Source organism: Gordonia sp. DT219 (assembly GCF_049847065.1).
Classification (GTDB): Bacteria; Actinomycetota; Actinomycetes; order Mycobacteriales; family Mycobacteriaceae; genus Gordonia.
The window spans coordinates 14,128-71,798 of the sequence record NZ_JBNCNR010000017.1 but is presented as its reverse complement, the minus strand read 5'-3'; the positions used below and the strand labels follow the sequence as shown (position 1 = coordinate 71,798).

Annotated in this window: 36 protein-coding genes and 2 pseudogenes (1 of these 38 running past the window's edge); 19 read left to right on the top strand and 19 right to left on the bottom strand. The window is 65.7% G+C overall.

The annotated features are described in order from the left end of the window. On the bottom strand, window positions 1-1,436 hold the 5' portion of the coding sequence (locus ACPXB3_RS17475; protein ID WP_425728747.1) for an ABC transporter substrate-binding protein. It extends 166 nt beyond the left edge of the window; 1,436 of the gene's 1,602 nt are visible here — the first part of the coding sequence; the start codon lies at window positions 1,434-1,436; the stop codon falls past the left edge of the window. Window positions 1,437-1,753: 317 nt separating this feature from the next. Between ACPXB3_RS17475 and ACPXB3_RS17470 the strand changes: the two genes are divergently transcribed. Both ACPXB3_RS17470 and ACPXB3_RS17465 read left to right on the top strand, forming a co-directional pair. Further along, on the top strand, window positions 1,754-2,533 hold the full coding sequence (locus tag ACPXB3_RS17470; RefSeq protein ID WP_425728746.1) for an OsmC family protein: 780 nt from the start codon (window positions 1,754-1,756) through the stop codon (window positions 2,531-2,533). After that, complete coding sequence (locus ACPXB3_RS17465) at window positions 2,464-3,522, top strand: sulfurtransferase (protein ID WP_425728744.1); 1,059 nt, start codon at window positions 2,464-2,466, stop codon at window positions 3,520-3,522. The genes ACPXB3_RS17470 and ACPXB3_RS17465 overlap by 70 nt, the downstream gene beginning before the upstream one ends. 77 nt (window positions 3,523-3,599) lie before the next feature. On the opposite strand, the gene ACPXB3_RS17460 is transcribed toward ACPXB3_RS17465, so the two are convergent. The 5 genes from ACPXB3_RS17460 to ACPXB3_RS17440 all read right to left on the bottom strand — a co-directional run bounded on the left by ACPXB3_RS17460 (window position 3,600) and on the right by ACPXB3_RS17440 (window position 8,832). Then, complete coding sequence (locus ACPXB3_RS17460) at window positions 3,600-4,166, bottom strand: TetR/AcrR family transcriptional regulator (protein WP_425728742.1); 567 nt, start codon at window positions 4,164-4,166, stop codon at window positions 3,600-3,602. Between the two features lie 153 nt (window positions 4,167-4,319). After that, window positions 4,320-5,042: a hypothetical protein gene (locus ACPXB3_RS17455; RefSeq protein ID WP_425728740.1), complete on the bottom strand. Its 723-nt coding sequence runs from the start codon at window positions 5,040-5,042 to the stop codon at window positions 4,320-4,322. A gap of 140 nt (window positions 5,043-5,182) precedes the next feature. Beyond that, a complete protein-coding gene (locus tag ACPXB3_RS17450) occupies window positions 5,183-6,013 on the bottom strand; it encodes a sulfurtransferase (RefSeq protein ID WP_425728739.1) in 831 nt (276 codons plus the stop codon). Between the two features lie 24 nt (window positions 6,014-6,037). Next, window positions 6,038-7,432, bottom strand: a complete 1,395-nt coding sequence (locus tag ACPXB3_RS17445) for a hypothetical protein (RefSeq protein ID WP_425728737.1) — start codon at window positions 7,430-7,432, stop codon at window positions 6,038-6,040. A 41-nt stretch (window positions 7,433-7,473) separates the two neighbouring features. After that, entirely contained in the window at window positions 7,474-8,832 is a 1,359-nt protein-coding gene (locus tag ACPXB3_RS17440; protein ID WP_425728735.1) for an alpha/beta hydrolase, read from the bottom strand. Window positions 8,833-9,168: 336 nt separating this feature from the next. On the opposite strand from ACPXB3_RS17440, the gene rfbA reads away from it, so the two are divergent. From rfbA to ACPXB3_RS17405, 7 genes and pseudogenes are all read left to right on the top strand, one after another. Beyond that, window positions 9,169-10,050, top strand: a complete 882-nt coding sequence (gene rfbA, locus ACPXB3_RS17435; protein ID WP_425728733.1) for a glucose-1-phosphate thymidylyltransferase RfbA — start codon at window positions 9,169-9,171, stop codon at window positions 10,048-10,050. 811 nt (window positions 10,051-10,861) lie between these two features. Continuing rightward, entirely contained in the window at window positions 10,862-12,340 is a 1,479-nt protein-coding gene (locus tag ACPXB3_RS17430; protein ID WP_425728757.1) for a sugar transferase, read from the top strand. A 273-nt stretch (window positions 12,341-12,613) separates the two neighbouring features. After that, a pseudogene (locus ACPXB3_RS17425) lies at window positions 12,614-12,823 on the top strand (Wzz/FepE/Etk N-terminal domain-containing protein); the annotation flags it as partial. Beyond that, window positions 12,824-14,005, top strand: coding sequence for a polysaccharide biosynthesis tyrosine autokinase (locus ACPXB3_RS17420; RefSeq protein WP_425728755.1), 1,182 nt, complete (start codon window positions 12,824-12,826; stop codon window positions 14,003-14,005). 416 nt (window positions 14,006-14,421) lie between these two features. Continuing rightward, entirely contained in the window at window positions 14,422-15,417 is a 996-nt protein-coding gene (locus ACPXB3_RS17415) for a hypothetical protein (RefSeq protein ID WP_425728731.1), read from the top strand. Window positions 15,418-15,510: 93 nt separating this feature from the next. Continuing rightward, window positions 15,511-17,382 carry a glycosyltransferase gene (locus tag ACPXB3_RS17410; RefSeq protein ID WP_425728729.1) on the top strand — a complete coding sequence of 624 codons (1,872 nt, stop codon included), beginning with the start codon at window positions 15,511-15,513 and terminating at the stop codon, window positions 17,380-17,382. A gap of 29 nt (window positions 17,383-17,411) precedes the next feature. Then, complete coding sequence (locus tag ACPXB3_RS17405) at window positions 17,412-18,359, top strand: hypothetical protein (RefSeq protein ID WP_425728727.1); 948 nt, start codon at window positions 17,412-17,414, stop codon at window positions 18,357-18,359. Here ACPXB3_RS17405 and ACPXB3_RS17400 read toward each other — a convergent pair. Together ACPXB3_RS17400 and ACPXB3_RS17395 are read right to left on the bottom strand one after the other, a co-directional pair. Beyond that, on the bottom strand, window positions 18,334-19,497 hold the full coding sequence (locus ACPXB3_RS17400) for a glycosyltransferase (protein WP_425728725.1): 1,164 nt from the start codon (window positions 19,495-19,497) through the stop codon (window positions 18,334-18,336). The two genes, ACPXB3_RS17405 and ACPXB3_RS17400, sit on opposite strands and share 26 nt — an antisense overlap. 132 nt (window positions 19,498-19,629) lie before the next feature. Beyond that, window positions 19,630-20,778, bottom strand: a complete 1,149-nt coding sequence (locus ACPXB3_RS17395; protein ID WP_425728723.1) for a glycosyltransferase — start codon at window positions 20,776-20,778, stop codon at window positions 19,630-19,632. A gap of 1,224 nt (window positions 20,779-22,002) precedes the next feature. On the opposite strand from ACPXB3_RS17395, the gene ACPXB3_RS17390 reads away from it, so the two are divergent. The 4 genes from ACPXB3_RS17390 to ACPXB3_RS17375 all read left to right on the top strand — a co-directional run bounded on the left by ACPXB3_RS17390 (window position 22,003) and on the right by ACPXB3_RS17375 (window position 43,143). Beyond that, entirely contained in the window at window positions 22,003-24,444 is a 2,442-nt protein-coding gene (locus ACPXB3_RS17390) for a DUF4012 domain-containing protein (protein ID WP_425728721.1), read from the top strand. A 2-nt stretch (window positions 24,445-24,446) separates the two neighbouring features. After that, the gene (locus tag ACPXB3_RS17385; protein ID WP_425728719.1) at window positions 24,447-40,535 is read left to right on the top strand and encodes an amino acid adenylation domain-containing protein; all 16,089 of its coding nucleotides are present in this window, start codon (window positions 24,447-24,449) and stop codon (window positions 40,533-40,535) included. Window positions 40,536-40,672: 137 nt separating this feature from the next. Beyond that, complete coding sequence (locus ACPXB3_RS17380; RefSeq protein WP_425728717.1) at window positions 40,673-42,160, top strand: alpha/beta hydrolase; 1,488 nt, start codon at window positions 40,673-40,675, stop codon at window positions 42,158-42,160. Between the two features lie 104 nt (window positions 42,161-42,264). Further along, a complete protein-coding gene (locus ACPXB3_RS17375; protein WP_425728715.1) occupies window positions 42,265-43,143 on the top strand; it encodes a DUF559 domain-containing protein in 879 nt (292 codons plus the stop codon). A gap of 59 nt (window positions 43,144-43,202) precedes the next feature. On the opposite strand, the gene menE is transcribed toward ACPXB3_RS17375, so the two are convergent. The 5 genes from menE to ACPXB3_RS17350 form a co-directional block, all read right to left on the bottom strand. Next, window positions 43,203-44,366, bottom strand: coding sequence for an o-succinylbenzoate--CoA ligase (gene menE / locus ACPXB3_RS17370; RefSeq protein ID WP_425728753.1), 1,164 nt, complete (start codon window positions 44,364-44,366; stop codon window positions 43,203-43,205). Continuing rightward, window positions 44,363-44,716: a DUF3349 domain-containing protein gene (locus ACPXB3_RS17365; protein ID WP_425704972.1), complete on the bottom strand. Its 354-nt coding sequence runs from the start codon at window positions 44,714-44,716 to the stop codon at window positions 44,363-44,365. The genes menE and ACPXB3_RS17365 overlap by 4 nt, the downstream gene beginning before the upstream one ends. Before the next feature lie 155 nt (window positions 44,717-44,871). Next, the gene (locus ACPXB3_RS17360) at window positions 44,872-45,180 is read right to left on the bottom strand and encodes a DUF3349 domain-containing protein (RefSeq protein WP_425704971.1); all 309 of its coding nucleotides are present in this window, start codon (window positions 45,178-45,180) and stop codon (window positions 44,872-44,874) included. 39 nt (window positions 45,181-45,219) lie between these two features. Next, a complete protein-coding gene (locus tag ACPXB3_RS17355; protein ID WP_425704970.1) occupies window positions 45,220-45,504 on the bottom strand; it encodes a hypothetical protein in 285 nt (94 codons plus the stop codon). Window positions 45,505-45,528: 24 nt separating this feature from the next. Then, on the bottom strand, window positions 45,529-46,764 hold the full coding sequence (locus ACPXB3_RS17350) for an anion permease (RefSeq protein ID WP_425704969.1): 1,236 nt from the start codon (window positions 46,762-46,764) through the stop codon (window positions 45,529-45,531). A 213-nt stretch (window positions 46,765-46,977) separates the two neighbouring features. On the opposite strand from ACPXB3_RS17350, the gene ACPXB3_RS17345 reads away from it, so the two are divergent. The 3 genes from ACPXB3_RS17345 (at window position 46,978) to ACPXB3_RS17335 (ending at window position 50,263) form a co-directional block, all read left to right on the top strand. Then, window positions 46,978-48,039: an LLM class F420-dependent oxidoreductase gene (locus ACPXB3_RS17345; RefSeq protein WP_425728751.1), complete on the top strand. Its 1,062-nt coding sequence runs from the start codon at window positions 46,978-46,980 to the stop codon at window positions 48,037-48,039. 117 nt (window positions 48,040-48,156) lie between these two features. Further along, window positions 48,157-49,386, top strand: coding sequence for an EAL domain-containing protein (locus ACPXB3_RS17340; protein ID WP_425728713.1), 1,230 nt, complete (start codon window positions 48,157-48,159; stop codon window positions 49,384-49,386). 169 nt (window positions 49,387-49,555) lie between these two features. Further along, window positions 49,556-50,263 (top strand): hypothetical protein, encoded by a 708-nt coding sequence (locus ACPXB3_RS17335; protein ID WP_425728711.1) that lies wholly within the window; start codon window positions 49,556-49,558, stop codon window positions 50,261-50,263. Here ACPXB3_RS17335 and ACPXB3_RS17330 read toward each other — a convergent pair. After that, the gene (locus ACPXB3_RS17330; protein ID WP_425728709.1) at window positions 50,217-51,134 is read right to left on the bottom strand and encodes a ThiF family adenylyltransferase; all 918 of its coding nucleotides are present in this window, start codon (window positions 51,132-51,134) and stop codon (window positions 50,217-50,219) included. The genes ACPXB3_RS17335 and ACPXB3_RS17330 overlap by 47 nt on opposite strands. A gap of 12 nt (window positions 51,135-51,146) precedes the next feature. Here ACPXB3_RS17330 and ACPXB3_RS17325 point away from each other — a divergent pair, with 12 nt between their 5' ends. Beyond that, window positions 51,147-51,287 carry a hypothetical protein gene (locus tag ACPXB3_RS17325; protein WP_425728707.1) on the top strand — a complete coding sequence of 47 codons (141 nt, stop codon included), beginning with the start codon at window positions 51,147-51,149 and terminating at the stop codon, window positions 51,285-51,287. A gap of 223 nt (window positions 51,288-51,510) precedes the next feature. Here ACPXB3_RS17325 and ACPXB3_RS17320 read toward each other — a convergent pair whose 3' ends face one another. The 3 genes from ACPXB3_RS17320 to ACPXB3_RS17310 all read right to left on the bottom strand — a co-directional run bounded on the left by ACPXB3_RS17320 (window position 51,511) and on the right by ACPXB3_RS17310 (window position 54,468). Then, window positions 51,511-52,641 carry a GGDEF domain-containing protein gene (locus ACPXB3_RS17320; protein ID WP_425728705.1) on the bottom strand — a complete coding sequence of 377 codons (1,131 nt, stop codon included), beginning with the start codon at window positions 52,639-52,641 and terminating at the stop codon, window positions 51,511-51,513. Between the two features lie 245 nt (window positions 52,642-52,886). Next, complete coding sequence (locus ACPXB3_RS17315) at window positions 52,887-53,480, bottom strand: YdcF family protein (protein ID WP_425728703.1); 594 nt, start codon at window positions 53,478-53,480, stop codon at window positions 52,887-52,889. 19 nt (window positions 53,481-53,499) lie between these two features. Next, window positions 53,500-54,468: a 1,4-dihydroxy-2-naphthoyl-CoA synthase gene (locus ACPXB3_RS17310; protein WP_425728701.1), complete on the bottom strand. Its 969-nt coding sequence runs from the start codon at window positions 54,466-54,468 to the stop codon at window positions 53,500-53,502. Between the two features lie 171 nt (window positions 54,469-54,639). On the opposite strand from ACPXB3_RS17310, the gene ACPXB3_RS17305 reads away from it, so the two are divergent. Beyond that, on the top strand, window positions 54,640-54,801 hold the full coding sequence (locus ACPXB3_RS17305; RefSeq protein WP_425704962.1) for a hypothetical protein: 162 nt from the start codon (window positions 54,640-54,642) through the stop codon (window positions 54,799-54,801). A gap of 50 nt (window positions 54,802-54,851) precedes the next feature. Further along, window positions 54,852-55,508: a PaaI family thioesterase gene (locus ACPXB3_RS17300; protein ID WP_425704961.1), complete on the top strand. Its 657-nt coding sequence runs from the start codon at window positions 54,852-54,854 to the stop codon at window positions 55,506-55,508. A gap of 24 nt (window positions 55,509-55,532) precedes the next feature. Here the strand turns inward: ACPXB3_RS17300 and ACPXB3_RS17295 are convergent, their stop codons facing one another. Together ACPXB3_RS17295 and ACPXB3_RS17290 are read right to left on the bottom strand one after the other, a co-directional pair. Continuing rightward, window positions 55,533-56,852 carry a saccharopine dehydrogenase family protein gene (locus ACPXB3_RS17295; protein WP_425728699.1) on the bottom strand — a complete coding sequence of 440 codons (1,320 nt, stop codon included), beginning with the start codon at window positions 56,850-56,852 and terminating at the stop codon, window positions 55,533-55,535. A 153-nt stretch (window positions 56,853-57,005) separates the two neighbouring features. Beyond that, window positions 57,006-57,628, bottom strand: a pseudogene (locus ACPXB3_RS17290) (class I SAM-dependent methyltransferase). Window positions 57,629-57,671 lie beyond the last annotated feature (43 nt).

Here is a 57,671-nt window from a genome sequence, read left to right as displayed (position 1 = left end):
TTGTAGTCGATGACGGTGTTCTGCTGCTGGAGCAGCTTGTCGACCAGAGTGCCATCGGGTAGGAACGACCGGTTCGAGCCGGTGATCTTGCCGTAGTTTGCGCGCAGCAGGTCAGGATCTGGAGTCGAGTGGTACCAGTAGGCGAGGTCGTATTCACCGGACAGCAGCTTTTGATTGGCTTCGGCCGCCAGGGGCGGATCGAGGTCCACCTGCACACCGATCTTGCGCCACTGGCTTTGGAGTGCCTGCCACCCGGCGTCGTCCTGCGCGGCGCGCAAGACGAGACGCTGACCTTGCTTGTTGATGCGAATGCCGTCCGACCCCACTCGATCCCAGCCGGCTGCGTCTAGCAGCGATTTAGCTTTGGCCGGATCGTATTTGAGGTATTGGCTTTCGTCGACGAAATAGGGATTGGCGGGGCTGAGCGGACCGCGGGCCGGCTTGTCGTATCCCTTCGACACCAGCTTGACGTACTCGTCGCGGTTGATCCCGATCTGCAGGGCCTGGCGGACTCGGACATCCTTGAGGAAAGGCGCCGACGTGTTGACCGGGACCTCCGTGCCTGTACCGGGGTTGAGCGTCTCGGAAATCTTGAGCCCTGCGGCCTTCAGCTGATCAACATACTTGCCGTTCACCCAATAGATGAACTGAAGTTCCTTGCCTCCGATAACTGCACCGTTGCGCACCGAATCCTCGGGAATGATCTTGTAGACGACACTGTCCAGTCGTGCAGGACCAGTGCGGCCGAAGTAGGCAGGCGCCCAATGATATTCAGGGCGCTTCTTGAGGACGATTTCTTGGCCCGGAGTGTAGCTTTCGAGGTAGAACGGGCCAGATCCATCTAACCATTTTTGGCGCTCGGTGACCGGCAGTGCAGCTGTCTTGGCGGACACAATGCCGACATACGCACGCGATAGGTTGGTGAGGAAAGCCGCATTGGGCTGGGCAAATTCGACAACAACCTGATCAGGCGAGGGCACCGTGATGTTCTGAATGCCCGCGACGATCGTCTTCGCGCTGGAGTGGATCCCCGGGCGATTCAGGCTCTCGAGATTCTCCTTGACCACCTCGCCGGTCATCTTGGTTCCGTCGTGGAAGGTGACGTCGTCGCGCAGCCAGAAGTGGTAGACCCGAGCATTCGGATCGACGGTCCACTTGGTGGCCAGCCACGGCTCCAGCTTCTTTGTATCGGGGTTGTAGAAGACCAATGAGTCGGAGAGCGCACGCGCCGAGGTCCGCCACACTTGGTTGACGACCGCAGCGTCGACCCCTCCTGGGTCGGCGCTCAATCCGATGTTCAGCGTCCCGCCGTCTTGTGGGTGTGAGGCGTCTCCTCCATCGGAGTTGTTCGATGACCCGCATGCAGCGACCACCGCGGAGACAAGCACAGCCACCGTTGCCAGACGCACTCGCGCGCCGGCGCTTCTCAGTCTCATCGCATTCCTTCTCAGAACTCAGACCCTTATGGGCATCCACGCCCCGCGAACCTCGGCTTCTCGGCCCAGTCGACGGGCCTATCCCTAGGAGTGCCGCACGGACGTGACTCGCGGACGGTTCACGATAGGGAGAGGTGCTGAACTTCCACCAGAGTTTTACGTCGTGTGGGTAGAATTTTTGTGACTCGCACGCCGCACAGGAAGGATGCATAGCTATCGACAGACGACGTTACAACCAAGAGATCCGCCGGGATGCGGTCGCTCGGGTGCTCGAGAGACGCCGGGCCGAGCCCGGCAATCGGTCGATCCTTCGGGAGGTGGCGGCCGAGTTCGAAGTTGGCTACCAGTCGTTGTGGCAGTGGGTAAATCGGTACGACGACGGTGCGTATACCTATGACTCGACAGGATCTGAATCCGGCTCCGGCGCCGTCGGTGAGTCGCCGGGTCGCGCTTCTGCTGGGTCTGTTGGTGCCGCCGATGGCGCTCGATCTCATGACCGTCTCGCGGCCCTGGAATCGGAGAATGAAAATTTGCGGCTTGCTATAGAAAATCTATCTGAGTCGATGCGGTACCTGGCGTTGGCAGGCCGGACACCGCCGACTGCCAGGGCAGCGGTCACCGCCGCGGTCACCGCCGGACCTGGAGTTGGCGACGGATTCTCCGACGACTCGGCCGGGGAGGTCGTGGTTGCGAGCGGCATCGCAGGGCGGACCACGGACACGACCGGTCGCTACACTCTCAGCGGCGCCGGCTTCGACATCGTGACGGACGCGAATGTTCGGGCCGGGGGCCCAGGTGAGATGGGCAGCGCCCTTGATCTGTTCGTTTCGGCGATCGTCTCGTGTGCGCTCGACTCGTTTCGTCAGGGCATGGGCGATCAGGTGAACGAAGCGGCGTCCGTGGAGATCTTCGCTCGCATGGAAAGAACATCTCGTTCCGATGACCTCGGCACGTTGATACTCGAGTGCTTCATCGACGGTGCCACAGATGCGCGAGTCGCCGATCTGATTGAAGACTTTCAGCGGAGATGCCGAATCTATCGACTGGTGAAGGACACGTTGCCGATCGTGTTCGTTCCTCATGCAGGCGTCGGCTAGCGGCTGGCCGCAGATCAAGACACCCCAACAGGAGACGAAAAGTGTTGAAATTGGCGCGAATTGATGACGAGCGTGCTCGAGATCAGGCCAGACGGTCGGCAACCCTGGTCAGCCCGTCTGAGATCGACGACCTCTTGGGGAAGATCGAACTCGTCGAAGTACACAACTGGCGACGTGATGATTGCATCGTTAGGGACGGCGAGTCGTATGCCGAGGCAGCGGACAGGTCCGGCATGGGTTCCCTGATACCCGGAGCGTCTCTCACTCACGTTCGCCATGATTTCGCGGGCACGGTCAGCGACGCCACGGGGCACCTCCCGCTTCCTCGCAACGGGTCTTTTTCTCCGTCATTGCAGCGATTGATCACCTCTGCCAAGCCGATTGTTGTGTACGCCTGTGACGGGGCTGATATGCCGTCCGCGGCCCGGGCGTGGCTGATATTGCGATATTTGGGCGTAGACGCGGTGCGGGTACTCGACGGAGGCTTCCCGGCGTACCGCGCCGCTACTCAGGAATCTGGCCGAAGTCAGCCGTCGTCGGCGTTGACCACACCGCTACCGCGACCGAAAGTCATTTCTGCCGATGAGGCATTGCACATCGGGCGCGTGGGTACCCTGCTCGACGCTCGACCCGAGGCGGCGTTCCGCGGGAACGCTCAGACGGCCGAGGGCGGCCACATTCCGGGCGCGCGAAACGCGCCGGCAAGCGCCCTGATCGGCACGGCAGGATCGTTACTGCCTACCGTCGAACTACGTCGATGGTTCTTGCGTCACAATGCGATCGGCAATCACCGTAAGGCCGCATACTGCGGGGGTGGGGTTCAGAGTGCACTAGTGCTGATGGCAGCGGCCCTCGTCGGGCTGGAGTTGCCGATCTACCTCGACTCATGGTCGGGATATATCAAGGATGCGGGGCGCCCGGTCCAATTCGGTGACGTGCCACAGTCGGCCTCGGAGGGCACTCTCGACGCAAGTGGATGCTCAGACTGACCTGTCGGGGACATGCGGCCGGACACAGGAAACCGAGAACGTACGAGAGCACACGCCTTATAGAGTCAGTGCACGATTCACCGCTTCCGCCTCCGTTTATCCACCACCCCATCAACCAACGCCGCAAGGTAGGGCTTGATGTCGTATCCCGAGGACCACTCACCCCACCGCCCAAACACTCGGGTCGCATGGGGATAGTCCGCAACGTCGGAGGTGCTGAACGCAACGTCCGGAATTTCTTGTCCCCGCCGCAGCCGGGCGCTGGCGTTCCATTCGAGTTCGGAGGCGATGATCGACCAGATGGTGCGCCAGAGTCCGAAGGCTTCGGCGTCGTCGAGGCCGAGGTCGTGGCAGGCCGACAGCACGTTTTCGGCGGGGGCGAGTGGGGGTACGGCGACGGTGGTGCCGTAGTGCAGCAGGTCGGGTATCCACTCGATGGCGGCCAGGCTCCGGTGGAGGTCGAGTGACTGGGCGAGTATCCGGTCGCGGGGTGGTCCGCTGTAGCTGGTCCAGCCGATCCGGTTGATCACCTCGCCGAGTACCAGCGCGAGGAGCGCGGTCTTGGTGGGCACGTAGTAGTAGAGGGCCATCGGCCGCAGGTGCAGTTGCGCTGCGAGGGCGCATGGTGAGTGCCTCGACGCCACCGTCGTCGAGGATGTCGATGGTGGCGTCGACGATCTGGTGCACGCGCAGGTTCTGCGTGGATGTCGTCGGCATGCGCCCAATTGTGACGCAAAAAGCCGCACGGGTTGATGCAGAACCCCAAGAGTGTTCACCGCAAGGCCGCGCCCGGAGCCCTACGCGATCGGCTGGAACTGGCCCCGCAGGTGGCCGCCCGCGCGGGCATCGGCGATGGCGCCGGTGAGTCGGGTCATGATGGTGCTGGAGACGAAGGGCACGGTCGCCGGCCGCGACACCATGCCGATGAGGGTGTGTGGGTCGGTGTACACCGGTCCGCCGGAGTCGCCGAAGATCGAGAAGGCGAAGGCGTCGAACTCGATCGGGGTGATGCGGCCGATCACGCCGCAGCGTTCGCCGGGGAAGACGGCGCCGGCCCCGTATTTGCAGGCGATCTGGCCGGTGCGCGGTTCACCGATGCGGGTGGCGACGATAGGCGATCCGGGGACCGGCCCGATGTGCACTCCGCGGCGGAGCCGGATCAGGGCGTAGTCGAGTTCGTTGGGTTCCAGGGCGCCTTCGCCGGTAAATGTCTTGCGGGCGATGACGGTCCCCAACGCCGTCTTCTTGTCGGCGGTCTTGATGGTCGACCCGAGCGACGCGCAATGCCCCGACGTCCACGCCAACCGTGTGCCGGCACTGTCGCGTCCGGCGCCGGCGAGCACGCAATGCCCCCACAGCCCGGGCTGCGGACTGGTCGAGATCACCAGACCCGCCCCGACGTCGGGCACCACCGGCGCGGCCGAGGCGAATGCCGGCACCGTACACACGACGAGCCCGGCCGCCAGCGACGACACGACAGCGATGAGCGCACGGCCGAGCGCCGTGGACAGATGAGGCATGCGACATGCTTTCGAGTCGGTAGTGGATGACGCGGTGTGCTGGATCGTATCGGACTCGACCGACCACAACCGGGCGAATCGGGCCGATCCCGTTCGGTCCGCGACCTGTCCCGATGTCGGAAAGCGACCAATAGAGGGACTCAACTCTTTTCCAACGCTCGTCCGGGATCGGCCGTCCACGCGTTCATCGAGCCGTCGTACACCGCGACATCGTCACGGCCGAGCGCCTGCAGGGCGAAAGCAGCTGCCGTCGCCGCGATCCCACCGCCGCAATAGGTCACCGGCGCGACATTCTCGTCCAGGGCCCCGACGGAGTCGAACAGGTCCCGCAACTCTGGCAGGGACCGGAGTCGTCCGGCGTCGTCGACGAGGTCGGCGAAAGGGACGTTCACACTCGACGGAATGTGGCCGGCGGCGAAGGTGTCGCGGTCGAGGGCGTTGATCAGCAGCACCGAGGAGTCGCCGGTCGCCTCGCGCACGGCGTCGGTCGAGGCGATCTTCTCGAGACGTCGACGGGCGGTGAAATGGGCAGCAGGGTAGTGCGATTCACTGGTCTCGGTGGCGAGTCCGGCCTCCGTCCACGCGGCGAAACCGCCGTCGAGCACCGAGACATTGTCGAAGCCCTCCAACCCGAACTGCCACCACAGGCGGGTGGCCCAGATCCCGTTGACGGTGTCGTAGACAACCACCTCGGAGTCGTCGGACACGCCGAGCGCCCCGACGGCCTCGGCGAACCGCGCCGACGACGCCGCCGCAAACGGAGCCTCTTCGTCGGGATCGGACAGCTGATCGGCCTGGTCGACGAACACCGCTCCCGGAATGTGCCCGTCGAGGTAGCTCTGCCGGCCGGACTCGACATGCGCACCGTCGGCATCGAAGCTCAGAAGAACCGTGGCGTCGATGATGCGCAACGCCGGATCGCCGAGACGATTGTGGAGGTCGGTGGCGGTGATGAGGTGCGGGGTCGTCATCTGCACAAGCGTAGGCCCATTCTGCTAGTAGACCGGAATGTGTGGAGTCTGAATGTCAACGGGCACAGGTTCCCGTCGGTGGGTAGCGTCTAACGCCCGCCGGTCCGTTTCCCACGGTTCCGGCTCAGTGGGACGCAACGAACGCTGTCCGGCCAAAGGCCACGCGTGCTGTGCAGCGGCTATGCCGACCATCAACCAGACGGCCGCCCCATACTGGGTAATGAGGGCGACTGTGAGAAGTGTCGGAATCTGTCCGACCAAAGCGATGCTCGCGGGCGATGTGCGCCCGAGGATTCCGTCCCGTATGGTGCGGAGGGCAATGACACACATCCCGATGGTTAGTGATAATACGATGATCCACCCGAAGTCAAGGGCGATCAACAGCGGTGTCGAATCGATTGAGCCGAACTCCCGGTAGAGCGACCTTCCGTGACTGTCGACGCCAACATGGTGCGCTTGCCCGATCCAGACTAGATCGTGGGGAATGAGATGCCAGAGATTCTCGCGGTAGTCCGTGCTCGGATTCAGCTCGCTGTCGAGGGAAGAAAATCGACTCATTACCTTTGGAGCGATAATGATGGTGGCGAGTATAGATAAAATGATCCCGAAGGCACGCACCGATGCGCCAATCGCTCGCGATGAGAGCATTGTGAGTGACATGATTACGACGAGCACTGCAGACAGTATCGGTCCTCGGCTCAAGGTGAAGAGGATGCCAGCAAAGACTATCGCGACGAAGGGAAGTCGGAGACTTCGGCGACTATAGGTGAAGGCGAAAGGTATCGTCATTGCCAGGAACCCGCCGAGGGCGATCGCATGACCGAACGCACCTTCCGAGCGTGCAACACCTCCGCGCAACTGGATTTCCGCCCAGAATCCAAGACTCGCATTGACGTTGCCGGTGCCTTCAAACGCATGCCAGTGCGCGAAATACTCGATGAGTGACCACATTCCTGCCGCTACGCCCACGATCGCCAGTAAGTCGTTGGTATACCGCCATCCGCATACCAGCGCGAGGCGGCGGCCGACTAGATAGGCGGTCATCCACTGTAGAATTACAGCCGTAATGGCGTATCTTGGTGAGTCTATAATGATATGCGCGATCATCCCGAGTAGGATAACTCCAGAAAGGAGTGAATCGGCGAGCAGCCATTTCTTCTGTATTGGGCGATTAACCCATATCGCGGGGGCAACTATTGCAAATGCGATCGTTGCTGGCGGAATAGGAAGGCTTGGCAACTGAAACCAGAAGGGAACGCAAGCCAGCGTCAGCATCCATACTGCGAAGGCTGCACGGGGCCGCGTCGCGAGAAACGCAGCGACGGCGGCGGCGACGGTGATACAAAGGATGGCGGCGAGAGTGGGCGTGAGAGGGTCAACCGATGTAGGCACTCGAAGATTGTCGCTGATCACTGCCATATCGATCCAGTCGAAGCTCTCATGGCTTGCTCACAGCGCAACTACTTCGCCGGCGCAGCGATGGGAGTGGCGGTCGACACTATCGCCGGTGATTCAGATTCCACCGCGTCCGCTGTGGACTCGTCCAACGTAGGTTCCGCTGAGGCCTCTGTGTCCGTGGTGGCAGCTGCGGTCGTCCCGCACTCGGTGGTCGTCGCCAGTGCGGGCGTCGTCGTCGTGTCGAGGGTCGATGGCGCCGGCGTCGACGGCGGATTGGTCACCGCGTTGGTGGTCTGTGGCGCAACACTTTCGGTCACCGACTCATCGGCGTGCTCCGATCGCGCGACAACCGGGGCCGCAGCCGAAGCCGATGGGGCAGCGGTGTCGCGGGCCGGCGTGGAGGTGTCGGGTACCTCGTATTTCGTCAGGGCGTCCTGAACCTGCTCTGCTTCTTCGGCGGCGGTCCGGTTCCACCGCACCCACGTGTGTCCGCCGGAGGTGTAGATGAACTTCACGGGCAGATCGAAGGCCACCGCCTGCGCGTTGAGCCAGAGCGCGGAGAGGAAGGAGACGAATTCGAGTCCGGCGCCGGCGAGCACCTCGGTCGGCTCTCCGTGGCCGAGGGTGAGCAGCTCGTCGAGCTCGGCCTGCGAGGAGATGATCCCGTTGCCGGTGGAGACGATGATGGTCTGGTCGTGGTCCCTCGCGGAGCCGATGTTGTCGCCCACGTCGTTGGCCGCCCATTTGTTGCCGGGAGCAAAGGGATTGCCCCACATGCCGTCGAAGCCGTTCGCGATGCCGCTGCGCGTCGCGAGGATGTAGGGGACGGCGAGCCATCCGAGCGGGTTGTCGGTCTGGTAGTACCCCGACGTCGACAACGCCACCTTGAACACATTCGGATACTTCAACGCCAGGTTCACGGCCTGCCCGCCCGACATCGACAGCCCGACGATCGCATTGTCGGACTCGTCGACGGAGAAGTTCGTGTTCAGATAGGCGGGGAGTTCTTCCCCGATGAAGGTCTCCCACCGTGGATCGTAGGGCTTGCCGTCCGACGTGGTCAGGGGATGGCCGTCGGCGTCGACGGGTTGGGACTCCCAATTCGACGACCACGTGCTCGTACTGCCCTGAATCATTACCAGGTTGTACTTTGTGCTGTATTCCGAATTTCCGTTGTTTTGTCCGCCGTCGTTGACACCGCCGAGGAAGTAGACTGCCTGTTCCTGCTGTCCGGCTTGCTGATCCGACGGTCGGACCTTGACAATCACATACTGCTGCATCGACTCCGACCACACCTTGCAGGTCTGGATGTGGTTGGCCTCGTCGGCTGGATTCGCGAATTCGCAGCCGGATCGCACGACCGTCGGGTCGGCCGCCGCAGCCTTGCCGACGCCACCGACGATGGAGAGTGCGACGGCCACGGACACCACAGCGACGCCCCCGCCATACAGTCGGCGCCGGCGAGTCAATCGGGATGAATGATCAAAATTCTTAGTCACTGAAGCGGCAACTGTACATGTACGAAGTTCAGGTCAGCGACAGTCGGCGAGCGGATTGGTCTGATCGGACTACAGAGAATGGCCGAGTCGCCAGGCGCCCGCGGCTTGTTATGTGCCGTGTATCACTCCTTGTGCGGGCAGCGTTCGCGGCTTCTGCTGAGGCGCAACAGCTTCACGCAGTGCCAGAAACGTGAACGCCGTCTCGACCAGAAGGCGCCCAGCGAGCGCTTGTCGGACGAGCGCGCTTTAATGTTGGCCATGCGTGGAATCATCTTGGCCGGCGGCACCGGTTCGCGGCTGCATCCCATCACCCAGGGGGTCAGCAAGCAACTGGTGCCGGTATACGACAAGCCGATGATCTACTACCCGCTGTCCACGCTGATGCTCGCCGGTATCCGGGATATCCTCGTCATCACCACCCCGTCGGATGCCGCCGCGTTCCAGGGGCTCCTCGGCAATGGTGACCAATTCGGCGTCAACATCACCTACGTCCAGCAGCAGTCCCCGGACGGTCTGGCGCAGGCCTTCGTGCTCGGCGCCGACCACATCGGCAACGACTCCGTCTCACTTGTGCTCGGCGACAACATCTTCTACGGACCCGGGCTCGGCACCCAGCTGGAGGGCTTCGACGACCTCGACGGGGCCTCGATCTTCGCCTACTGGGTCGCCAACCCGGACGCGTACGGCGTCGTCGAGTTCGACGACGCCGGCACCGCGGTGTCGCTCGAGGAGAAGCCGCGCGAGCCAAAGTCGAACTTCGCCGTTCCCGGCCTGTACTTCTACGACAATGACGTCATCGAGATCGCCCGTGACCTGCAGCCGAGTGCGCGTGGCGAGTACGAGATCACCGATGTCAACGCCCACTACCTGGAGCAAGGCAAGCTGAACGTACGGGTGCTGCCGCGTGGGACGGCCTGGCTCGACACCGGCACATTCGACTCACTGCTGGACGCCGGCAACTTTGTGCGGACCGTTGAGCAGCGCCAAGGCCTCAAGATCGCTGTGCCCGAAGAGGTCGCGTGGCGGAAGGGATTCATCGGCGACGACGAACTGATGGCGCGCGCCGAGAAACTCCGCAAGTCCGGGTACGGGGATTATCTGACGGCTCTGTTCGAGCGAGAAGGTTCGAGCATTCGGTGATCGGCCGGCTCAACCCCGAGGCGACCACTCACATCACACTGCTCATCGAGGCACCGCCGGCCTGATCGGCCGTCCGCGGAACCAGCAGCAGATCGGGCCGCGCATCGGACGGCTTCGCGCGCAATCAGTTTTGGGCGCACCGGCGCACCGCTGCTGAGCAGACTACCGGGAACCCCAGAACAGCCTTCAGTACCGCGGCGATCGTACGTCGCTGTTGTGGCGTGCCGTCCGCAAGGGATGGTAGTCCCTGGCGCACATGCGGGCACGGATTGCAATGGAGTATTTGTGCCGCACACTTGTGATCTACGCCACCTTAAGGCCCTTATGATATTCGGGATACTGCACCGCGCTTAGGTTGAAAAACTAAGCGCACTGTAGTCCGTTCAGTTGAATCTGCGTAACCGGACGCTTGGGAATGTTGCACTGACGTTTCAGGATATGGCGTGTGTCAGGCGTAGCGGAAGTTGTCACCGCGAAACTGAGCGCGAGAGTGACTGTAGCCCAATGTCTTCTATCCGACACATGGTGAGCAGGCTGCGCATGTCGGACGATTGAACTACCTAGGGTGAAAAGGTCGCCCCCCGATTGTGGCCGGACGTGTGGGGGGTTATCTTTTCGTACGTGTTCGACGCGGAAGTTGTCGGACAGGCATCGTAGCCTCTTCGGCAGTGGCATCCCAGACTGATGTAGCTCGCGGACTGTGGTGCATTAACGAGTTCAACACTTCGAGAGGGGGGCGCGTCATGCGGACGGTGACTGCGTTCGGCTGGAACGTGCGGAGCGTGCCGTGACCGCTGAACGTGACGCACACGTGAATACTCGACTGCAAGCCGCAGCCGAGAATCAGCGCGACCCCAAACCTCGGTCGTGGGTGCACTCTTACTTGAGAACAGTCGCTTGGAGCGATGCGGTCATCGTCGTCGCGTCGATAGCCGTCGCGCAGATCGCCAGATTCGGCACGGCTGACCCACTCGAGGCCAACGGAAAGTTCGGGTTTCCTGCAGCAGTGGTGTCAGTGGCTCTCGCGGCTGCCTGGCTACTTGCCCTCAGGGCGTTCCACGCACTCGACCGCCGGGTCATCGGTTCTGGACCAGAGGAGTACAGCCGCGTCGTGACCGCTTGTCTGTCGGTCTTCGGCGTGCTGGCCATGCTCGACTTGCTGTTCCGGCTGAACATCGCTCGCGGCTTTCTGCTGCTTGCCCTGCCGCTGGGCACATTCGGATTGTTGCTGGAGCGGTGGTGCTGGCGTCAGCGTCTCACCCGGCAGCGGACTCGAGCTCGCCATCTCGAACGGCTGCTCGTCGTGGGATCGATCGAGGCCTCGGCGCCATTGGTGAAGCGCTTCCTCGCCGCACCGTCCCTGGGGTATGACGTGGTCGGTGTGTGCCTGCCGCCAACCCGCCGGACGACACCGGAAGAACTTCGCATCGGCAGCCAGATGGTTCCCGTATTCGGCGACTTCGATGACGTCGCCTCAGCGGTCGTCCACACGGGAGCGACCACCGTGGCGATCACCAGTTCTGAAGCGCTGGGCCACCAAGTGATGCAGGATCTCTCATGGGATCTCGAGGGCATGAACGTCGAGATGCTCGTGTCGCCAGGTGTCACCGATGTCGCCGGCCCGCGCATGTTGGTCCGCCCGGTCGCAGGCCTGCCGCTGCTGCACATCGACAAGCCGCGGTATGAGGGCGCCAACCGATTTCGTAAGGCTGCGCTCGACCGCGTCGGCGCTGGCCTTTCCCTTCTCTTGATGGCACCTGTGATAGTCGCTGTTGCGATCGCGATCAAGGCCGACAGCAAGGGGCCAATCTTCTACAAGGCGACGAGGGTGGGGCTGAACAACGAGGCGTTCCTGATGTGGAAGTTCCGCTCGATGGTGCAAGACGCCGATTGGCACCGGCACAAGCTCGCCGACCTCGATGAGGGAGCCGGCTTGCTGTTCAAGATGCGCGACGACCCCCGGGTCACACGCGTGGGACGCCTCATCCGCCGCTACAGCCTCGACGAACTTCCGCAGTTGTTCAACGTCCTCGGCGGCACCATGAGTCTCGTCGGCCCACGCCCTCCGTTGCCCGACGAGGTCGAGCAGTACGACGGTCGTGTGGCCCGACGCATGTTGGTCAAACCCGGCATCACCGGACTGTGGCAGGTATCCGGCAGGTCCGATCTGTCGTGGGAGGAGTCTGTGCGATTGGATCTCTCGTACGTGGAAAACTGGTCGATTATGCAGGACCTCGCGATCTTATGGCGTACATCGAGGGCCGTATTGGCGAAGGACGGAGCGTACTGAGTACACGTTGAAACTGCACGCGTCAGCGGACGCACGCAACATCTTGAAGTTGCGACTCTGCCGAGTGGACGACTTCGCACATCGGGTAGTGATCTGATCTCAAGCTCCTCCAATTCGCGATGGCGGAATAGCACTTGAATTCCAATTTTCAGCCACTGGTTTTGCCGCCGGCTGAACAATATGCACAGTAGATGAGGAGCGGTAATAGTGAGTGACCAAACTTGGCGATACGAGAAACACGTAGACCCACTCCGGGCCAGCATAGCGGCACTCATGGGCCGCTGGTGGATAATTGCATTGTCGGCGCTAATCTGCGGGTCGGGTGCGTTGCTATTGTCGGGGCTTCAGCCGGCTGTCTATCGTGCATCGGCCACGATGTACGTGACATCGGCCCCCGACTCAAATGGCGAAAGCGCGTACCAGGGATCGTTGGCGTCCCAGCAACGAGTCGCATCCTACGCTGAACTAGTCTCTTCTGACGCCGTGATTTCCGGCGCCCTGCATGAAGCGAGGCTCAATATGAGCCGTTCTGACGCCGCGAAGGCGCTATCGGCGACAACAAAGCCAGAAACGGTCCTCCTTACCATCAGCGCTGACACGGGTGATCGGGAAACGTCAGTCCAACTGGTAAACGCGGCGGCCAAATCTATGGCAAACTATGTAGCAATAATTGAAACACCACCTGGTGGTGGACAGCCTGTAGCAAAGCTTACCCTTGTCACTCCAGCCTCTGATTCTGCTCTCGTGAGTCCAAAGTCACTATACGACTGCCTGCTCGGGTTAGCTGTCGGAATCTGCATCGGATTGATCGTTGCATATCTATCGATCCGGATCGACTCAAGAATCCGAACGGCGGATCAGATTGTCAATCATCCTGGCGCGCCGCCTCTCCTAACATCAGTTCCACAAAGGAAGGATATGGCGTCCTATAGGGCATCAACCTTCGCTAACGACATATCGCCTCTTGCTGAAAGCTATCGTAAGCTAAAAGCAAACCTAATATTAACCGACGTAGACGCAGAAATTACAGCCATTCTGGTAACGAGCGCAAAAAAGGGCGAAGGAAAAACGACCACCGCGATCAACTTGGCAGCTGCGCTTTCCGAGTCAGGAGGCCGGTGTGTCATCGTAGATGCCGATCTACGTTCACCTTCGGTTGCCGACCGTCTGGGCGTCTCGAGTTCAGTCGGAATCACCAACTTCTTGCGTGGAGAAGCGTCACTTCTAGACTTGGTCCAGAAAACAGAGATCGACGGTGTAGAGGTGCTCGCGAGCGGGCCAATCCCGCCCAATCCAGCAGAACTGCTCGGATCGATCCGATCAAGCACAATCTTCTCCGAGCTACGTACACAATATTCACACGTAATCGTCGATAGTCCGCCGATTCTTCCGGTAGTGGACGCCATGGTCGTGGGCCAGTACGTCGATGCCGTAATTATGGTGGCGCGCGCGGGAGTAACAACCTGGGCAGAGTTTGACGAATGCTTGGCGAGCTTTCGTGCCGGAATATCCAAGTCGATCGGCGTCGTGCTCAATGCGGCTGCTTCAAAGAGATCTGAGTATGGATATGGATATGGCTACGGCTACGGAGTAGACGTACGCGACACGTCGGCAGTCAGCGCGATCGATCTCGACCATTCCGCAACAAAATCCGGCGTGAAATAGAGTAGTTCGAGTGACAATCGCAATTTCTATCCAGCGTAGGGCCAACCCTTACCGAAGTGTAAAAAATATCGGGGTGCCTCATTTCTCATAGAACCGGTGCGGATAACGTCCAAAATCCCCGAAGAGTATATGAATCGAAGTATACTGCGCGGGGACTCACAAAGTCGATACGACTAGACCACTCGACGTGGCGGGACGTGATGTTGGACCCTAGGCTTCGGGCCCCGGTTCTGTCGGCCTTGTCTCAAGCGATTGGCGTCGTACAGCTATTTGCGTTGCTCTGGAGGCACGGTGCCTCTAACGCGACTGATGCATACTTTTATTTCTTCAACCTAGGGATAATGCCGATCCAAGTCATCCTGGTGGGACTTCTCTATCCGCTTCTATTGAATAATGAGAGAGCTACCTTTAGGTCCGTGAAGGTGATACGTAGGATCACCTACGTTGGTACTTGCTTGGCGATCCTCGGTGGAGGTGTCTGGATATGGGCGACCGGGCGGATGACAACCGCAGTACTGGCAATCACAGTACTGAGTGGAATTAATGCGCTAGCACAGGTACGGCTATGGTACCGCGCGGTTCTCGCCGAATCCATCGGATCGCCCATGCTTATGGCGGCAGTTGCTTTGCCTGCAAATCTTCTCGGAACCATCAGCCTCATGCTGCCGTGGCGAGACTCGAGCACAGCCGTGATTGCTATGGTCACTGCCTTGCTACTAGGTAACAGCATTTTTGCCGTAGTGGCCGATTACAAATCTATTGGACACGCGGCAGTAGCATCTCTAGATACATCAGGCCAAAAGTACTCAGCGCCGGCTTGGTTCCTAACAAAATCTGGAATTAGCTACGGCGGCCTGACGATAATTCAATCTGTATCGCTGACGCTTCCCGCAACGACACTTACCATCCTGACGTTACCTACAAAGCTAGTGGCATCAGTCTCCGGCACCTTTATCAATTCCGTCCTCCCTCTTATGGTTCATCAGAACACATCTTCAAAAACGTCTGTCCGTCGATTCATAAACTTCTCGGTCGCGATGTTGAGCGTTCTAGGGGCTGCCCTCGCCGCAGGGATGTGGATCTGGAAACGAGAGTGGTTCGCGATTGCTGCTGTGAGCGCGATCTGGTTGGTTTCATCGGGTATTGCTGCAATAGCGCAGCGAATGTCGTTTCGATTCCTCCGCCCCAGTGCTGCAAAGGTCTCGATAATAGTTGTTCCGCTGATCGTGGTGTCGGTTGTGATGTCAGAGCAGTTCGGCTCGTTAAATATTCTAGTCCTACTCTGTGCATACGCACTGATCGACGCGCTGACAGCACTAATGTTCTTTCATCTGCTTCGCGAGTGGCGGGGGTGGGCGGTAGCATTGGCCTCCGTACTGACCCTGATTGCTGTCTGGATATCACAAATATGATGAGATTCCGCGGGATCCTGCGGGCCATCGCTGAGAACCTGACCGTTCGGAAATCGTCCTCTTACGGATTGCAGACGAAATGGAACTGACAGAATGGACTTAGAAAAAGTCGCGGCCGTCGTGGTACATCACCGTAGTGTTGGAACCATCGGCGCTACCGTTTCATCCCTCGTTTCGGAAGGGTTCAATCGTAAATCGATTATCGTAGTTGACAATAGTGAGGATGAGGCTGTCACCCATGAGCTAGACAGGGTCTTCGGCGGCAGAGGTATCAGGGTTGTCACAACTCGGAACTGTGGATATGCGGCAGCGGTGAATCGCGGTATAGCGGTACTTAACGATGATCTAAGTTGTGTTCCGCGCTACGTACTGGTATCGACCCACGAGTCTCGACCAAAACCTGGAGCCGTCAGCCTTCTCGTCTCTGAGTTGGCTGATGATCCAAGACTGGCCGCGGTAGGTCCGACTCTCGTCACGGACGGTTGGGCCGGTAGTTCGCAAGTCTGGTCCGAAGGAGGATATCTCACGCGTCATCTCAAGCTTCCGCGTCACTTCGGGCACAAGGTCGAATCCAAACAACCTCAGACGGAGTTGCCAGGGACGACTGAGCGACAGTGGCTAGACGGAGCTTTCATCGTCTACCGATTTGACGCTATCCGCGATAATCCAATGAGAGAAGACTATTTCTTGTATATGGAGGAAGTTGATCTTCACCTCAGTTTGCATTTGCGCGGTTGGAAGGTTGCGTGGGTACCGACCGCGGAGGTTTGGCAGAGCTCGAATGGTATTCCTGATTTCTATCTAGTCAGAAATACGAGAATATTGCAAGCGCGCCACGGCAGCATCCTCTCCCGTGCCGCCGCGGCCCCCTATGAGATACTGCGAAGGGTGATCGCAAAGTCGAAGCGCCGAGAAGTGCCGATTTCACCTAGAACGATCTACCGTGGGTGGCAAGAATCTAATTCGGTGATTCGGTCTACGCCACGAAGTCTCCACCCGAGAGTGTCGATCGTAAACCCGCTTGGTGCGACTCTCGCGCACTACTCGGGCGCGTTGCAGGACGAGTTGTGCCGCGGCGGCATAGATACTACGGTTCGCGCGATCCATGAGCCCTCTGCGGCCGACTACGGCCGCTTGAGTTGGCTTGCACGTGTCTATTGGGCTTGCGTGCTAGCACGCCTCGATTCTCCCGACTGTGTCCTCGTGACGTGGCCGCCACTGGGGTATTTCGACCTCTTTCTCGCTCGGTTGTTTGGCGGTCAGAGGACCGCCGTGGTGATTCACGACCCAGTTCCCCTAGTACGAGCCATCGGCTATGGACGCCTGTCTGTTCGCGCGGCTAGAGTACTTCGCGGCGTCACCGTGGTCACCCACAGTGAGCTTGCCGGTAACGAAGTAGCGTCTGTGGTGCGCGCGCGACCAATTCAAATTCGTCATCCGCTTAGCTCACATACTGCCGGTGGTTCGGTGAAGCGCGCAGAATGTGGGCGTCCGCTAGTCCTGGTTTTCGGTCAATATAAGCCGGACCGAGACGTCGAGCTTCTAAGACGACTGGGCCAGAACATCTCACAAAGCTTCCGGCTGCAAATAGTCGGCCGAGGCTGGCCAGATGTGCCGAATTGGGAAACAGACGATCGTTTTGTGCCGGAATCGGAAGTAGATGCACTCTTATGTTCAGCTGCTGTGGTTTTGATCCCCTATACCCGCTACTACCAGAGTGGTGTTGCGTTCAGGTGTGTCGAACTAGGTGTGCCAGTGGTGGGCGGCAGGAATCCCAGTCTCGTTGACTTACTCGGGAGTGACAGCCCCTTACTGGTGCGAGATGTTGCGTCGACTCGGGAATGGGGTGCGGCGATAGTATTCGCAATTGCATCGGGACGGGAATGGGTCACGCAAAGGAAAAGTGTCCTGCTGGAAGATTCAACGGCTGACTGGGTGCAACTGTTAGAGGAGGTTTCGAATTGAATTCAAGTGACAAGTTCACTCTCTTGACGATGGGCGCTCCTCATCAACTATCGGTCGATGCATGGCTCGCTGACCCAAGAGTTGGTGCCGAGATTCGCTGGAAGCATGCGGCGCCTAGCGGCCTGAGATTCGGGCGGCGGTCCCTCGGCATCGGTCTTGATTCTTTGCTTCTCGCGATGATGGCGCGGCTAGGACGAGCCGGCCCGCCGTACTTGTGCGCGAATCCGTGGACTGCGGTTGCGCTTCGTCTTGTTGGTATATCGCAGTTTGCCGTCACCGGAATCTATTCGACTCCTGAAGGGAGAACCTGGAAATTGCTGCGTCGTGCGATTGGCACGAATCCTGTCGTGACGCTTGTCGATATCGAATCGAGTATCTGGAACGGGGCAGGAGGGCATTCTACGGCAGTTCTCTATGGGAATACATTCGGCTATCCCAGGTCTGCAGACGTACGAAACGAGGCGGCTCCAGCAAGGATATTTGTTGGTGGAACCTCTGATCGGGATCCGGCGCTCGTAGAAGCGTTGGTTGAGCAATTGGCGATTGCTGGGTACCTGACGGAAGTAATCATTGCGGACGGTTCTGGACCAGATTCCGAAATCCGCGGCAATTGTAATGTCACGAGGATGCCGCAGGTTACACCCGAAAAGTTCGGGCCGCTGCTTGCGAGTTGCGAAGTAGTCTTTTTGCCCCTGGTTGATAGCGGACGTGCTGCAGGGCATATGGTGACCGTTGGCGCATTGGAAGCAGGGCTGCGAGTTCTGACGAGCGATGTGCGCGGTATGGAAGGCTATGTCGATGGGTTCTTCGTCCAGTATCTGAGTGCAGACGGACTCTTTGCAAAGCAGATCCAGGAAGCTGTCGCCATAGCTTCGGCAACGGCTCCGTCAGTGCGTGACTATTGGCGTCAAAAGTTTAGTACCGAGGCCTATGCGGGTCGGGTTATGGATGCTATCGCCTGGTTGGTGGCTCACTGAGTGGATCTGCCAGTTCTGTCACCGCTCTGAGTCGAGTTTGGTGTAGCCAAGTATCTACTTCTTTTCGAATGTCGGTTGTTGGGAGAGTGGCCAGCGTCTTAGCCGAATCCGATTTGAGAATTGAAGTTTCAATAGCGTTCGCGACGTCGTTTGGACTGGCGTCTTCTGAGACGATTTCATGATTATGGTGACGTAACCAGGACGAATACCCGGTCGCGTCCGTGGACACGATCGAACATCCGTGCGATAGCCCTTCCGCTATTGGCAGACCGAGCTGTTCCCGCCATCGTCTCTCGCGACGAGACAGGAGCACAACTACCCTCGCGTCCCACAACATCTGATGGATTTCGCTTCTTGTCGGGTCAATTTTCACGACAATGTCATTGCGCACTTTCGCTCGATTAACTACTTCTTTCTCCAGTGGACCTTTTCCGATAATGGTCAAGGATGTGTCGTGGCGGCGGGTAGACTCCCATGCATCGAGAAGCTTGCGGACCCCCTTGCGATCGGAGAATTCACCTACGAATAGCACACCGTTCTTGTCATTTGATATATTTGAATCTTCTAAGGCTGTGCCCGTAGCGGATGTGCAGGTGCATGGTGCGGGCAATTCGAGTACTGTGAGCTGTTCGGTGCGCTGATGCCACCGAACAAAGGCCGAATAGTTGTCTTCTGCTGCGCCACTCCCGAAGGCAACCGCATCAACTGGACCAGTGATAAACCTGAGTACGGTACGAACAAGCAGCATGACTGGCACTGATTTTGCGCTTATTCCGAGAAAGCTGCCGACTGTCTGGTTCGGAGGGTGGTTTTCGATTGCGTAAGTCACTACGCGAAAATCACGCCTCAGGGCGCGACGGGCAATTCGAATAGCTGCAACTTGGACTACGAGCGATGGCCATGCCCGCACCATGAGCGGCTCGTTTAGTTCTATTGTGTCAGCTTTCGTGGTGAGTATTGCTTTGGCCATTCCAATTCGGGACGCCTGTCGCACATTCAATCCGTTCGCAAGGTCGGCCTGATAGTCGTACATCGTTTCCCGATAAATCAATTCACCTGGAGTCCACGTGCCGAGGATCTCAAGGTGATTCGAACGAAGTGACTCCCATATGCGAAGTACGTTCTCGTTGGTTCTCACGGTTGATTCCTTACGGATTGGCACTTGCAGACGCTTTGCGCCTGAATTGGCTACACGGGTTGCTTGTGTTTGACGCATCACTTGCGACCGCTTCTATCGCGTTCCTCGGTAGGCATGATCGGGTTACATTGACTACCGTGTTGGCTGGACTCGTGAGGCCTTGACCGCTCGGCGCAGTGCGTCGTTGTAGTCAGCACATACTGAGTTCCACGTATATTCATTCTTTTGTCGTCTTAGACTTTTGGTAGACAGTTCAGTCCTGAGCGTGTCATTTCGCATCACCTGGAGTATCGTGTTCGCTATCCCTTCAGGCGTTGGCTCTGTATACAGAGCGCCGTCTTCAAGGACCTCCCGGTTATACGGAGTGTCTCGGGCGATGATTGCAGAACCACAAGCCATCGCCTGGACGAGAGCGGGGTTGGTCCCGCCTACGCTGTGTCCATGAAAGTAGACTCCAGCATTGGCCCACAGGGAGAACAGCTCTGAATCGTTACGGATATGTCCGAGCCAATGGATGTTGTCGTTGTGGCGCGCGATCGACTCAAGGCGCTTCTCGACTTCTCCGCCGTATCCAGAAGAGCCGACTACAACGACCGGGTGGTGTCTGCTAATCGTGGTTGCTGCGTCGATAAATGGTTCTATAGAGTTTTCGGGTACAAGCCGTGCAACATATAGCACGTACGTCCCCTTGGCAAATTTCGTGTCATGGAGTACCTCGAATGACTCGGTTGCGCCATAGGGAATAAAGTTTCCTGACCTTGAAAACTGGCTCTCCCATATTTTTGCGATGTGCTTTGAATCGAATACGAGGTCAGTGGCATAGGTCGCAGTTAGTTGGGCTCCAAGCCGGAACGCCGCCTTCGCTAGCCGGCCCCACTTTGCGCGCTCCCATTCGATTCCGTCGACGTTGACGACGGTTGGTATTCCCCTTAACCGTAGTAGGGGAATCCAGAAGCCATTGGCGACATTCATTATAAGTGCCGCTTCAGGTCGTTCGCATCGAGAAGATATGACCTTGATTGTCGAGGTGAATCCGTAGGACAACGTGCTTAGCTTTTTAGTCTCGATGCCGCTAGTAAACAGTTGACGAACCCCGTCTATTTCGGGTTGCTCTGAGGTGGGTAGTCGATCCACTTCTGGACGGCAATATACGTCGACATTCCAGTCGTGTGCGGCGAGGTAGGGGATAAGACTCCGGAGGAGCGTTTCAAATCCACCGTAGAAGGATGGGTAGCCTCGGGTTCCGATTACGGCGACGCGTGGTCGTTGGGCTTGTTTCATAGTGTTTCTTCCGAGTCGGGACGGGTAAGGCTGCTACAGTGAGACATCTTGGTTCGGTAGGTGGGATGCTCTTGCTTGTGAGGTTTCCTTGGTGCTCTCGTCTAGACAGATCTTGTAGGGCCTCCATGGCTCGCTGAGTGGCGTCCTAGCCGTTCGGATTCTCTGGAGTGGGTTCGCGTACCGGATTGTTTCGCCTTTGTCGAGTGTTCGGTGGATGCCGATTTTATGTGGCGTCGAGGGGCCGAACCGGGGTTGGTTTCCCATATTGAATCCGTTCGGTTGCTGCGCGTCGGTGTGGTCGCATTCGCCTCTTCTCTGACGTCCGCGCCGTGGCCCAATGAGACATCTGTCGAAGACGAGTGCCCCCCGTATGTGGCGCTTGGTTTGCCACTGCTTGCAATAATGTGGATCGGGCGCGGGCACGCCAAGATTTTAGACTGCGCTCAGAGCCGGCACAATTCGGGGGATTGGCTGTCCTGAACTGAGCTAGATCGGTGCCCGGAACGCAGTCATGTGTCCTCAATCTATTGGTTTGACGCATGAGTGTGCGGTGCGGTGACTGCGATGGAACGGGTGTTGTTCATGTCGACGAGTTCTGTTTGGTCACCCAAGGGCTCAAGGCGCGGGTTGCTGTCGGGTGGACGTGTATTTGACTGAGGCGCACTCGACATGCTCGTGGTTGGCTGAAGAGGGTTGTCGCAGTTCGACTGATCAGTGGCGCCTCGCCGGGCTGGCAGCGGTGCACTTGGCGGCGAGTAGAGGTACCACATGACGTCCAACGGGATCGCGCCTCAGCAGTAGTCCCGGCTGGACGACGTGTCGTCTGAACAGTTGAAATTCTCCTTGGGAGGCTTGGATGTGAGGCCGTGGCGCGTCGTGCTGTACCCCCATGTCGGGCATGTGTCGTGGTGCCTTTCGCCGGGTCTCGATATGCTTGTCCCAGCGAGTCGCTCGTCCGCCAGATCTCCCGCCGATCGATCGATGGTAGCGGTGGTTGAGTAAAGCGGTGATTCTGCCGTCGCGGCGTTGGGACTCGAATTGTGCGCTGGACGCAGGCGGGATATCTTCTGTGCACAGAGTGCCACGTCGTGGTCTGTGCGAGAGGTGGGCGTCTCGTTGAGGCGCCGATCACAATTTGTCGGCGTTGGATGGCCTTTCGGTGCGGTCGCGTGAAGCGGCGCTCAGCGCATCTGGTTTCGGCCTCGAGGGGCGGAGTGAGTAGCGGTGCGGGATCACGCGTCGACAACATCCGGGAATGGACCGGCGGATCCACCCTTCACCGTGCTGTTTGTATGTAGTGGAAACGTGTGCCGGTCGCCCCTGGCGGAGCGGGTATTCAACGAACAGACTGCTGCCGGTCGCGTCCGAGTGGCGTGTGGCAGCGCTGGCGTCGGCGCGCAGGATGGACAGCCGATGCACGCACTGTCGGCTGAGGTCCTTGAGGAGCACGGATTCGATTCGTCTATCTTCGAGTCCCGCCATCTGCGGGCAGAGATCGCGGAGTCGGCAGATCTGGTTCTTACCATGACTCGGGAGCACCGCGCGGCTTGTCAGCAGATGGTTCCCTCGCGGTGGAAGCGAATGTTCACCCTCGTCGAATTTGTCGAGCTGGTCCGCGATCTCGGAGACGTCGGATTGACGGAGATCGTGAATTCGAGATCCCGCATCGATGCCAATTCTCCCGACCTCGATATATCCGACCCCATCGGACAGCCCAAAGAGGCCTTTGAGCGGGCATACGCTGAGATCGAACCGAGAACAGGGATCGTCGCGGCGTGGCTTGCGGGTTCGGTTATCGGTTCGCCGTATCTGGCGGTGCTTGAGGACCGCGGCAAGCCGTCGGCCGCGGACGCACCTGGCGAAGGAGACAGTGGTTCCGCAGCCGTTGAGGAGGCGGGTAACCACTGGTACCGAGGCCGCATCCTCTGGGCCGGCGTCGGAATCGTCGTCGCGCTGCTGCTCCTGATTGCTCTCGGCTGGCTGGGCTATTCGGCATTCAAGGTCAAGGGCGAACTCGAGGCCGCGCGTACGGACGCGCAACAGGCACGCACTTCCATCCTGGACGGCAATGCGACCAAAGCGAAACAGTCGGCGGAATCGGCTGCCGACCAGGCCGGCAAGGCGTCCGACCGGACGCATGGCGTGGTGTGGTCTGCTGCGTCCGCGATTCCGTGGCTCGGTGATCCGCTGGATTCTGTGCAGCAGATCAGCAGTGCCGTCGCCGACTACTCGTCGCAGGTCCTCGTGCCGTCGGCTGACTTGTCGTCGGTGCTCGATCCGTCGAAGTTGCGGTCCGGTGACACCATCAACACCGCTGCCCTTCGCGATGCGCAACCGCAGCTGGCGGTGATCGCCGGCAAGTCCGCGGCCATCACCCACCGGGTCGCCGGGATCGACCCGAGCTGGTTCGGGACGGTCGCCGACGCGCGCAACCAGCTCGGCGGTGTCATCGACGACGCCAACAGTACGGTCCAGGGCACGCACATCGCCTCGCAACTGGTCCCGTCGATGCTCGGCGGCGACGGCCCCCGCAACTACTTCCTCGCACTGCAAACGCCGTCGGAAGCACGCGCCACCGGCGGACTGCTCGGCGGATTCGGCATCCTCAACGCCACCAACGGGCGCCTGACCACACCGGAACTCGGCCGCAACTCCGATCTCGAAAACCCGGCGCAGCGACAGATCGACCTCGGCCAGGACTTCAACGACCTCTACGACTGGACCAAGGCCTACACCGACAACCGCAACAACAACATCAGCCCGAACTTCCCCGACGCCGCCCGCATCTGGATCGCCAACTGGAAGGCGCAAACCGGTCAGCAACTCGATGGCGCGGTCGCGCTCGACCCGATCGCCCTGAGCTACGTCCTCAAGGTCACCAGCCCCGTCACCCTGCCGGACGGGGAGAAGATCACCGCCGAGAACGTCGTGCCGATCACTCTCTCGACCTCGTATCAGCGGTTCGCCGACAACAATGACGCCCGAAAAGCGTATCTGCAGAGCATCTCCCAGGCGGTGATCACCCAACTCGGCCACGCCCACGGCGACACGGGCGCACTCCTCGAGGCGCTCGGCCGCGGCGTCCACGAACGCCGCATCATGGTCTACAGCACCGACCCCGACGATCAGCGCATCCTCGACACCACCAATCTCGGCCACCAGCTACCGGATTCGTCGGCCCCGTACATGGACGTCACCATCGGCAACGTCGCCGGCAACAAGATCGACTACTACCTGCGCCGCGAGATCCGCTACACCTCCGGGCCGTGTACCGGAAAGACCCGGCAGTCCACCGGCTCGATCACCCTCACCAACACGCTCGACGACATGTCGTTGCCCGACTACGTGATCGGCTCCATGGGCGCCACCCGCGCCAACCTGCCCCGCGGCACCAACTTCGCCAACGTCCAATTCACCCTCACCCGCGGCGCCACCATCGACAAGATCAGCGTCAACGGCGCACCTACCCTCTACTCCACCGGAGAACTCGACGGCCACACCGTCGTCTACACCCAAGTACGCATCCCGGCCGGCGAGTCCGTCAGCGTCGACGTCACCTTCACCGAACCGACGTCGGCGCACGGGCACGCGCAGGTGCCCGTGCAACCCCTCGTCGACAATCCCACCCCCACCATCGACGTCCCCGTCTGCGGCCCCGAAGGCTGACCATGGCCGACGACGCGATCACCGGGCACACCCCCACCGGCACAAGACGATTCCGCCTCGACGCGGCCCAACGTGCGCTGTGGACGACCGCCGAGACGCTGCCACAACTGCCGCTCAACATCGCCCAGTACGTCGAACTCCACGGCCCCATCGACGTCGAGGCGTTCCTGCGGCACACCACCGACGCCGTCCGCCGCGGACAGTTCATGCAAGTCCGCTACGAGCAGACCCCCGACGGCCCCGTCGGAATGTACGACCCGAGCCTGCACGCCAACCCCGAATACCTCGACCTGCGTGGCGAATCCGACCCGCGCGCCGCCGCCGACGCCTTCATGCGCGCCGACCACAGCCGCCCCGTCGACCCGGCCACCGACCGCGTCATGTTCGGATGGCTGCTGCACCTCGGCGAGGACCACTACTACTTCTACAACCGCGCCCACCACCTGGTGGTCGACGGCATCTCCGGCAAAGACGCCATCCGCGCGTTGCTCGACGCCTACACCGCAGGCATTGCCGGCGAGCCGATCGCCGATCCCGGCCCCGTCGACTTCGACGCACCCGCCCGCGCCGACGCCGACTACCGCGCCTCGTCGCGTTACGCCACCGATCGCGCGTACTGGCGAGAGATGCTCGCGGACATGCTAAGTTCGGCGTCCCTTTCGCACCGCCCAGGGCCGCCTGCGCCGTTGAGTCATGTCGTCTCTGCCACCATTCCGTCCGCCACGATGGCCGCCCTCGAGCGTGCCGCCACCGCCCATCACAGCGCCGTGCCCGCCGTCATCGCGACTGCGCTCGCCGCCTATCTGTGCCGTGCCACCGGCCGCGACGACCCGATCCTCAACCTGCCCGTCGCCGCGCGCACCACCGCGGTTCTCCGACGCACCCCGCTGCCGGTGTCCAACGTGGTGCCGCTGCGCACCGGGGTCCGGGCCGCGGCGAGCGTCGCCGACGCGCTGCGCGACACCGGTACTGCGCTGATGGGCGCGCTGCGGCACCAGCGGTACCGCTACGAGGACATCCGCGCCGATCTCAGTGGCGATCTCGGCAACGACGCCGCCGGGTTGCGCAATCCGCTAGGCCACCGCGGCCTGCCCGGACCGATGCTCAACCTGATGCTCTTCGACCGCGAATTCCGTTGCGGCGACGCCACGGCCACCTTCCACGTGCTGTCCACCTCACCCGTCGACGACCTCTCGGTGAACGTGTATCCCGCGGCCGGCGCTTCGGGGCTGGTCCTCGACATCGAGGCCAACCCGAACCGCTACGCCGCCGCCGAGTTGGCCGAACATCACCGGCAGCTCCTGGCGATGCTCGCGATCGTGGCGCTCGCGGCGGTCGACGCGCCGGACCTGCCGATCGACGATCTGCCGCTGCACAACGACGATCCGGTGCTGCGTGGCGGGTCCGGGGTGCCGGCGCGCACCCTGCCGGAGATCCTCGCGTCCGCCGTCGTCGGACATCCCGACGCCGTCGCGCTCGACGTTCCCGGCACCGGGGAGGCGTTGACGTATCGGCAGCTCGATGCGCATGCGGTCGCCCTCGCCGGGCGGCTGTTCGCGGCCGGCGCCCGGACCGGGCGGACCGTCGCCATCGAGATACCCCGTGGCCGTGACCAACTCGTCGCCTGGTGGGCCGTGGCCTATACCGGCGCCACCATCCTGCTGCTCGACCCCGCGCAGCCACCCGCCCGCCGTGCTCGCATCCTCGAGACCGCCGCACCCATCATGGTGCTCACCGCGCTCGACGACCTCCCCGCCGTCCGCGCCCCGCGCCCGCACCCGGCCACCCGCCTCGACGACGCCGCCTACCTGGTGTTCACCTCCGGCACCACCGGCGACCCCAAACCCATCGCGGTCGGAAACCGCGGCCTCGCGTCGGTGATCTCCGCGCAACGCCCACTGTTCGGTGACGACGCGACGGCGCCGCCGCGCATCGCGGCCCTCGCGTCCGCCATGTTCGACGCCGCACACTTCGAGATCCTCACCGCCGCGGCCACCGGCGCAACGCTCGTGCCGTGCCGCACCGACGCCCCGCTCGGGCCGCAGCTCACCGCGGGGTCCGTGAGCCACGTGGTCGCCACCCCGTCGGTGCTCGCGACCATCCCCGATGCAAGCCTGCCGCGCGTCGTCGTCTCCGTCGGCGAGGCGTTGCCGACCGCACTGGCGGTGACGCTCTCGGCCGGGCATCGCGTCGTGAACCTGTATGGCCCTGCCGAATTCACCATCTGGGCCACCGAGTTCGGCGTCGACGGCGAGCCCGGCGCCGACGCGAGTGTGCCCATCGGTACGCCGATCGCCGACGCGGAGGCGTTCGTGCTGGATCACCGGCTGCGACCGGTACCGTCCGGCGTGATCGGTGAGCTCTACCTCGCCGGACCGCAGGTGGCGCTCGGCTACCCGGGGCGCACCGCGCTGACCGCCGAACGCTTTGTCGCGTGCCCGTGGCAGCCCGGGCAGCGCATGTACCGCACCGGCGACCTCGTCCGCATCCACCCCGGGACCGGGGCACTGCACTTCCACGGCCGCGCCGACGATCAGCTCTCCGTGCATGGTGTGCGTATCGAGCCGGGCGAGATCGAGCATGCCGCTGCGGGATTCGACGGCGTCACCGCTGCTGCCGTGGTGCCCGGTGAGCACGGGCTCGACCTCGCGGTGGTGGTGGCCGCCGACGCCGACCGGGCGCGCACTCCCGGCGACCTGCGCCGTCACCTCGCCGCCGCACTGCCGCCGGTCATGTGGCCGCGGCGCATCGCCGTCGTCGCTGGGCTGCCGGTGTCGGCGGGCGGCAAACTCGACCGGGCCGCTGTTGCCGCGCTGATCGAGGGGGCGGCACTTGACGCGGCTGCTGACGTCGCCCCGCAGGGCGCGGGGGAGCAGGCGGTGGCCGACGCGGTGGCCGAGGTCCTCGGCATCGAGCGGCCGTCGATGGCTGCCGACCTCATCTCACTCGGCGGGTCGTCGCTGCAAGCGGTGGCGGTGCGTGACCGGCTCGGGGCTGCCGGGGTCGGGGTGGGGGAGATCCTCGGCGCCCGCGATCTGCGGGCGGTGGCGCGGTTGGTCGCCGACGCGTCTGCCGTGCCGGACGTTGTCGGTGCGGAGCCGTTGCCGGCGCGGGCGCCCGCCGGCGCGGCGCAGCGGGCGATGGTGCTGGCGCAGAAGTTGATGCCGCACAGCACCGTCGACACGGTCCGGTTCACCGTCCGGCTGCCCGGCGTCGGTAAGTCGGTGGCGCGCACCGTGATCGGTGGCCTGATCGACCGGCACGAGATCCTGCGTACCGTACTCTTTGAGGAGCGCGGGGAGGTGTGGGCGGAGATCCTTGCGGTGGACGACGCCCTGGACGAGGTTCTCGTCGACGGGGCTGTTGAGGTGCCTTCGCTGATCGGGTCGATTCCGTTGCGGGTCGCGATCACCGAGGACGACGGGGCGAGCGTGGTCACGGTGGCCGCCCATCACGTCCTCGTCGACGACCGGTCCCTGGAGATCACGCGGGCCGACGCACTTTTCGCGGTGGCGGCGCGGGCGTCCGGTCGGGCACCGGACTGGGATTCGACACCGACGGGCTACCTTTCGGCCACACGCACCGCGGCCGCGCGGCTCGGCGACCCCGGCGATCCCGACTCGCCGGCCGCCGCACACCTGCGGTTCTGGACGGCGACACTCGCCGACCTGCCCGTCCGCGACCGCCTTTCCGTCAACCGGCCGCGCCGGGATCGCGTGGTCGGGCCGGCACCGGCCGGGGTGTGCGAGACCGAGATCCCCGATGCCGAACCGCTGTTGAGCCGGGCCGCCGTCGCGCGGGTGACCACCGTCGAATGGCTGCACGCCGCGGTGGTGCTGACCCTGCGCGCGTGGACCGGCGCCGACGACACCGTCGTGGTGATCCCCGCGTTGGGCCGCAGCGCCGAATCCGCCGATGTGGTCGGCATGTTCGTCAACCCGATCGCGGTGCGGGTGGGCGCCCCGGCCGATGCGACCATCGGGGCGGTGGTCGAGGCGACGGCGGAAGCGATCCGCCGCGGCGCCGACCACGCCGAACTGCCGTTCGGTGAGGTGGTGCGTGCCACCGACATCTCGCGCGACCTGTTCGGCTGGCCGCTCTCCGATGTGGTGTTCACGCACCGGGATTCGCTCGATACCGCCGGTCTCGCGGTCGAGGTGGCCCCGCCGGAGCAGGCGCTGGTGCCGGTGAAGATCGACACCGAACTCGCCGGGGGCTCGTTGCGGGTGCGACTCACCTACCGGACCGACTGGTTCGGCCCCGAACGCGCCGGCGAACTTCTCGACGCGCTTACCTCGGTGCTGCACGCGATGGCCTACTCCGACCTTGATTCGGAGCAGCCTGTGCTGGAACGGCTTTCGCCGGTGTGTGAGTCGTCGGTGCCTGCGGCGTCGCTCGTGCCTCGGCCCGCCGCGGATGCGTCGTCCACCCATCTGGTGCTCGACGTGGTCGGCGGTGTGCTGGGAACCGCGGTGGCCGTGGATGATCGGCTCCTCGACCGCGGGATGACGTCGCTGTCGGTGATGCAGATCGCCGCGGAACTGGGGGAGCGGGCCGGCGCCGCCCTCGAGGTGCGTGACGTCGCCGCCGCCGAGATCGTCGGCGACCTGTGCGCCTTCGTCGACCGCGCGGTACCCGTCGAACCGGCGGCCGACGACGCCCCGGCGTTCACCCCGCAGCAGGAAGAGATCTGGGTCCTGCAGCGCATGCAGCCCGACACCACCGTCTACCACCTGCCGGTGCAGGTGACCCTGGCCCCGGGCATCGGCGCCGCCGTGGTGCGCGCCGCCCTCGTCGACGTCGCCCTGCGTCACCCCGCGCTGCGCACCCTCATCGACCCCGTCGACGGCCGGCCCATCCCGCGCGTCCTCGGCGTGGACGAAGCTGCTAAGCTGCTGCGCATCGGCGTCCGGCCATTCGACGACTCAGCCGCCTCGGAGCCCTTCGACCTCGCCCACGAACTGCCGTGGCGCGCAATCATCGACGACGCCTCGCCCGTCGGGCTGCTGATCACCGCACACCACGTCCTCGTCGACGCGTGGTCGATGCGCATCCTCGTCGACGAGTTCGGGGCCGCCCTCGAAGCGCGGGCGACCGGCGCCGCTCGGGCTTTCGCGTCGGCGGAACCGCCGCGCCGCCGCCTGCCTGCGGGGGACGACGTGACGCGGGCCGAACGGTACTGGGCGCAGCGTCTCGGCGGTGCGGCCGAACATCTGGCCCTGCCCGAACCGGCACATCCCGCCTCGGGCGCCACCGCCGGCAATGCGCGGTACGTCGAACGGGCCATCCCCGCAGACGTTCTCGCCGCCGCGACCCGGTTGGCCGCCGACGCGGGCACCACCGTGCACAGCGTGCTGCGCGTGGCGCTCGACGCCACCCTGGCCGCCTACACCGGCAGCGACGACGTCGTGACGGCCGCGCCGATCGCCGGGCGCGACACCACCACCGACCTGCGCGCGGTCGGCATGCTGGTGCAGACGGTGCTGCTGCGCTCGACGGGTGTGCGCGATCAGCAGGTCGGCACCGCGCTGGCCGCGGCCGCCACCGAACTCGCCGGCGCCCGAACCCACGCCCACCTCGGCTACCGCGGCATCGCCGACGCCGCCGGGGTGCGCGCCACGTCCGGCGTACCGGCCTTCCTCGACGTCATCCTCGCCTACGGCGCCGACGCCCCCGACCTCCGTGACACCGGCCTGGTGACGGCCGCGCGGCCGATCCGCGTCGGAACCGCCCGGACCGCACTCGAATTCACCGTCGACACCGTCGATGCGGACGCCGCTTCTGCTCTGCACGTGACGGCCACCATTGCGCCCCGGCGGGTGGATGCCGAGTCCGCCGAACGCCTCCTCGACACCTTTGTCGCCACCGTCACCAACCTCGCCTCGGCCACCCCGGACGCCGTGGTCGGCGAGTGCCTGCCCGCCGTCGACGCGCCGGCTTCGCTCGCCCGGCGTACCAGCCCTCGCGATCCGATCGCCGCGCTCGCTCGCCACTGCGTCGAGCGGCCCACCGCGGTTGCCGTCGTCGACGCGGACGGTGAGGTCACCTATCAGGCGCTCGCGCAACAGGTTCGGAATCTCGCCGACGGGCTTGCGGCGGCGGGCGTGCGGCCGGGTGACCGGGTGGCGCTGCGATTGGGGCGCAGCAGCGGCACCGTGGTCGCGATGCTGGCCGTCCTGCACCTCGATGCCGCGTACGTCCCCATCGACCCGGCATACCCGGCCGCCCGGATCGAGACGATCCTCGCCGACACCGGACCGGTCGCCGTCATCGACGGGGACATAGACGACGGGGACATCACGGTGCGTGAGCGCGGCGAGGGCGTGCCGTGGCCGGGGGCGGCGTACGTCATCCACACCTCCGGCACCACCGGGAAACCCAAAGGGGTACAGGTCACCCGGCAGAATCTGGCGGCCATGCTCGGCGCCGCCCTCGACGCCGTCGACGCCCGGCCGGGCGCGGTGTGGAGCTGGACGCATTCCTACGCCTTCGACTTCTCGGTGTGGGAGATCTTCGGCGCCCTCGCCTCCGGTGGGACCGTGGTCGTCGTCGACCGCGCCACCGTGCTCGACCCGCAGGCACTGGTCGCCACCCTCTCCGCGCACCGCGTCGAGATCCTCAGCCAGACACCGACATCGTTCGCCCGCATCGTCGATCCGGCGCTCGTCGGCGAGTCCGGCGAGCTGTCGTCGTTGCGGTGCGTGGTGTTCGGCGGGGAGGCCCTCGATGCGCCGTCGCTGGCTGGTTGGGCTGCCGCGCATCCCGGTGTCGACCTCGTCAACATGTACGGCATCACCGAGACCACCGTGCACCTCACGCACACCCGCGTCGACGTCGACGACGGGCGCAGCCTCATCGGAGCGCCGCTCGACGGGGTGACGCTACGCGTGCTCGACGACCGGCTGCGCCCGGTGCCCGTCGGCGGACGCGGCGAACTCTATGTGGCCGGTGCCCAGGTCAGTGACGGCTACCTCGGCGAATCCGCGCTCACCGCAAACCGATTCGTCGCCGATCCGGCCGGCACCGGCGTCCGCCTCTACCGCACCGGCGACCTGGTCCGCGTGCTGGCGGAGAGCGCCGACACGTCCGGGGTGCGGCTGGCATATCTGGGACGCCGCGACGATCAGGTCCAGATCCGCGGTCACCGCATCGATCTCGGTGAGATCGCCGCCGTGCTGCGCACCCAGCCCGGCGTCACCGATGCGCGGGTGGTCGTCGACGCCGGGGCGTTGCGCGGCGACGAGCGGATCGTCGGATTCGTGCTCGCCGACAGTTCGGTCGCCGAGACGGACCTGCTCTCCGGGTGCGCGGCGGTGCTGCCGGGGTATGCGGTTCCGGCGCGGATCGGGGTGGTGGCTCAGTGGCCGATGATCGACACCGGCAAACTCGACCACACCGCGCTACTGGCCTTGCTGACCGCCGCGCCCGAGACGGAACGTCCGCTGACCGCGGCGGAGACCCCGATCGCCGAGGCCGTCGCCGACGTGGTGGGTGCGGCTCTTTCCGCGCTGCGGCCGTCGTCCAATTTCTTCATGGTGGGCGGCAATTCGCTGTCGGCGGCGCGGCTGGCCGCCCGGCTGACGGCCGACGGACGGCCGGTCGGGGTTGCCGACGTGTTCGCGCACCCCACCATCGATGCGCTGGCCCGGTTCGCCGGCTCCGCGAGCACACAGCCACGCCTGCCGGACCTTCCGGCGGCCCCGCTCTCGGCGCCGCTGCCGCCGACCCCGGAGCAGGAAGAACTCTGGTTGCGCTGGCGGGCCGCACCGGAGTTCACCGGACACCTCCTGCCGTTCGCGCTGCCCGTCGACGCGTCACGTCCTCGCCTCGTCACCGCCCTGGCGGCACTGCTCGACCGGCACGACGCACTGCGCACCAGCTTCCCGGCCGATGCGAACGGGCCGATCCGGCAACAACTCTGGACCGCTTCTGACGCACAAGCGAGCCTGCGGGAGATGCTCAACGGCCGGCCAGTCGCCGAGTCCGTCGACGCCGCGCTCGCCGCGCTGAGGACGCCGCTCGATCTCACCGTCGAACTACCCTGGCGCCTGGCGGTTCTCGACGATCCCGACGACGACGGCCGCGTGCGGCTGGTGGGGGTCATCCACCACATCGCCGTCGACGGTGAAAGTCTCGACGTACTCGCCGCGGACCTCCACGCCCTGCTGGCCGGTGCCGACCTCGATCCAGTGCCCGTCGGGTACCGCGACTACACCGTGTGGCGGGCGGAAACCCTCGAGGCACGCCGTGACGAGCTGCGCGCCTATTGGCGGTCGGTGTTCACCGAACCCGTTGAACCGCTGTTCGTTCCGGGGATGGATCTGACCGCACACGCCGACGTCGCGGCCCCGGCCGTGCGGGTCGTCCACCGATTCGATCCGCCGGTCACGCGCACCCTGCAGAGCCTGGCCGTCGAGCATCACAGCACGCTCTACGCGGCAGTACACACCGCGGTGGCCGCCGTGCTCGCCCGCGCGTCGCGGTCCCGGACGATCACGATCGGTGCGGCAACCTCGGGCCGCATCGACGGCCGATGGGCTCCGGTGGTGGGTCCATTTGCCCGCACGGTACCGATGCACGTCGACGTCGACACCGAATTGCCGTTCCCCGCACTGCTTTCGCGCATCACGGCCGCGGACCTCGGCGCCTTCGCGCACGCCGACCTGCCGCTCGCCGAGATCACCGAGATCGCCGACCCCGGCCGCATCAGCGCCGGCCGCCCCCTCGTCGACGTCGCGCTCGGTGCCCTCGACGGCCCGGTCGGGCTGGGATATCTGAACTCCGCGAACCCGGTTGCGCTGCACGGACTCGACGTCGTTATGGTGAACGCCGACGACAGTCTGCACCTCGCGATGACCTGCACCGCTGCCGTCGCCGAGGAGAAGCGGCTCGCGACGCTGCTGGCGAGCGTCGTCGGGGTGCTGGAGAGCGCTGTCGGTGGTGAGGAGGGTGCTGTCGCGGTCCAGGCGGGCCCCGTCGGTGGTGTGGAGAGCGCTGCCCGGACGGGCGCAGTCGCCGGGCTGGCGGAGCTCCTCGGTGCGGGGGTACGGCTCGCACCGGACGCGATCGCCGTACACGACCTTGCCAATGTCGTTTCCGGCCTAGGTCACTCGCTGACGTTCGCCGAGCTGGATCGGATCAGCACGCGGCTGGCGCGCCGCCTGATCGGCGAAGGAATCGGGCCGGGAGACGTGGTGGCGCTGGAGCTCCCACGGTCGGCGTGGTCGGTGATCGCACTGCATGCGGTCGCCAAGACGGGGGCGGCGTTCGTCAACGTCGACCCGGCCGATCCACCACACCGCCGAGACGAACGTATCGCCGACGCCGACGCGCGTACCGTCCTCGAGATCGACGACGTGGCCGCAGCCGTCGCGGTAGCCGGCGACCCGGCATCCTTCGACCCAGCCGAACGCATCCGCCCGCTGCACGCCGACGACGTGGCGTATCTGACCTTCACCTCCGGCACCACCGGGACACCCAAGGGCGTGGCCGTCACGCACCGCGGGCTCGGCGGCCTCGCGCGCGACGCGGCCGGCCGAATGGCATTGCGGCCCGGCGACATCACGCTGCACACCTACGACCTGGGCTTCGACGCCCACCTCATGGGGCTGCTGCCGGTGCACCACTCAGGCGCCACCCTCACGGTGTGCCCGCCGACCATAGTGGGCGGCGACGACCTCGCCCGCCTGCTCACCGAGCATCGCGTCGAGGTGCTGCTGACCACGCCGTCGGTGCTCTCGACGCTGCCGGCCGGCGACCATCCCGGTCTGCGGCACGTCGTGGTGGGCGGCGAGGCCCTCACGCCCGCGCTGGTGCGGCGCTGGGCACCGCACGTCACCCTCACCAACGAGTACGGGCCCACCGAGGCGACGGTCGCCGCGTCGGCCGTCGAGGTCACCGCCGACGCGCCGGTCGGCATCGGAACGGGGATCGCCGACACCCGCCTGCACATCCTCGACGACCGGCTGCGCCCGGTACCGGACTGGACCCTCGGCGAGTTGTATCTGACCGGGCCGGCCCTCGCGCGCGGCTATCACCGCGAGTCCGCGCTCACCGCAGCCGCTTTCGTCGCCGCGCCCTCGGGCGACGGTGGCCGCATGTACCGCACCGGCGACCTCGTGTACCGCACCGCCGACGGCACCGTCATCTTTGTCGGTCGGTGCGACGACCAGCTCAAGGTCCGCGGAATCCGGGTGGAACCCGGGGAGATCGACGCCGCGCTGGAGACCTTCGACGAGGTGCGCACCGCGGTCAGCGATGTCCGGATATCGGCGGCGGGTGAGAAGATCCTCGTCGCCTGGGTGGTGCTCACTCCCGGCGCGGAGCTCGACGTGCCACGGCTGCGCGCGGGCCTCGCGGATATCCTGCCGCGCAGCATCATTCCCGCGGCCATCGGCCGGATCGGCGCAATGCCGTTCTCCCGCAACGGGAAACTCGACCTGTCCCGCCTGCCGACACCACTGCCCGGAGCTCACGCCGGACAGGCGCCGTCCACTCCCACGGAGCGGGTGGTGGCCGCGGTGTTCTCGGAGCTCCTCGGACTTCCCGTCGAATACATCACCACCGGCTCGGACTTCTTCGCCCTCGGCGGCACCTCGCTCTCGGCGACCCGCGCGCAGAGCCGGCTCTCCGCCCAGGAGAACCGGGAAGTGCCACTGGCGCTGTTGTTCTCGGGGCGCACCGTCGGCGAGGTCGCGCGCGGCATCGACGCCCTGGATGCCGGGCGGTTGATTCCGGCGCCCCGGCGACGACCGCGCCCGGACCGACTGCCGCTGTCGTATGCGCAGCGCCGTCTGTGGATTCAGCATCGCCTCGACCCGGACTCCACCGCCTACCACGTCCCGCTCGTCTTGCGGCTCGATCCCGGCGTGGACGTCACTCGCCTGCGCGCGGCGGTGGACGCCGTCGTCGCCGCCCACGAGAGCCTGCGCACACTCTTCCCCGACACCGCCGACGGGCCCGAGCAATTCCTCGTCGCCGGGCCCGTCGTCGTCGAGCGGGTCGTTCCTGCCGGACGGCTGGGCGTCGTTGTGAGCGAATTGTTGTGCGCACCGTTCGATCTCACGCGCGATGTGCCTCTACGCGTCGAGCTGCTCAGCGTGGCGGGCGGCCCCATCCGGTACCTCGTGGCCACCATGCATCACGTCGCCGTCGACGGGTGGTCGATGCGCATCCTCGTCGACGACCTGCTGCGTGCCTATCACGGCGCCGCACTCCCGCGCGAGGGCCTCGATTACGGCGACTACACCCGCTGGCAGCACGAGCTGCTCGGCGATCCGGCCGACCCGGAGAGCCGATACACCCGCGACATCGAGTACTGGCGCGAGGTTCTCGCCGACGTCGGTGCGCCGATTCGGTTGCCCGGCACCGGGTCTGGTCCGGAAGGACAGGGCGGGCGAATCACTGCGCACGTCTCCGCCGCGGTAGCCGCCGACGTGGCGCGGGTGGCGTCGGAGTCGGCGGCGTCGGTGCTGCATGCCGCGCATCTCGCACTCGCGCTCGTCCTCGGCGGGTGGAACGGGCGCACCGACCTGGTGATCGGCACCCCCGTCCACGGACGCAGCGCGCCCGAATGGGAGTCGGTGGTCGGCATGTTCGTCAACACCCTCGCCCTGCGCACCCGCCTCGAGCCCACCGGCAGCATCGGTGCGGCACTCAAACACGTCCGCGACGTCGCGGTCACCGGCGCGGCACACGCCGAGGTGCCCTACGACGCGGTGGTGCGCGCGATCCGCCCCGACGCCCACGGCTTCGGCGACCCGCTGATCTCGGTGCTGCTGGTCAACCAGGATGTGCTGCCCGATATTCGAGGAGACGGGGCTCGAGGCGACGGGGTTCGTGGCGGTGAAAATGTCGATGGCGCGGGCATAACAGTCGACACCGAGCTGATGGATGCCACCGGGAGTGCAGCGATCGACGCGAAATTCGACATCGAGGTCGTCCTCGCCGGCACCGGACCGCACGGCAGCCTCGACGGCGGCTTCGACCTCACCGTCGTCCACTCCGTGCGGGTCGATTCGGCCAGCGCGGCGGCCATGCTCGACGACCTGCTGGTCACCTTTGCCGGGCTGGCCGCACCCGGCTCGTCGCCGCTGCCCAAGCCGCCGGCCCGTGAGTTGGCCGTGGATCAATCGTCGGGTACCGTCACGCCGCCCGCGGCGGTGGCGCCGGCCGGCTGGGAGGGGCAGGCTCTGACCCCGGTGGTGGGCGAGGTGATGGCGCGGGTCCTCGGCATCGACGCATCGGCGATCGGAGCCGACGACGAGTTCTTCGCCCTCGGCGGCACATCGCTGTCGGCGACCCAGGTGACCGCGCTGCTGGCCGAACGGATCGGACGGCCCGTCGCGACGCGTCTGCTCTTCGACCACCCCACCCCGGCCGCACTCGCCGCCGTCCTCGCGGCCGGCGAGTGGGCCGACGTTGACGGATGGGACCCCGAGAGTGCCGTCCCCGCGGGTGAATTCGAACTCGCCCCGACGCAACGCCGGATTTGGGTGAACCACCAGCTGTCCGACGCCGCGGGCGCCGGAATGTACACGGTCCCGGTGGGTGTGCCGGTGCCGGCGGGGACGAGCCGGGCGCGGGTGATCGAGGCCGTGGCCCATCTGGTCGAGCGCCATCCCGCGTTGCGCACCGGCTACCGCGACGGCGCCGACGGCCCGCGCCAGACGGTGCTGCCACTCTGGTTGCCGCCGGTCACCGAGGTGCAGATGACCGACCTCACCGCCGCCGCGATGCGCGAGATCATCGGCGCACCCTTCGATCTGGCGGCCGGCGAGCCGCCCGTGCGCGTCACCCTCATTGTCGACGCCCTGGCTCTTGGTAAACCGGCTGTTGGTAACGCGGCGCCGGTCGGCGTGCTGCTGGTGGCGCATCACATCGCTCTCGACGGCGAGTCGGCCGGCATCCTGCACCGCGAACTGACCACTCTGCTCGATGGCGGCGACCTCGGCCTGCCACCGGCCCCGTATGCGGCGGTCGCCCGATGGCTCACGAACGTCGAAGGTGCACAACGGCAACGGCAACTGGACTTCTGGGCCGGCGAACTCGACGGGTATTCGGGGCGGCTGGATCTGGCTGCCCAACGGCCCGTCGTCCGTGACCTGAGCACGTACACGCTGATGCGTCCGCTGGGCAACGCGGCGTCGGACCAGGTACGGAAAGTGGCTGCGGCGCACCGGGCTTCGGCTTTCCATGTGCTACACACCGCGCTGGTGCTGGCGTTGGGTGTGCAGGCCGGCTCCGACGACGTCGCCGTGGCCACCCCGGCGTCGCTGCGCCGGCATCCGGGGATGCGTGGCACCGTCGGCATGCTGGTGTCCACCGTCGTGCTGCGGGTGCGGCTCGGTCCGGGCGAGACCGTCTCCGCGCTGATCCGCCGGGTCCGCGACGCCGACCTCGCCGCCCTCGACAATGCGATCGTGGGCTTCGATGACCTCGTCGCACTCACCGACGTGCCACGCGAGGCCGGACGGCACCCGCTGGTGCAGGTGTCGTTCTCGATGATCGACGCCGCGCTGGCCGCGGTGACGAGTGGCATCGTCGGTCCGGAGCAGACGCCGAGCCCGCACAGCGAATTCGACCTGCAGGTGCTCGCCGTCGACGACGGCGGCCGGTACCGGCTGGGCTTCGTCTACGCACGAGACCTGTTCGCCGAGCACGAGATCGAGGCGATCGCCGACCGCGTCGAGGAGGCGGTGCATGCCGTCGTCGACGGTCCGCAGCGGCGGGTGTCGACGGTGCCGCTGCTGCTGTCGGGTGAACGCGCCTACCTCGATGATGCGGCGACGTTCTCGTCGCCGGAACAGCCGCCGCTGCTCGCGGACTTCTGGACGCGGACCGTGCAGCGGTACCCCGAGCTACTCGCCGTCGACGACGGTGCGCGGGCGCTGACCTACCGTGCCGCCGATGACTGGATCTCGGTGACGGCGCGGGCTTTACGGGCCCGCGGGCTCGGTGCGGGTGACGCGGTGGCGGTGGCGATCCCGCGGTCCGTCGAATCGCTGATCGCGTTCTGGGCGGTCACGCGCATCGGCGCGACGTGCGTGCCGATCGACGTCGGGTATCCGGAAGGCCGTATCAAGCGGGTGATCGCCGCGGCCGGCGCGACTCGCATCGGCCTCGCCGACATACCAGCTCGACCCGACGCTGCGGTGGAACCGGAAGCGGTGACCCGTGTTTCGGCCGACGCGCTGGCGTATGTGATCACCACGTCGGGGACCACCGGGGTTCCCAACGCGGTCGGGGTGAGCCATCGCGGGCTGTGGCGGCTGGCGCACAGTGCGGACACGCCGGGCACCGTACTCGACCGCGTCGCCGGCCTCAGCAGTCCCGGATTCGATGCGACGATCTTCGACCTGCTCGCGCCCGTCCTGACCGGCGGCACGCACGTCGTGGTGCCGGCGGAGCTGACCGGCGGCAGCGACCTGACGGCGTGGCTGGCCAGGCTGCGGACGACCACCTTCTTCGCGACGCCGGCGGTGCTGGCCACCCTCGACCCGCGGGCGCTGGCGTCGCTGCGCGCAGTGTTCGTCGGCGGTGAGGCGGTACCGCGTGACCTCCTCGACCGGTGGGCCGGCGCGGCCACGGTGACCTCGGTGTACGGGCCGTCCGAGACCACCGTCTTCGCCACCGCGGGGCCGCACCACCCCGGCGAGCAGGTGGGAATCGGGCATCCGCTGCCGGGAACCGGTGCGCTGGTGTTGGATTCGATGCTGCGGCCGTGCCCGCCGGGAATGCCCGGGGAGTTGTACCTGGCCGGCGACGGGCTGGCGCGGGGCTATCTCGGCAATGCGGGGCTCACCGCATCGCGCTTCGTCGCCGGGCCCGACGGACGGCGGCTGTACCGCACCGGCGACCTCGTGCGCTGGGACCCGCGCGGTACCGGGCTGCACTACCTTTCGCGCCTCGACCGGCAGGTGAAGATCCGCGGACAGCGGGTGGAGCCGGCCGAGGTCGACGCGGTGCTGCGGTCGGCGGGCGCCGGGCAGGCCGCGACGCTGTTGGTGTCGGGGCCCGCGGGCGACGTACTCGTCTCCTATGTGGTCGGCGACGTCGACGTTGCTCGGCTACGGGCGGCGTGCGCGACGATGCTGCCGCGACACGCGGTGCCGAGCCAGATCGTCGTCGTCGACGAGCTACCACTGACGGGCGCAGGTAAACTCGACGCCGCCAGGCTACCGGAGCCGACGTGGACGCAGTCACGCCGGGCACCCGTGACACCGACGGAAACCGCTGTGGTCGAGGCATTCTCGTCGGTGCTCGGCGAGGCCGTCGGCATGGACGACGACTTCTTCGCCGCCGGCGGCACCTCACTGGCGTTGCTGCGGCTGCGCGACGAGATCGTCGACCGCACTGGGCTGGGGGTGTCGGCGGCCGGGCTCTTCGCCGCCTCGACACCGGCCGGCGTCGTCGACCTCCTCACCCGTCCGTCGGATGACGGCGTGCTCGAGTTATCAGACGCTGCCGAGGGGCCGATCGTGTGGTGCGTGCACCCGGCGAGCGGCCTGGCCGCCGACTACCGGCCCCTCGCCGAGGTGTGGCCGGGTCATCGGGTGCTCGGTCTACAATTGCCCGGCCTCGAAGATGCTGCAGCGCAGGATAGTGCGCTCGACGTGCTCGTCGACGCCCACGTGGCAACGATTCGACGCCGCCAACCCGTCGGGCCGTATCGGCTGGTCGGCTGGTCGCTCGGCGGGGTGCTCGCGCAGGAGATCGCCCGACGCCTCGGCGGTGACGGTGGTGTTGATGACGTCGAGCTACTGGCGTTGCTCGACAGCTACGTTCCGGCGCACATGCCCGCCGATGCCGGGGAACTCGACGCGAGCGTCGTCGGGCACGTCGACCCGCAACTGCTCGCCGCGTACGAGCAACGCGTCGAGGCACTCGTCGCGTCGGTCCGTGCGCATCGGCCCGCGCCGGTGCGAGTGGGCAAGGCCGTGTATGTGGCCGGCGCGGGCAGCGACGGATACCGCGCGTGGGAGCCGCTGCTCGGCGACATCCGCGTCGTGACACTGCCTGCGGCGCACCACGAATTCGGAAAACCCGAGGTCATGCAAGCAATCGGGGAGCTGTTGACGCCCGAGTTGTGACCCTCCCTCACCTTTGTTGACGGCATCAGACATATTGGTAAACCAAAGTCGACGGTTCTTCCACGAAAGTCGGCGCGGTATCCGTACTCTGCAGGGCAATCCATGTCCGGGTTGGGGGATTCGGGGAGGGCTTTCTCATGCGTGTTCATAGCGGATTCGGCGTGCGCCGAAAAGTGGCGACCGCCGTCGTCGTAGCGGCGTGTGCGGCCGGGACGATCGTCGGCGTGGCCGGGCAGGCGCATGCCGTCGACCCGGAGCGGTTGCGTGCCGACAACAGTCCCACTGTCGATGCTGATGGCAATGCCATCGAGGGTGGCGGCTATTGCATCTGGCGCAACGCAGATGAGGAGAAGCAGCACATCCAGACCTGCCAGGTCTATTCGAAGTCGATGAACCGCAACGTCACGGTGCAGATCCGGGCGTCGGACCAGCAGGAGGGTCAGACCGAGCAGGGGGTGTACTTCCTCGATGGTCTGGGCTCGAATGACGAGTACAACAGCTGGGCGTTGCCGGCGTCCGGGGCGGTTGCCGCGTACAGCCAGAGCGACAACCTGGTGATGCCGGTCGGCGGCAAGGGCGAGTGGGACACCAACTGGAACGGGTCGCCCACTGGGCAAAACTCTGCGCCGCAATGGGATACGTTCATCGGCGAGGAGCTGCCGGCATATCTGGACACCAACTTCGCCGTTGGCCAGGAGGACAACGCGATCGTCGGCGTGTCGATGTCGGGTGGTCCGGCGATCATCATCGGACTCAACCATCCCGGCGTGTTCTCCGTCATCCGGTCGTATTCGGGCTTCTACGAGACCAACAACCTGCTGGGCTGGGTGCTCATCCCGGCCATCCAGATCGCGCGCGCCGACATCAACAACGGCATCTCGGCGATGTGGGGGCTGCCGCTGACTCCGGGCAACAAATGGGCGGAGAACGACGTGCTCACCCGCATCGTCGAGGCGAAGGGCAGCGGGCAGAAGATCATCATCTCGACCGGTAACGGTCTGCCGTCCCAGGGTGAACTCGACTTGGCGTGGAAGGCGATCAAGGACCGGCCGATTCTGGAGCAGGCCGTCTTGATTCCCGGTGCGGTGATCGTCGAAGTGACCGGCATCGGCCTGGAAGCCGGCGCCCTCGCGTCGACGGCCTTCCTCAACGTGGCCACCCAGGGCATGGGTCTGCCCGTCGAATTCAAGTACTCCAACGGCGGACACAACTGGTTCTCCTGGGCGTCCGACCAAGACTCCGACGCCGCCGAGATCGACCAGGCACTCAGGGATGCGGCCGAGAAGCGGAAGAAGGAGAAGGAGGTGTCGTCGTCGAGCACAGCGTCGACCACCCCGTCCACCCCGACGACCCCGTCCACGTCGAGCACGTCGACCACCTCAAGCACGTCGACTACGTCGACGAGCACCACCGAGGCAGTGACCGCGACGCCGACCACCACGGAACCGGCCACGACGACCGAGCCCACCACCACCGAGCCGACCACGACGGAACCGACCACCACCGCACCGACCACGACGACGGAACCCACCACCACCACCGAACCCACCACCCAGCCCACCACCACATCCGAGGTCCCGACAGCCGAACCCGCCGACTCCACCGCGTCATCGACGGATCGGTAGACATCTCTCTCGGAAATCGCTTGGCATGTCGTACCGATTCGCGGGAGAACGTCTGACCGGGCCGACGACGGAACCGTTGCGCGGCCGTCGACGTCCAACTGTGCATGCAGACTCCACCGAAGTTGCGCAGCATCGCATTCAGGCACGACGGGGTGTTCACGGCGGCGCAGGCGCGCGAATGTGGCATCACCGGCTCGGCGGTCACGCGCCGGGTCCGTAACGGATTGTGGATTCGGCACGCGCACAACGTATATCGGCTTGCCGACCACCCATTCACGGCACGGACGAAGGTCCGCCTCATGGTGTTGGAGTCTGGCCAGTCGGCCGTGCTGTCCGGGGCGGCCGCCGCATGGTGGCACGGTATCGGGCCGACGTTGCCCAAGATGATCCCGGTGACCGTTCCGCGCGGCGCGCGACGGCATCAGGTGCCGGGCGTCAAGGTGAAGTGCCGGACGCTCGATGACGTGGACATCGTGGTCAAGGATGGTTTGCGGGTGACCGCACCGGCGTTGTCGGCGCTCGAAGGAGGGGTCGAGTCGTCGACGACCTTGATCGACCGGGCGCTGCAGCTACGGAAGGTGCGGGCCGTCGAAGTCCTCGCGGCACTTGATCGTCGTCGCGGATGCACCGACGCACCGACGATGGCGAAGTTGGTCGCCGGCATCAGTTCGGGCGCACGGTCGGCGGCCGAGCGTGAGGTGGTCGCACTGTTCAACGCCGACGGACTGACCGGGTGGGAGGCCAACCTGCCGGTGGTCGGATACGAAGTGGACTTCGGTTTCCCCGCGTCCAAGGTGGCCGTCGAGATCGACGGGATGGCCTTTCACCGTGACGCCAACAGCTTTCAGTACGACCGGAAACGGCGTAACGACCTCGTCGCGGCCGGCTGGATCGTCCTCAACTTCACGTGGGCCGATATTGTCGACCGCCCCGACTACGTCCTCGCGCAGGTGCGGCATGCCCTCAGGCAGGCTGCCGCGTGAATCGGTACGACATCTCTCTCGGAAACCGCTTGGGATGTCGTACCGATTCGACGACGGCGCTACCGGTTCGACGAGCCGAAGCGGTCGCGGAGGGCGCGGCGGTCGATCTTGCCGGGGCCGCGGAGGGGGAGGGCGTCGACGACGATCACCTCGCGGGGGGCGGCGTAACGGTCGAGGCGGTCGGCGACGAGGCCGCGGATGCGCTGGGCGTCAACCGAACCCGCAGCGGCGACGACGACGGCGACCACCTTTTCACCGAGGCGGTCATCGGGGAGGCCGATGACGGCGCATTCGGTGACGGCCGGGTCGTCGGCGATGACGGCCTCGACGACCTGCGGGACGATGGTGAGCCCGCCGGTGGTGATGGCCTCGTCGGCGCGGCCGATGATGTGCAGCACGCCGTCGTCGACGCGGCCGAGGTCATCGGTACGGAAGGTGCCCGGACGTGCGAAGGCCGGGTGGTCGGGGAGCAGGCGGTAACCGTGGGCGATCATCGGCCCGGAAAGCTCGACGCGGCCCACCCCGTCGGGCGTCGGGTCGGCGAGGGTGATGGTCACGCCGTCGAGGGGAATGCCGTCGTAGACGCAACCGCCGGCGGTCTCACTGGAACCGTAGGTGCGGACGATGGGAATGCCGGCGTCAATTGCCCGGCGCAGCAAGGGTTCCGGGGTGGCGGCGCCGCCGACGAGCAGCGCGTCGATGCGGGTGAGGGCGGCGGTGGCGCGCGGCGAGTCGAGGACCTTGACGAGCTGGGTCGGCACGAGCGACGTGTAGCGGCGCGGGCTGTCGAGGCGCTCGAGGGCATCGGCGAAGGCGTCGGGGTCGAAGCCCGCGGACAGGTCGAGGACGGCGGGGGTGAACCCGGCGGCCAGGGAACGCAACAGCACCTGCAGCCCGGCGATGTGGTGGGGCGGCAGCGCGAGGAGCCAATTGCCTTCGCCGCCGAGGTGTTTGGCGGTGGCGCGAGCCGACGCGGCCAACGTATCGGGCGTGTGCTGCGAACCCTTGGGGGTGCCGGTGCTGCCGGAGGTGGCGATGATCAGCGACACGTCGGCGTCGATGGCAGTGTCGACGGCGAAAGCGTCGTGCAGCACTCCGGCCTGCCGCGGGTCGTCGGGGACCGGCGCGTAGGCCGCCGAACCGTCGAGGATGGCGCGCAGGCTGTCGAGGCGCTCGAGGACCGCCGGTCCGGACGGCAGGGGTAGCGGTCGCAGCGTGGTCAGGGCTGCTCCTCGGGATCGTCACCGGGCGCAGCCGGATGGGGCGGCAGCGGGGAGTCGTCGAAGGGAAAGCCGTGCTCGGCCAGGAACTTCTGGACGCGGGCGACGTCGGCCTCATGGGGGAGCTCCTGGGTGACCTGGGTGATCTTGACGCCGGCATCGATCTTGGAGATGGGTTCCGGTGGCGGTGCGGCCTCGTTGATCAGCTCGCCGGAGACGTGCCCGACCTCCTCCTCGGACAGCTGACGTCGCAGGATGGCCAGGAGCGGCACATAGTCGTGTTCCGGCACACCCTGCGGATAGCCGGCGCGTAACCACGCAATGATCCTTGCGACCAGTGGCCGATCGGACACCTGGTACCACCTTCCGTGCGGGGCAGGTCCACCCTGGTGACGATTGTAGGTGGGGCGTGGTGGGCCTGACTGGTGAGGAGATCTTCGAAGAAGAACCCGGGTGCCTGCGGTGTGCAGGTCGTCCGGGTTCTTCGGGCGCGTGGGGGGCAGCGTTGTCAGGCGGGCGCCGGGGAACTCGCCAGCGGCCATCCGACGGCGGCCAGACGACCGGAGACCTGATTGATCTCCTCGTCCGTCGGCTGCTGCTCGGTGACCAGCAGGATCGCCTGCTTGATGCGTTCGGGGGTGACCGGGGCGTCGGCGTCGTACTCCTTGGCCAGGACCAGCGCCACGCTCGTGACCTCCTCTTCGGTCAGCGACCGCATGAGCAGTGCCAGCAACGGCGGGAAGTCGGTGGCGGGGACGCCGTCGGGGTAGCCCTTACGAATCCAGTTGACGGCCGAGTCGAACAGTGAGGAGGACATGATCGCCTTTCAGGGTGTGGACCAAACGCCTTCGGGGGATCAGTGGTAGGCCGAGTCGGGGAAGATCTGCCAATCGAAGTAGTACAACAACGTCTGGCGGGTCACCCACAGCAGGCCGACCACGATCGCCGCGGCGACCACGGCGAAGAACACGTAGCCCAGCGCCCGCAGCGCCGGATTGGGTGCGGAGACGGTGCCGTCGGCATTCGCGTCACCGGCGCCCGCGGAGTGCAGCCGCATGCCGATGGCGAAGAGGGCGGGCAGTCCGGCACCGAAGATCATGCCGACCACGAGAACCTTGAGGATGGCTTCGAGAATGTCCATGAGGTGTGCAGTCCTTTCCGGCCGTCAGGCAAGCGCCGCGGGCTTGCGGGTGGTGGTCTCGTCGGTGTCCGGGGTGGCGGCCGGGACGATCGAGTTGGTCGACTCGTCCCAATCGGCGTTGACGTTGTTGGAGTCGACCTTGTTCTGCTGCGCGCGCCAGTACATGAAGCTCGACGCGGCGAGGAGCAGGACGAAGATGACGATGGCGCCGGCGACGTCGCCGAGCAGGTGCCCGAGGCCATAGCAGATCGCGCCGACGAGGCCGGCGGCCGGAAGTGTGGTGACCCAGGCGACCACCATGCGGCCGGCGACCGCCCAGCGGACCTGCGCGCCCTTCTTGCCGACGCCCGAGCCGAGGATCGAGCCGGTGGCGACCTGCGTGGTCGACAGCGCCATCCCGGCGGCCGACGAGGTCAGGATGATGGCCGCCGACGACGCCTCGGCCGCCATGCCCTGCGGCGAGGAGATCTCGACCAGGCCCTTGCCGAGGGTGCGGATGATGCGCCAGCCGCCCAGGTAGGTGCCTAGCGCGATGGCCGTCGCGCAGCTCAGCACGACCCAGACGGGCAGACCGTGCTTGACCGACGCGGCGTCGAGGTGGTTGGTGGTGATCAGCGCGAGGGCGATCACGCCCATCGTCTTCTGTGCGTCACCGGTGCCGTGCGCGAGGGAGACCAGCGAGGCGGTGACGATCTGACCGGAGCGGAAGCCGCTCTCCTGCCGGGAGACAAGGACTTTCGCGGTGATGCGGAAGACCAGCCAGGTGCCGACCGCGGCCACCGCGCATGCGATGAACGGCGACGCCAGGGCGGGCAGGATGATCTTCGACAGCACGCCGTGCCAGTCGATGCCGCTGGTGCCCATCGCGGCGATACCCGATCCGATGAGGCCGCCGAACAGGGCGTGGCTCGAGCTCGACGGCAGGCCGAACAGCCAGGTGAAAAGGTTCCAGAGGATACCGCCGACGAGGCCGGCGAAGATGATCAGCAGCGCCTTGTTGGCGTCGATGCCGGTGACGAGGCCACCGGACTTGCTCTGCAGGTTGAGGACGTTCTTGGTGATGGTGGCCGCGACCTCGACGGAGAGGAACGCACCAACCAGGTTGAGGATGGACGACAGTCCGACGGCGATCTTGGGTTTGAGGGCGCCGGTGGCGATGGAGGTCGCCATGGCGTTGCCGGTGTCGTGGAAGCCGTTGGTGAAGTCGAAGCCCAGTGCTGTGATGATCAGCAGCACAAGAATCAGCATCTCTCCGCTCATGGCAATATCATGCGTCCACGGGCGGCCATCCGCCTAAAATCCGCAGAACCCGTTATCGGCTGAATCACACACATGACCTGCGCGTTTGCCCTTTCTCTTCGCTTGTTCATCTACTGTTCATCTCAGTGCACCCGCGGGTACACCGAATCCCATGGATGGCGCCGCCCGTAGGGGCCATCGAGGGGGTGTGGCGCTATGGAAGAATCCGGCGGCATGACGCCGATGAAGCTGGGCATGCCGATCAACTACGCGGGTGACTTCCGCGAGACGATGAACAACCTCGCCGACTTCGAGAAGGCCGGGGTCGCCCGCGTCACGGTGCCCGAGGCGTACAGCTTCGACGCGGTCAGCCAGCTCGGCTACATCGCCGCCAAGACCGAGAAGATGCAACTGCAGACCGGCATCCTGCCGATGTTCTCGCGCACCCCGTCGAATCTCGCGATGACCGCGGCCGGACTCGACTACATCAGCGGTGGCCGGTTCATCCTCGGGATCGGGGCGTCCGGGCCGCAGGTGATCGAGGGCTTCCACGGCGTCAAATACGATTATCCGGTCGGCCGGGCGCGGGAGAACGCCGAGATCTGCCGGATGATCTGGCGCCGGGAGAAGACCGAGTACCAGGGTCAGCACTACACACTTCCGTTGAGCAAAGAGGACGGCGGCACCGGACTCGGAAAGCCGCTCAAGATCATCAACCACCCGGTCCGCGACCGCATTCCGATGCTGCTGGCCGCGATCGGGCCGAAGAACACCGAGCTGGCGGCCGAGCTGTTCGAGGAGTTCCAGCCGTTCCTGTTCCACCCCGAACACGTCGACGCCGCCTTCGGTGAGCCGCTGGCCGCGGGCAAGGCCAAACGCGACCCGGCACTCGGTGAGCTGGGGATCGTCGTCAACGCGAGTGCCCTGATCTCCGAGGACGCCGACCTGATCGAGGCGGCGATGGGGCAGGTGCGCCATCATGCCGCCCTCTACATCGGCGGGATGGGTGCCCGCGGCAAGAACTTCTACAACACCCTGGCCGTGCGGTACGGATACGCCGACGAGGCCAAAGAGATCCAGGACCTCTACCTCGACGGCAAGAAGGGCGAGGCCGCCGCCGCGGTGCCCGACGAGCTGGTGCGCGCGATGAGCCTCATCGGTCCGCGCTCGGTGGTGACCGAACGCGTCGAGGCATTCCGTGCCGCCGGGGTCACCGTGATCCTCGCCGGGCCGCTTGCGCCGACCCACGCCGAGCGCGTGGCCACCATGGACGGGCTGGCCGGAATCATCGGGTAGGGGGTCGGGGCCCCCGGCTCGGGTGCCCCGGCCTCGGTGACTCCGAGGGCGAATTGTATCCGCTTGGTGCGCTTGGGTTTCGAGCGGACTCGCGGGCCAGGGGCCTAATGTGTACCCATGACGGTCGACCAGCCGGCGAGCCCAGACGCTCGACCCGATCGCGCCACGCGCGCCGAGTGGGGCGTCACGGTCGCGATTTCCGCCGACCCCTACCACCGCGGTGCCGTGGCCTATGGGCGCGAGCGGTCGGCGGTCATCGCCGAGGCGTTCATCGACGCCACGCGCAGGAGGATGGGTGCGACGGCCGAGATCATTCGCCGCTCCGATCTGGAGTGGCTGGTGTGGCTCGACGCCGACGACCCGATTGTGCCGGCGCTGTTGTCGCGGCCGTGGAGCCACGGTGCGCAGGCCGTCGACGTCGACGGCGCGACCTACCACCTCGAACTGGCGATCGGCATCGTGCGGGCCGCCGACTTCGCCGACGACGTGCCCGACGACGACGCCGTCATCTCGGCGGCGGATGCGGCGCTGTCGAAGGCGCTCGTCGAGGGATTGAGTGCGGTGATCGCGAGCCCCGGTCAGCGGCTGGTGGTCCGGCGCGACATCGAGGTCGCCAACGCGCTCATGACGGCCGCCGACGACGACTTCTCGATGTACTACCAACCCATCGTGGCGCTCGACGGTTCGGCGACGCTCGGATGGGAATCGTTGCTGCGCTGGTCGTGGCGCGGGAGCATCGTGGAGCCTGCCGTGTTCATGCCGGTCGCCGAGGCGACCACGCTGATCGTCCGGATGGGCCGGCCGGCCATCGCATCGGTGTTCCGCGACCTGGCCGGCCGCATCAGCAGTGCCCACGGCGACGACGTCTTCGTCTCGATCAACCTGTCGGCCAAACAACTGTGGGACGAGACGCTGCCCGGATATTTCGCCGCACTCGCCGCCCGCCACCGGGTCGCCCTCGAGCGGGTGTGGATCGAGGTGAGCGAGATCGACGTGATCGAACCGTCGGGGGTGGCTGCGCGGACGCTGTTCGCACTGCATGAGCTCGGCTGCGTCATCGGCGTCGACGATCTCGGTGCCGGATTCTCGGCCCTTCGGTATGTGCGCGACCTGCCGATCGGGGTGCTCAAGATCGATCGGTCGCTGGTGGCGCCGCTGCCCCGTAGCGCGTCCGGGCGGGCGGTGGTGCGGGCGATCTGTGAGATGGCCGCCGCGACGGGTATCACGACGGTCGCGGAGGGCATCGAGACCGGTGACGAGCTCGACGCGGTCGCCGCACTGCGTTTCGATCTCGGGCAGGGATATCTTTTGGGTCGACCGTTGCCGCCGGACGAGTTATTCACATAGTGCGCTTGATTAATTTCCGGCGAGCGTCCCGCATTCATTGACATATTCGGCGCGGGGTTCCGGTAACCGGGGGTAGCAAAAGCCGGAACGACCGCGGTCACTCTAATCTCGGATGACGTCGTCGTATCTCAGAAACGCAAATATGCGATTCTCATTCGAGAGGCTCCCGATGAACACAATTCTCACGGACCCGGTCGCTGTACCCGGTCATCCCGCACGCGGTCCGGCCGGTCCCGACCACAGCATTGCGGTGGCGGCGCCGTCGGCGCAACCCGCACTGTGGCGGGCGTATCTGCGTGGCGCCCAACAGGCGTATCAGCGGTACGGCTGTTCGGCCGCACTCGACTACGACCGGGTCGTCGGCGGTGCGGAAACCCTGATGTTCTTCGTCGTCTGCGACGCCGACGGCCGGGTGTGTGGCGGTCTGCGCGTCCAGCCACGACTCGTGAGCGCCGCCCAGACCCACGCCCTCGAGGAGTGGGCGGGTCAGCCGGGCCAGGTCGCGCTGGTCAATGCGGTCGAGGCGCGGCTCGACGGTGGGATCGTCGAGGTCAAGACGGCCTGGACCGACGAACGCTCACCGATCGCCAAGGAGGTGGCGGAGCAGCTCTCCCGGCTCGGGCTGCCGATCATGGAAATGTGCGGAGTGGAACACATGATGGCGACCGCCGCCGACCACGTGCTGCGCCGATGGACCTCGGGCGGCGGCCGGGTCGACGAAAGCGTCTCGGCCACACCGTTTCCCGACGAGCGCTACCGCACGCAGCTGATGTGGTGGGAGCGGGCGGCGTTGCAGCAGACGGTGTCGCAGCAGATGACGGGGCTCGGGTCTACCCCGGCCGTTTCCGCTGGGCCATGGCCTCGACCGCTGAGGTGAAGTCGGCGGGACCGAGTTCGTTCCAGCCGTCGTGGCGCCCGGCCGCGCCGAGGAGCGTCTGTTCCACGCCGAACCGGTAGCGGCCCGACCGGATGGGCCGGCCACAGACGATGCCGCGCGCCGCGGTCGCGGCGATGGCTCCGGCGGCGGCAGCGGTGGAACCGAGTTGCGGCCACGAGATGACGCTGCGGCCGAGTTGCCCCGCCGAGTAGGCCATTCGGGGAGTCACCTCGTCGCCGACGATGGCCAGCGCCATCTGCAGCCGTTGCGCCGGGTCGGCGGCATCGCCGGCGGCGAAGCCCTCGCCCCGGCCGTGGAAGATCGGGTAGTCCGGCTCGAGGTCGTAGCGTTCCACGTCGAGGATGACGTCCTCACCCATGTCGGTCGCGCTGAGTACCGGAATGCGTGCTGCGCGTGCGCGTCGCCGCATGTCGATCTTCATCTCGACGTCGTCGATCTCCTCGATGATCACCGTGGGCCCGGTGCTGTCCACCCCGAGAAAACGTGCGGCCACCTGCGGGGTGTAACCCGCCGGAAAGGTGGTGACCTGCGAGTACGGGTCGCCCTCGATGATGAGTCGGTGCGCCAGCTCGACCTTGCTCACCCCGAGATCGCACACCGAGCCGGCGACGCGGTTGAGGTTGGTGGGCGAGAGCTCGTCGGAGTCGGCGATGTGGAATCGGCGTGCGCCGGTCAGCGCACACGCGGCCAGCGCCGACGCACCGACGCTGAGTCCGGCGACCGCGATCAGCGCCCGACTCCAGGCCTCCTGTTCGCGTCCGGTCAGCAGAAAGCGGTTGCGGGCGGTCTTGAGCCGGTAGTGGACGTCCGCGTCGGGCAGCCGGACCAGCGTTGCGCGCCATCCGAACACGAGGTAGCGGCTGTGGCGTTCGACGGCCGCGTCGTCGGTGACGGCGATCGGCGGCGGTGCGGGCGTGTCCGGGTCGACGTGGTCGAGGAGGTCGAGTGCCGCGATCTCGGGCGCCGCCTGCGTCCACGCGTCGACGAAATCGAGGTGTGGTGACGCCCGCAGTGCCTCGATACGTTCCCGGTCGTCGACCGGATGAAGAATCTCTATGATGGCGCCTTCTCCGATTGCGTGATGGTGAGCGGCCGGGGGTGCCGCAGACGGGGGTGCCGCAGACGGGGGTGCAGACGGGGGTGCCGCGGCCGGGGGTGCCGCGGCCGGGGGTGCTGTGGCCGGGGGTGCTGCGGCCGGGCGATGACCTTCCGGAAAGCGGGAGATGTCAACGGCTTCCGCCCGATGGTGCGGTATGTGACGGGTGCGGTCCGGCGCGCCAGTGCGACGGTGCCACCGCTGCGGTCTCGGCCCGATTCCGGCCCATCGCCTTGGCCGCGTACAGCAACTGATCTGCCTGGGCGGACAGCTGATCCATCAACTCGGGCAATGTGCGGACCTCGGTGGCAGAGGTGCATTCGGTGATCGCCGTGCAGACGCCGCCGACGCTGACGGTGGCGTCGGTGCCGGTGGCGACCGCGACACAGATGTCGTCGGCGAGCCGGCCCAGCCCCGCGGCATCGTCGGTGACCGCCAGGATCGCGAACTCCTCACCGCCCGAGCGCGCGACCAAGGAGTCCGGTGGGACGGTGGTCTCGATCGATCGGGTGATCTCCACGAGAACCGCATCGCCCGCCGAATGGCCATGAGTGTCGTTGTACCGCTTGAAGTTGTCGACATCGACCACCAGCGATGCGACGAGCCGGCCGGCGTCGGCGGCGCTGCGGAACAGATGAACCGCGCTGTCGAGGAGTCCGCGCCGGTTGAGTGCCGAGGTGAGCGGGTCGGTCACACTGAGGCGCGAGTGCTGGTCGATCAGTGCCGTCAATCGGCGGCGCAGGCTGGTGACGAGGTAGGTCGGGACCATGATGGCCAGCAGCGCGGCGCCGCCGCCCACCGCCCACGCCGTCACCGACGTCGCGCGCACCGTCACCACCACACACACGAGGACCGCGGCGGTGACGATGAATCCCAGCACGATGGGCAGAGACGAATCCATGGCGGCCAGCGCGGGGATCGCGGCCAACAGCACGAGCACCGCGAACGCCGATCCGTCGTCGGTGATGATCAACGCGGAGCCGGCGACCCCGAGCATCCCGCCGAAACTGAGGATCGCGAAACCGCTGTCGGACAGGCGCTTGACGCGGACGGTGATCGCCGCCGACACCAGCGTGTAGACCCCGATGAGCACCAGCACCCACATCAGCCCGGGCTTGACGAAGGTCGGCGAGACCAGCCCGAGGATGATCAACGGAATGGCGCCGGTCTCGCTGGCCAGCACCCCGATCGTCCGCTGGTCGAATTTCCGGCCGGCCGACCGTCCGGTGCCACGTTCGGCGGTGGGGACGTGCTCGGTCACGTGTGGCCCATTCTGCTTATTCTCGATGCTCCCATTATGGACCGGTACGCGTGCTCGGCGATTCGACATGGCTGGCAACTCTGCTGGAGATTCCGCGGGCCGATTCACGGTGCGGATTCGGTCGCGGGCGGACTCATTCACCAGAAATGCGAAATCACCGGCGAGTCCTATTTCCGGAAAAAGATACCACGCTCGGTCGCGGCGAGACCATGGCCGAATCGGCAGCCGAATGCGCGTTTCTCATCTCACCGGTCGCAGCCGAGGATCACCGCCTTGCCGAGGCCGCCGAATTGGTAGGCGAACTGATGGGTCCAGTACCCGGGCGAGGACGGATATGTCCGCGGTACCGCAGCCATGACGACGTCCCCGTCGAAGCATTGGCCGAAGATGTAACGAGCCCGCACCATGTGATAGCGCCAGCTGATGACGATCACCGTGTGCCAGTGGCGGGCGCGCGCGAGCCGCTGCACCTCCATGGCCTCGCCGCGGGTCGTCGACGGGTCGGGCGTAAAGCAGATCACCTCGATGGCGGGGGTGCCGGCCGCACATACGCGCCGCATCAGGTCGGCGTCGGTGTGTGGGCCGGCCTCGTCGCGGTAGGGATCGGAGATGACCACCGTGGAGGCCAGGCCCGCGCGGGCCAATTGCAGTCCGTAGTCCTCGCGGCCGTCGTGCTCACCGCCGAGGACGACGACGGCGTCGGCGTGGCGCAGCGAATCGGAGTGATCGCGGTAGAAGAGCTGGTAGCCGAGGCCATAGAACGCGGCGACCGCGGCCAGCACCACCACGAGGACGCCGATCACCACCCGGCGCCAGGACCGTGGCCGGTGCTCGGGCATGCCCTGCGGTCCGCGGGAATCAGTAGTAGTAGGGGAACGCGTCCCACTGCGGAGAACGCTTCTCCAAGAACGCATCCCGGCCCTCCACCGCCTCGTCGGTCATGTACGCCAGCCGGGTGGCCTCGCCGGCGAAGACCTGCTGGCCCGTCAGTCCGTCGTCGGTGAGGTTGAACGCGAACTTCAGCATGCGCTGCGCGGTGGGGGACTTGCCGTTGATGGTGCGCGCCCACTCGATGGCGGTGCGCTCGAGGTCGGCGTGGTCGGCGACGCGGTTGACCGCGCCCATCCGGTGCATCGTCTCGGCGTCGTAGGCCTCGCCGAGGAAGAAGATCTCGCGGGCGAACTTCTGGCCGACCTGCTTGGCGAGGTAGGCGCTGCCGTAGCCGGCGTCGAAGGATCCGACGTCGGCGTCGGTCTGCTTGAAGCGGGCGTGCTCACGGGAGGCGAGCGTGAGGTCGCAGACCACGTGCAGGGAGTGCCCGCCGCCGGCCGCCCAGCCGTTGACGACGGCGATGACGACCTTGGGCATGGTGCGGATGAGGCGCTGCACCTCGAGGATGTGCAGCCGGCCGCCCTCGGCCTGCACGCGGGCCGCGTCGACCCCTTGGGCGCCGGCCGCGGCGACGTCGGCGTCGTGGCTGGTGGCGTACTGGTAGCCGGAGCGCCCGCGGATGCGCTGGTCGCCGCCGCTGCAGAACGCCCAGCCGCCGTCCTTGGGGCTCGGCCCGTTGCCGGTGAGCAGGACGGTGCCGACGTCGGGGGTGCGGCGGGCGTGGTCGAGGGCGCGGTAGAGCTCGTCGACGGTGTGCGGCCGGAAGGCGTTGCGGACCTCGGGCCGGTCGAAGGCGATACGCACGATGCCGTTGGCGCGGCCGGTCCCGACGTGGCGGTGATAGGTGATGTCGGTGAGCTCGCCCACCGCGTCCACGGGCGTCCACTGGGTGGGATCGAAGGGATGTGACGCGGCGCTTTCGGGGTCGGTGCTCATGGGCATCAGATTATCGCCCGGTGGGACCGGTGCGGGGTGCGGTCGGTGGTCGGAGTGGTCGGCGGCCGGATGGCCCCCGGCGGGGCCGGGAAGCCGCGCACTTCCTGAGAATTGCTCCGCTGCGGCCCGGATGAGTGGCCAACCGTCGCCGACTGTTGGCATATTGGCAAGGTGGCCGTGTGGGAGATCGTGCTGATCGTCGTCGCCGTGTGGGTGGCGCTGTCGGTGGTTCTCGCCCTGCTCATCGGCGCGATCATCCGGCAGCGGGACCGTCGTGAGGCGCCGCGGGAGCCGGTACCCGCCGTCGACCGGACCCGGCGCAGCTCCGACTGAGCCGGGCGTCGGGTGCCTGCGGTGCCATCTGCGCCGATACGGTGTGATGCATGACTTCTGCGAGCAATCCGGACTGGGCGTCCCCGGCCGGCGACGATTCGCCCCATGAAGGCGGCTTCCGCGCCCAGATGGACATCAGCACCGAACGTGGGGGTCCGCGGTACGGCGAGTTCAGCGAACAGATCCGGCAGCTGATGGACCTGGCGCGCTACGCGTGCCCGACGCCCGAGCTCACGGACGAGCTGATCGATCAGGTGCGGGCGCTCAACAAGCGGCTCGCCGACGTGCAGATCGACGAGTGGCGCTCGCCGGCCGGCACCCGCATCGATCTGCCCGCCCGCGGCAACATCACCCTGCCGCCCTATGAGATCAGCGAGGGTGGCCCCGACGGCGTCGTCGCGTCGGTCACCTTCCGCCCGTTCCACCTCGGTGGCAACGACGCCGCCCATGGCGGGCACGTCGCGGTGGCCTTCGACGACCTCGGCGGCATGGCATCGGCGCTGGCCGTCGCGGGCATCACCCGCACCGCCTACCTCACCGTCAGCTACCGCTCGCTGACCCCGCTGCGCACGCCGCTCCGCATGCACACGTGGGTCGAGAAGCTGGATGGCCGAAAGGCTTTCGTCAAAGGCACCCTGCACGACGGTGACCGTCTGTGCGCCGACCTGGATTCCCTGTTCATCGCGCTCAAACCCGGTCAGCCGTAGGGCTTTTCGTTCCCGAGGCCGAGGTCAGGTGAGTTCGCGGACGTCGAAGGCGGCGCCGGCGACGCGCAGCCGCTCGACGAGGGCGTCGCCCATGGCGGCGGCCGGGGTCAGCACCCCGCTGCGTGCCGGGAGCTTGTCGCCCTCGAGGGCCAGGGTCAGGGCGCTCTCGCCGAGCATCACCGCGGTGGCCCGGTACCCGGGATCGCCGGACAGCTTCATCTGTGAACGGTACCGGCGGCCGGTGCTGGTGCGGGTGTAGGTCTCGCTGACGAAATAGCCCTTCTGCATGGACTTCTCGCCGGGCCCGCTGCCCGGCTTGGGCAGAACGCGATCGAGGAGGCGGCGCGTCGGGCCGAAGCTCATGGCGCCCAGGAATGCGCCGGTGCCCACGCTGACCCCGCCGGCGAGCAGCGCCGACAGGATCGGGATACCGCCGACGTTCATCGTCTCCGCGTAGTGGAAGTCGGGGCCATAGGCGTTGTCCAGCAGCACATTCGAGCGCCGCACCACGCGGGTGTTGTACGACGACATGAAGAACGGGGCGAGTGTTCCCGTCAGCGACGGGTCGACGTTGCGGGCGCGGACCACCGCGATGTCACTGGGCTCCGAGGACATGTTCACCTTCGGGGTGTCGCCTGGATCCCCGGACAGCGCTTGCGGATTCAGCAGCAACCGCCGAGTCTGCGGATCCTTGGCCTCCTCGGCGATCACCCGCATCGAGTCGATGGTGCCGCCGGAGACGCCGCCGCGCATCGACCGGAGCACCATGGTGGTGTCGGTCAGGGTGCCCGCGTCGTCGTCGGTCACCTTGCGGTACAGCAGGTACGTGCCCAGATCTGATGGGATGGAATCGAATCCGCACGAATGGACGATGCGCGCGCCGGTCGCCTGCGCCGTCTCGTGCGCCTTGTCGATGGAGTAGTGGACGAAGGGCACCTCGCCGGTGAGGTCGACGTAGTCGGTGCCCGCGGTGGCGGCCGCGACGACCAGTGCCTCGCCGTAGCGCAGATACGGGCCGACCGTCGTACACACCACGCGGGTGCGGGCGACCATGGCGTCCAGGGAACTCGGCGACGACGCGTCGGCGACGATCAGCGGCCAGCTCGACGCGGCGGCCGGGAGTCCGCGGCGGACCTCGGCGAGTTTGGTCTCGGTGCGTCCGGCCAGCGCGATCCGGGTGCCTGCCGGGGCGTATTCGGCGAGGTGGCGCGCGGTCAGCCGGCCGACGAATCCGGTGGCGCCGAAGACGACGATGTCGAATTCGCGGTCGGCGGGGTTGTCGGTCGCGGTGGGAGGTGTGGAGGGTTCGGGTGTGCCGGCGTCCGGCGAAGTCTGCCCACTCATGGGGTCGAGCGTAATCGTCGCGTCGGACAGATCACATAGGGGCAGGCCGGGTGCGACGTCTCGCCGCCCGCCGCGCCGCGAATGGGGCGACGAACAACATCGTGCGCGCCGGGAACCAGCGGTCGGGGGACGATGGGTCGTCGCCGGGGCCGGTCAGGTCGCGCGGGCGCCGCCGAGGCTCAGGGCGCCGAAGAACTTCGGGGTGCCGGGCTGATAGAACCGGTCGAGGTCGGTGATCTCGAAGCCGGCGTCGGCGATGGCCGCGGGGATGTCGCGGGTGAGGTGGCAGCCACCGGCGATGCGGCGCTGCATCGGTTCGAGGCGGTGCTGCCAGCGCCGCACCGATTCGTCGGGGGCGCGGCCGTGTTCCAGGAACCGCACGGGCGCACCGGCTTTGAGGACGCGACGCAATTCCGCGATTGCAGCAGGCAGATCCGGGATGGTGCACATCGTGAACGTCGACAACGCGGCGTCGAAGGTGTTGTCGGCGAAGGGAAGTGATTGTCCGTCGAGACCGGCGCGGATGACGGGGCCGAGCTGGATGCGATCCGATCGGCGCCCAGGCGCCACGCCGCGTCGGAGGGCTCCACGGCGGAGACCTCGGTGACCGCGTCCGGGTAGGCGCCGACGTTGTGTCCGGACCCGAACCCCAACTCGACGACGTGGCCGTGCAGCCCGACGCAGACGCGGTTACTCAGCGGCATCGTGAGCGACGAGCCGCAGGTCACGTTGACCAGGTGCGGCAGGAAGTGTCGGTCGTAGAAACCGGGGCCCATGGGGCGAGGGTAGTGCCGGTGACGGCGATGCTCGCCCGTTTTC

Excerpts from the sequence above, each read along its gene's own strand:
- ACPXB3_RS17315 (WP_425728703.1), bottom strand. The coding sequence starts at position 53,480 with ATGCCCGAGCACCGGCCACGGTCCTGGCGCCGGGTGGTGATCGGCGTC.
- rfbA (WP_425728733.1), top strand. The coding sequence starts at position 9,169 with ATGCGTGGAATCATCTTGGCCGGCGGCACCGGTTCGCGGCTGCATCCC.
- ACPXB3_RS17385 (WP_425728719.1), top strand. The coding sequence starts at position 24,447 with ATGGCCGACGACGCGATCACCGGGCACACCCCCACCGGCACAAGACGA.
- ACPXB3_RS17310 (WP_425728701.1), bottom strand. The coding sequence starts at position 54,468 with ATGAGCACCGACCCCGAAAGCGCCGCGTCACATCCCTTCGATCCCACC.
- ACPXB3_RS17455 (WP_425728740.1), bottom strand. The coding sequence starts at position 5,042 with ATGCCTCATCTGTCCACGGCGCTCGGCCGTGCGCTCATCGCTGTCGTG.
- ACPXB3_RS17360 (WP_425704971.1), bottom strand. The coding sequence starts at position 45,180 with ATGTCCTCCTCACTGTTCGACTCGGCCGTCAACTGGATTCGTAAGGGC.
- ACPXB3_RS17345 (WP_425728751.1), top strand. The coding sequence starts at position 46,978 with ATGACGCCGATGAAGCTGGGCATGCCGATCAACTACGCGGGTGACTTC.
- ACPXB3_RS17375 (WP_425728715.1), top strand. The coding sequence starts at position 42,265 with ATGCAGACTCCACCGAAGTTGCGCAGCATCGCATTCAGGCACGACGGG.
- ACPXB3_RS17355 (WP_425704970.1), bottom strand. The coding sequence starts at position 45,504 with ATGGACATTCTCGAAGCCATCCTCAAGGTTCTCGTGGTCGGCATGATC.
- ACPXB3_RS17405 (WP_425728727.1), top strand. The coding sequence starts at position 17,412 with ATGGGCGCTCCTCATCAACTATCGGTCGATGCATGGCTCGCTGACCCA.
- ACPXB3_RS17450 (WP_425728739.1), bottom strand. The coding sequence starts at position 6,013 with ATGACGACCCCGCACCTCATCACCGCCACCGACCTCCACAATCGTCTC.
- ACPXB3_RS17340 (WP_425728713.1), top strand. The coding sequence starts at position 48,157 with ATGACGGTCGACCAGCCGGCGAGCCCAGACGCTCGACCCGATCGCGCC.
- ACPXB3_RS17445 (WP_425728737.1), bottom strand. The coding sequence starts at position 7,432 with ATGGCAGTGATCAGCGACAATCTTCGAGTGCCTACATCGGTTGACCCT.
- ACPXB3_RS17395 (WP_425728723.1), bottom strand. The coding sequence starts at position 20,778 with ATGAAACAAGCCCAACGACCACGCGTCGCCGTAATCGGAACCCGAGGC.
- ACPXB3_RS17380 (WP_425728717.1), top strand. The coding sequence starts at position 40,673 with ATGCGTGTTCATAGCGGATTCGGCGTGCGCCGAAAAGTGGCGACCGCC.
- ACPXB3_RS17295 (WP_425728699.1), bottom strand. The coding sequence starts at position 56,852 with ATGAGTGGGCAGACTTCGCCGGACGCCGGCACACCCGAACCCTCCACA.
- ACPXB3_RS17410 (WP_425728729.1), top strand. The coding sequence starts at position 15,511 with ATGGACTTAGAAAAAGTCGCGGCCGTCGTGGTACATCACCGTAGTGTT.
- ACPXB3_RS17465 (WP_425728744.1), top strand. The coding sequence starts at position 2,464 with ATGCCGAATCTATCGACTGGTGAAGGACACGTTGCCGATCGTGTTCGT.
- ACPXB3_RS17300 (WP_425704961.1), top strand. The coding sequence starts at position 54,852 with ATGACTTCTGCGAGCAATCCGGACTGGGCGTCCCCGGCCGGCGACGAT.
- ACPXB3_RS17335 (WP_425728711.1), top strand. The coding sequence starts at position 49,556 with ATGAACACAATTCTCACGGACCCGGTCGCTGTACCCGGTCATCCCGCA.
- ACPXB3_RS17350 (WP_425704969.1), bottom strand. The coding sequence starts at position 46,764 with ATGAGCGGAGAGATGCTGATTCTTGTGCTGCTGATCATCACAGCACTG.